Annotated in this window: 38 protein-coding genes and 7 pseudogenes; 26 read left to right on the top strand and 19 right to left on the bottom strand. The window is 69.3% G+C overall.

Annotation, left to right across the window (positions count from 1 at the left end):
- A partial coding sequence (locus KN815_RS09255) for a GH92 family glycosyl hydrolase (protein WP_216341269.1) occupies window positions 1–2,774 on the top strand: 2,774 nt, incomplete at its 5' end.
- Between the two features lie 608 nt (window positions 2,775–3,382).
- Here KN815_RS09255 and KN815_RS09250 read toward each other — a convergent pair.
- A complete protein-coding gene (locus tag KN815_RS09250) occupies window positions 3,383–3,688 on the bottom strand; it encodes a hypothetical protein (RefSeq protein ID WP_216341268.1) in 306 nt (101 codons plus the stop codon).
- A gap of 165 nt (window positions 3,689–3,853) precedes the next feature.
- Here KN815_RS09250 and KN815_RS09245 point away from each other — a divergent pair, with 165 nt between their 5' ends.
- On the top strand, window positions 3,854–4,708 hold the full coding sequence (locus KN815_RS09245) for a helix-turn-helix domain-containing protein (protein WP_201852818.1): 855 nt from the start codon (window positions 3,854–3,856) through the stop codon (window positions 4,706–4,708).
- A gap of 12 nt (window positions 4,709–4,720) precedes the next feature.
- On the top strand, window positions 4,721–4,924 hold the full coding sequence (locus KN815_RS09240) for a DUF397 domain-containing protein (RefSeq protein WP_201852817.1): 204 nt from the start codon (window positions 4,721–4,723) through the stop codon (window positions 4,922–4,924).
- On the opposite strand, the gene KN815_RS09235 is transcribed toward KN815_RS09240, so the two are convergent.
- Window positions 4,908–5,285, bottom strand: a complete 378-nt coding sequence (locus KN815_RS09235; RefSeq protein WP_216341267.1) for a winged helix-turn-helix transcriptional regulator — start codon at window positions 5,283–5,285, stop codon at window positions 4,908–4,910. The two genes, KN815_RS09240 and KN815_RS09235, sit on opposite strands and share 17 nt — an antisense overlap.
- 97 nt (window positions 5,286–5,382) lie before the next feature.
- Here KN815_RS09235 and KN815_RS09230 point away from each other — a divergent pair, with 97 nt between their 5' ends.
- Window positions 5,383–6,228, top strand: coding sequence for an NAD(P)H-binding protein (locus KN815_RS09230; RefSeq protein WP_216341266.1), 846 nt, complete (start codon window positions 5,383–5,385; stop codon window positions 6,226–6,228).
- Between the two features lie 24 nt (window positions 6,229–6,252).
- Window positions 6,253–7,032 carry a PIG-L deacetylase family protein gene (locus KN815_RS09225; protein ID WP_216341265.1) on the top strand — a complete coding sequence of 260 codons (780 nt, stop codon included), beginning with the start codon at window positions 6,253–6,255 and terminating at the stop codon, window positions 7,030–7,032.
- Here the strand turns inward: KN815_RS09225 and KN815_RS09220 are convergent.
- The 3 genes from KN815_RS09220 to KN815_RS09210 all read right to left on the bottom strand — a co-directional run bounded on the left by KN815_RS09220 (window position 7,019) and on the right by KN815_RS09210 (window position 11,723).
- Window positions 7,019–7,483, bottom strand: coding sequence for a hypothetical protein (locus KN815_RS09220; protein ID WP_216341264.1), 465 nt, complete (start codon window positions 7,481–7,483; stop codon window positions 7,019–7,021). The genes KN815_RS09225 and KN815_RS09220 overlap by 14 nt on opposite strands.
- Window positions 7,483–8,340: a hypothetical protein gene (locus KN815_RS09215; RefSeq protein ID WP_216341263.1), complete on the bottom strand. Its 858-nt coding sequence runs from the start codon at window positions 8,338–8,340 to the stop codon at window positions 7,483–7,485. Before KN815_RS09215 ends, KN815_RS09220 begins: the two co-directional genes overlap by 1 nt.
- A 101-nt stretch (window positions 8,341–8,441) precedes the next feature.
- Window positions 8,442–11,723, bottom strand: coding sequence for a GH92 family glycosyl hydrolase (locus KN815_RS09210; protein WP_216341262.1), 3,282 nt, complete (start codon window positions 11,721–11,723; stop codon window positions 8,442–8,444).
- A 230-nt stretch (window positions 11,724–11,953) separates the two neighbouring features.
- On the opposite strand from KN815_RS09210, the gene KN815_RS09205 reads away from it, so the two are divergent.
- Window positions 11,954–12,835 carry a GNAT family N-acetyltransferase gene (locus tag KN815_RS09205; protein ID WP_216341261.1) on the top strand — a complete coding sequence of 294 codons (882 nt, stop codon included), beginning with the start codon at window positions 11,954–11,956 and terminating at the stop codon, window positions 12,833–12,835.
- Window positions 12,836–13,227: 392 nt separating this feature from the next.
- On the opposite strand, the gene KN815_RS09200 is transcribed toward KN815_RS09205, so the two are convergent.
- A complete protein-coding gene (locus KN815_RS09200) occupies window positions 13,228–15,303 on the bottom strand; it encodes a glycoside hydrolase family 36 protein (protein ID WP_216341260.1) in 2,076 nt (691 codons plus the stop codon).
- 430 nt (window positions 15,304–15,733) lie between these two features.
- On the opposite strand from KN815_RS09200, the gene KN815_RS09195 reads away from it, so the two are divergent.
- The 9 genes and pseudogenes from KN815_RS09195 to KN815_RS09155 form a co-directional block, all read left to right on the top strand.
- A complete protein-coding gene (locus tag KN815_RS09195; protein WP_216341259.1) occupies window positions 15,734–16,522 on the top strand; it encodes a GntR family transcriptional regulator in 789 nt (262 codons plus the stop codon).
- Between the two features lie 177 nt (window positions 16,523–16,699).
- Complete coding sequence (locus KN815_RS09190; protein WP_216341258.1) at window positions 16,700–17,995, top strand: D-tagatose-bisphosphate aldolase, class II, non-catalytic subunit; 1,296 nt, start codon at window positions 16,700–16,702, stop codon at window positions 17,993–17,995.
- Window positions 17,992–19,149, top strand: a complete 1,158-nt coding sequence (locus tag KN815_RS09185) for an SIS domain-containing protein (protein WP_216341257.1) — start codon at window positions 17,992–17,994, stop codon at window positions 19,147–19,149. Before KN815_RS09190 ends, KN815_RS09185 begins: the two co-directional genes overlap by 4 nt.
- 49 nt (window positions 19,150–19,198) lie before the next feature.
- The gene (locus KN815_RS09180; RefSeq protein WP_216341256.1) at window positions 19,199–20,191 is read left to right on the top strand and encodes a BadF/BadG/BcrA/BcrD ATPase family protein; all 993 of its coding nucleotides are present in this window, start codon (window positions 19,199–19,201) and stop codon (window positions 20,189–20,191) included.
- A complete protein-coding gene (locus tag KN815_RS09175) occupies window positions 20,188–21,138 on the top strand; it encodes a DMT family transporter (protein ID WP_216341255.1) in 951 nt (316 codons plus the stop codon). Before KN815_RS09180 ends, KN815_RS09175 begins: the two co-directional genes overlap by 4 nt.
- Before the next feature lie 95 nt (window positions 21,139–21,233).
- Entirely contained in the window at window positions 21,234–22,085 is an 852-nt protein-coding gene (locus tag KN815_RS09170; protein ID WP_216341254.1) for a class II fructose-bisphosphate aldolase, read from the top strand.
- A 256-nt stretch (window positions 22,086–22,341) separates the two neighbouring features.
- A complete protein-coding gene (locus KN815_RS09165; RefSeq protein WP_253208851.1) occupies window positions 22,342–23,418 on the top strand; it encodes an integrase in 1,077 nt (358 codons plus the stop codon).
- Between the two features lie 192 nt (window positions 23,419–23,610).
- Window positions 23,611–23,994, top strand: coding sequence for a hypothetical protein (locus KN815_RS09160; RefSeq protein ID WP_216341253.1), 384 nt, complete (start codon window positions 23,611–23,613; stop codon window positions 23,992–23,994).
- Between the two features lie 192 nt (window positions 23,995–24,186).
- Window positions 24,187–24,363: pseudogene (locus KN815_RS09155) on the top strand (IS1380 family transposase); the annotation flags it as partial.
- A gap of 669 nt (window positions 24,364–25,032) precedes the next feature.
- On the opposite strand, the gene acnA reads toward KN815_RS09155, so the two are convergent.
- Window positions 25,033–27,744: an aconitate hydratase AcnA gene (acnA, locus tag KN815_RS09145; protein WP_301184560.1), complete on the bottom strand. Its 2,712-nt coding sequence runs from the start codon at window positions 27,742–27,744 to the stop codon at window positions 25,033–25,035.
- 288 nt (window positions 27,745–28,032) lie between these two features.
- Between acnA and KN815_RS09140 the strand changes: the two genes are divergently transcribed.
- The 4 genes and pseudogenes from KN815_RS09140 (at window position 28,033) to KN815_RS09125 (ending at window position 32,164) form a co-directional block, all read left to right on the top strand.
- Window positions 28,033–28,923 carry an aminoglycoside phosphotransferase family protein gene (locus KN815_RS09140; RefSeq protein WP_216341272.1) on the top strand — a complete coding sequence of 297 codons (891 nt, stop codon included), beginning with the start codon at window positions 28,033–28,035 and terminating at the stop codon, window positions 28,921–28,923.
- 217 nt (window positions 28,924–29,140) lie between these two features.
- Complete coding sequence (locus KN815_RS09135) at window positions 29,141–30,040, top strand: LysR family transcriptional regulator (protein ID WP_216341251.1); 900 nt, start codon at window positions 29,141–29,143, stop codon at window positions 30,038–30,040.
- Between the two features lie 115 nt (window positions 30,041–30,155).
- Window positions 30,156–30,497, top strand: a pseudogene (locus KN815_RS09130) (Uma2 family endonuclease); the annotation flags it as partial.
- Between the two features lie 137 nt (window positions 30,498–30,634).
- Window positions 30,635–32,164, top strand: coding sequence for a helix-turn-helix domain-containing protein (locus tag KN815_RS09125; protein WP_216341250.1), 1,530 nt, complete (start codon window positions 30,635–30,637; stop codon window positions 32,162–32,164).
- 131 nt (window positions 32,165–32,295) lie between these two features.
- Here the strand turns inward: KN815_RS09125 and KN815_RS09120 are convergent, their stop codons facing one another.
- The 9 genes from KN815_RS09120 to KN815_RS09080 form a co-directional block, all read right to left on the bottom strand.
- A complete protein-coding gene (locus KN815_RS09120) occupies window positions 32,296–32,682 on the bottom strand; it encodes a hypothetical protein (protein WP_216341249.1) in 387 nt (128 codons plus the stop codon).
- 368 nt (window positions 32,683–33,050) lie between these two features.
- Complete coding sequence (locus tag KN815_RS09115) at window positions 33,051–34,028, bottom strand: hypothetical protein (RefSeq protein WP_216341248.1); 978 nt, start codon at window positions 34,026–34,028, stop codon at window positions 33,051–33,053.
- Entirely contained in the window at window positions 34,006–35,118 is a 1,113-nt protein-coding gene (locus tag KN815_RS09110) for an AAA family ATPase (RefSeq protein WP_216341247.1), read from the bottom strand. The genes KN815_RS09115 and KN815_RS09110 overlap by 23 nt, the downstream gene beginning before the upstream one ends.
- The gene (locus KN815_RS09105; protein WP_216341246.1) at window positions 35,115–36,284 is read right to left on the bottom strand and encodes a DUF262 domain-containing protein; all 1,170 of its coding nucleotides are present in this window, start codon (window positions 36,282–36,284) and stop codon (window positions 35,115–35,117) included. The genes KN815_RS09110 and KN815_RS09105 overlap by 4 nt, the downstream gene beginning before the upstream one ends.
- A gap of 42 nt (window positions 36,285–36,326) precedes the next feature.
- Window positions 36,327–36,983 (bottom strand): hypothetical protein, encoded by a 657-nt coding sequence (locus KN815_RS09100; RefSeq protein ID WP_216341245.1) that lies wholly within the window; start codon window positions 36,981–36,983, stop codon window positions 36,327–36,329.
- 93 nt (window positions 36,984–37,076) lie between these two features.
- A complete protein-coding gene (locus KN815_RS09095; protein WP_216341244.1) occupies window positions 37,077–37,781 on the bottom strand; it encodes a hypothetical protein in 705 nt (234 codons plus the stop codon).
- Complete coding sequence (locus tag KN815_RS09090) at window positions 37,778–38,101, bottom strand: hypothetical protein (protein WP_216341243.1); 324 nt, start codon at window positions 38,099–38,101, stop codon at window positions 37,778–37,780. Before KN815_RS09090 ends, KN815_RS09095 begins: the two co-directional genes overlap by 4 nt.
- Window positions 38,102–38,798: 697 nt before the next feature.
- Window positions 38,799–39,245 carry a LysR family transcriptional regulator substrate-binding protein gene (locus KN815_RS09085; protein WP_253208850.1) on the bottom strand — a complete coding sequence of 149 codons (447 nt, stop codon included), beginning with the start codon at window positions 39,243–39,245 and terminating at the stop codon, window positions 38,799–38,801.
- A 161-nt stretch (window positions 39,246–39,406) separates the two neighbouring features.
- Window positions 39,407–39,985: a TetR/AcrR family transcriptional regulator gene (locus KN815_RS09080; RefSeq protein ID WP_216341242.1), complete on the bottom strand. Its 579-nt coding sequence runs from the start codon at window positions 39,983–39,985 to the stop codon at window positions 39,407–39,409.
- 53 nt (window positions 39,986–40,038) lie between these two features.
- Here KN815_RS09080 and KN815_RS09075 point away from each other — a divergent pair, with 53 nt between their 5' ends.
- Window positions 40,039–40,920, top strand: a complete 882-nt coding sequence (locus KN815_RS09075; RefSeq protein WP_216341241.1) for an SDR family oxidoreductase — start codon at window positions 40,039–40,041, stop codon at window positions 40,918–40,920.
- A 241-nt stretch (window positions 40,921–41,161) separates the two neighbouring features.
- Here the strand turns inward: KN815_RS09075 and KN815_RS09070 are convergent, their stop codons facing one another.
- Window positions 41,162–41,752, bottom strand: coding sequence for a TetR/AcrR family transcriptional regulator (locus KN815_RS09070; RefSeq protein ID WP_216341240.1), 591 nt, complete (start codon window positions 41,750–41,752; stop codon window positions 41,162–41,164).
- Window positions 41,753–42,113: 361 nt separating this feature from the next.
- Window positions 42,114–42,548 (bottom strand): Rrf2 family transcriptional regulator, encoded by a 435-nt coding sequence (locus KN815_RS09065; RefSeq protein WP_216341239.1) that lies wholly within the window; start codon window positions 42,546–42,548, stop codon window positions 42,114–42,116.
- 127 nt (window positions 42,549–42,675) lie between these two features.
- On the opposite strand from KN815_RS09065, the gene KN815_RS09060 reads away from it, so the two are divergent.
- The 3 genes and pseudogenes from KN815_RS09060 (at window position 42,676) to KN815_RS09050 (ending at window position 45,214) form a co-directional block, all read left to right on the top strand.
- Window positions 42,676–43,425, top strand: coding sequence for an SDR family NAD(P)-dependent oxidoreductase (locus KN815_RS09060; protein ID WP_216341238.1), 750 nt, complete (start codon window positions 42,676–42,678; stop codon window positions 43,423–43,425).
- A gap of 56 nt (window positions 43,426–43,481) precedes the next feature.
- Window positions 43,482–43,844, top strand: a pseudogene (locus KN815_RS09055) (IS701 family transposase); the annotation flags it as partial.
- A 230-nt stretch (window positions 43,845–44,074) separates the two neighbouring features.
- Complete coding sequence (locus KN815_RS09050; protein WP_216341270.1) at window positions 44,075–45,214, top strand: GDSL-type esterase/lipase family protein; 1,140 nt, start codon at window positions 44,075–44,077, stop codon at window positions 45,212–45,214.
- Window positions 45,215–45,377: 163 nt separating this feature from the next.
- Here KN815_RS09050 and KN815_RS52540 read toward each other — a convergent pair.
- Window positions 45,378–45,526, bottom strand: a pseudogene (locus KN815_RS52540) (IS701 family transposase); the annotation flags it as partial.
- A gap of 368 nt (window positions 45,527–45,894) precedes the next feature.
- On the opposite strand from KN815_RS52540, the pseudogene KN815_RS50160 reads away from it, so the two are divergent.
- The 3 pseudogenes from KN815_RS50160 to KN815_RS52700 form a co-directional block, all read left to right on the top strand.
- Window positions 45,895–45,993, top strand: a pseudogene (locus tag KN815_RS50160) (short-chain dehydrogenase/reductase); the annotation flags it as partial.
- A 280-nt stretch (window positions 45,994–46,273) separates the two neighbouring features.
- Window positions 46,274–47,200, top strand: a pseudogene (locus KN815_RS09045) (glycoside hydrolase family 27 protein); the annotation flags it as partial.
- 30 nt (window positions 47,201–47,230) lie between these two features.
- Window positions 47,231–47,641, top strand: a pseudogene (locus KN815_RS52700) (glycoside hydrolase family 27 protein); the annotation flags it as partial.

Genomic DNA, 47,641 nt, shown 5'->3' with positions numbered 1-47,641 from the left:
GGATCGGCGCGGTCGCCGCGGGCAAGACGGTCGACCGGATCCTCGTGGCCTACGACTCCCCCAAGGGCCCCGCGCAGTTCCGGGGCTGGGTGGACGACATCTCCATCGCCCCCAAGGCGCCCGAGAAGCCGCTGACGCACCTGTCGGACTATGCCCTGACCACCCGCGGCACCAACTCCAGCGGCAGCTTCTCGCGCGGCAACAACTTCCCGGCCACCGCCGTCCCCAATGGCTTCAACTTCTGGACGCCGGTGACCAACGCGGGCTCCACCGACTGGCTCTACCAGTACGCCCGCGCCAACAACGCCGACAACCTCCCCACCATCCAGGCGTTCAGCGCCAGCCATGAGCCCAGCCCCTGGATGGGCGACCGGCAGACCTTCCAGGTGATGCCGTCCACCGCGGCCGACGTACCCAACGCCTCCCGGACCGCCCGCGCGCTCCCCTTCCGCCATGAGAAGGAGACCGCCCGGCCCTACTCCTACGGAGTGACCTTCGAGAACGGCCTCAAGACCGAGATCGCGCCCACCGATCACGCCGCGGTCATGCGGTTCACCTATCCGGGCGAGAACGCGAGCGTCGTCTTCGACAACGTCAACAACAACGGCGGGCTGACCCTCGACGCCGGGAACGGGGTGGTCTCCGGCTACTCCGACGTCAAGAGCGGGGGATCCGCCGGCGCCACCCGGATGTTCGTCTACGGCGTCTTCGACACCCCGGTGAGCGCGAGCGGCAAGCTGGACGGAGGCGGCGGTAAGGACGTCACGGGCTACTTCCGCTTCAAGCCGGGGAAGGACCGGACGGTCACCCTCCGGCTCGCCACCTCGCTGATCGGCGTCGACCAGGCGAAGGCCAACCTCGACCGGGAGCTGCCCGCGTCGCGGTCGTTCGGGCAGATCGAGCGGGCCGCACAGGCGGAGTGGGACGACATCCTGGGCCGGATCGAGGTCGAGGGCGCGGACCGCGGCCAGCTCACCTCGCTCTACTCCAGCCTCTACCGGCTGTACCTCTATCCCAATTCCTCCTTCGAGAACACGGGCACGGCGGCCAAGCCCCGCTACCAGTACGCGAGCGCCTTCTCGCCGGCCACCGGGGAGAACACCCCGACCCACACCGGCGCGAAGATCGTCGACGGCAAGGTGTACGTCAACAACGGCTTCTGGGACACCTACCGCACCACCTGGCCCGCCTACTCCCTGCTCACCCCGAAGCGGGCGGGCACGATGGTCGACGGCTTCGTGCAGCAGTACAAGGACGGCGGCTGGATATCCCGCTGGTCCTCACCGGGCTACGCCGATCTGATGACCGGCACCAGCTCGGACGTGGCCTTCGCCGACGCGTATCTGAAGGGTGTGCGGTTCGACGCCGAGGCCGCGTACGAGGCCGCGCTGAAGAACGCCACCGCCGTGCCGCCCACGTCGGGCGTCGGCCGGAAGGGCATGTCCTCCTCGCCCTTCCTCGGCTACACCAGCACCGAGACCCATGAGGGCCTGTCCTGGGCGCTGGAGGGCTATCTCAACGACTACGGCCTCGCGAACATGGGCAAGGCGCTCTACGCGAAGACGAAGAAGGCCCGCTACAAGGACGAGTCCGAGTACTTCCTGCACCGTGCGCAGGGCTATGTCTCGCTCTTCGACGACAAGGCGGGCTTCTTCCAGGGCAAGGACGCCAATGGAAAGTGGCGCGTGCCCTCCGACAAGTACGACCCCCGGATCTGGGGCTACGACTACACCGAGACCAACGGCTGGGGCTACGCCTTCACCGCGCCCCAGGACAGCCGGGGCCTGGCCAACCTCTACGGCGGCCGCGCGGGCCTGGCGAAGAAGCTGGACACCTACTTCTCCACCCCGGAGACCGCCTCGCCGGAGTTCGCCGGTTCCTACGGCGGCGTCATCCACGAGATGACCGAGGCACGGGACGTCCGCATGGGCAATTACGGCCACAGCAACCAGGTCGCCCACCATGTGACGTACATGTACGACGCGGCGGGCCAGCCGTGGAAGACCCAGGAGAAGGTGCGCGAGGTGCTCTCCCGCCTCTACACCGGCAGCGAGATCGGCCAGGGCTACCACGGCGACGAGGACAACGGCGAGCAGTCCGCCTGGTACCTCTTCAGCTCGCTGGGCTTCTACCCGCTGGTGATGGGCGGCTCGGAGTACGCGGTCGGATCGCCGCAGTTCACCAAGGCCACGGTGCATCTGGAGAACGGCCGCGACCTGGTCGTCAAGGCCCCGCGCAACAGCGCGCGGAACGTGTACGTCCAGGGTCTGAAGGTCAACGGCAAGGCATGGAACTCCACCGCGCTGCCGCACTCGGTGCTCGCCAAGGGCGGCACGCTGGAGTTCGCGATGGGCGCCAAGCCGTCGGCCTGGGGCACGGGGAAGAACGCCGCGCCGTCCTCCATCACCAAGGACGACAAGGTGCCCACCCCGCGCCACGACCTGACGGTGCCGAGCGGCGGTACGGCCCTCCTGGACAACACCTCGACCACCGAGGCCACCTTCGAGTCGGTGGACCTGCCGGTCACGGAGCCGGGCCGCGCGGTGCAGTACACCCTGACGTCGTCGGACCGCGGCAAGGCCCCGACGGGATGGGTGCTCCAGGGCTCTCCGGACGGCGAGAGCTGGAAGGACCTGGACCGCAGGTCGGGCGAGTCCTTCAGCTGGGACAAGCAGACCCGCGTCTTCTCGGTACGCACGCCCGGTACATACGCGCACTACCGGCTGGTGCCGGATGCCAAGGCGACCCTGGCGGAGGTGGAACTGCTGAGCTGAAGTGAGCTGAGCTGCGCGATGCGATGAGACATGCGGGCCGTGGCCACGCCTTCGGGCGGCCACGGCCCGCGTGCGTGACACGGTGCGCATCGGCCCGGTGGCCCGCGCCGATGGGCGCGGCCGGTTGAAGTTGGGCGGCTCGGTTGAGTGCGGGTTTCGTCTCGCGCCTTCGGCGCATTTGAGCATGGGCGGCGGGGTGGGGGGCGCGGGCCTCGCCGCCGGGCGCCGGGCCGGTTGGGGTGGGCACCGGTGGCGGCAACGGTGCTCTGAGGCTAGGGCCGGTGCCGGAGTGGGGGCATGATCCCGTGCGGTGCGACGCCGGACCGTGGGTGGGGGCTGGGGCGGTCTGACGTCGCGCTCGGCCCCGCCCCTCCGGGTACCCCCTCCGAAAACACTTGATCTGGCGCAACTACTACATCAAGCATTTCCAGAAGGCATCCCCAACCCCCGCAGTCCGGCACCGGGCCCGGCCACCGCGCACAAATGCCGCCACGGCCCCCGCACCCCACCGGCCCCCCGGCCGGCGACGCGCCCTGGCCCGGCACCTCCGCTGCCCATGCTCAAATGCGCCGAAGGCGCGAGACGATACCCTCGCCCGACAACCGGTCTCAGGCCGCCTCGGCCCGCTCGAAGGCGGGCGCCGAGGACGCGGCGAACCACACGATCCGCGCGGTGATCCCCTTCTCCCGTCCGAACCACCACGTCGCCCGTTCGGGTGAAGTGAGGGTGAGCTGGTGCCGCCCGTTGGCGGTGACGACGTGCGCACTCCCGTCGTCGTACGCGAGGCCCCACGCGGCGATTTCGCCGTCCAGCGTGCCAGGTTCCACCTCGTACTGCACGGCGACGGCGAAGACGCGGGGCGCCTGGTCGAGTGCGAGATCGCGGAGTTCTTGGTCGAAGTCGAAGGCAGCCATGGAAGTCTCCCGTCAGGAGGGGGAATTGGGCCATGCACGTACGGTGACGCGATTCACACCGTAGCGTGAAACATGGGCTACATCCCAGGTTTTCAGCGCATGGAGCCCAATGCCGCCCGATAGGGTGACACCACCACGCCCAAACCTTGCAGGGAGAGATGGCTCATGGCCCCGACCAAGTACCCGCCGACCGTGCGACAGCGGCGCTTGGGCGCGGAGTTGCGACGGCTCCGCGAACGAACCGACCTCTCCGCTACCGACGCGGGTCGCCTCTTCGGGGCCAGCCAGTCACGCGTCAGCAGCATCGAGGCAGGGCGCTACGCGGTGAGTGCCGACCGGGTGCGCCACCTGGCGAGCCTCTACAACTGCGCGGATCAGGCGCTGATCGACGCCCTCGTGGAGATGACCGGGAGACAGACCCGGGGCTGGTGGGAGCAGCAGCGAGAGGTCCTGCCCGCCGGACTACTCGACCTGGCCGAGCTGGAGCACCACGCCACCCTCGTGCGCGTCGCCACGATGATCCACATGCCGGGCCTTCTGCAGACCAGGGACCACGCCCGAGCGCTCTTCGACTCGACGGTCCCACCTCTTCCACCGCACGCGGTGGAACATCGACTCTCGCACCGGATCAAGCGGCAGGGAATCCTGCACGAGGGCAAGCCAACCCCGCTGACCGCGATCATCCACGAAGCCGCCCTACGGATGGGCCTCGGCGGCCCGGCCGTGGCCCGCGCCCAGCTTCAACACCTCATCGAGATGAGCGAACGCGAGAATGTCACGATCGTGGTGGTCCCGTTCGGCGCGGGGCCGCTCCATGGCTCCGGTCACCCCATCGACTACTTCGGCGGCTCAGTTCCCCAACTCGACACCGTGGAGCTCGACACGGATCACGCCACGGTGCTGCTCGACTCGGAAGCCCATCTCATGAAATATCGGAGCGTGCTGGATCGTCTTGAGAGCTACGCGCTCAAGCCAGCAGCGTCCCGGGAACTCATCTACCGCATCGAGCAGCACACCTGAGGAGAAAACAACGTGGCCACCCACGACTGGCAAAAGTCCTCATACAGCCAGGAGGGATCAGCCTGCCTCTACATCGCCGCCCCGGCAGCCCACACCATCGCGCTCCGGGAGAGCGACGAACCGGATGTCATCCTCACCACCACGCCCGCCACGCTCGGCACCTTCATACGCGCGGCGAAGGGGGGCGCGTTCGACGGCCTTATTGGGGACCGGTAGGGGCGGTCTCCGCGCCGTCGTAGTGCAGGCGGGCCCGCTCGACCTTGGGCAGGTTCTCGGCCGACCACGTCGCGAGCGTGGCGAAGAGCGGGCCCAGGCTGCGGCCGAGGTCGCTGATCTCGTACTCCACCCGGGGCGGGACCTCCGGGTGGTAGGTGCGCCGCACCAGCCCGTCGCGCTCCAGTTGGCGCAACCGCTGGGTCAGCACCTTCGGCGTGATCGTGCCGATCCGGCGTTGCAGCTCCACGAACCGCTGACGGCCGTATTCATGGAGCGTCCAGAGGATGGGCGTGGTCCAGCGGCTGAAGACGATATCCACCACAGGGGCGATCGGACACGCCTGTTCCGGTTCCTCGGACATAGTCACTTTCCTCTAGGTACCTACTATCCCCACGATGCTAGCTTCACCGTGCCTCGGCGAGAACAACGTCTGACACTGTGAGAACGGGGAGCTGCACATGATCGTGGTAACCGGAGCGACTGGGAATGTGGGTCGGCCGCTGGTGGAGGCGCTTGCCGCAGTCGGCGAGCAGGTGACGGCCGTGTCGCGACGGCCCGGCGGCGCGGAGTTGCCCGAGGGGGTACGTCATCATCGGGCCGATCTGGCCGACCCAGGGAGTCTGCGGCCCGCGTTGGAGGGCGCCGACGCGCTGTTCCTGCTCTTCGCGGGCGAGTTGCTGGCCGGAACCGCACGGACCGGCGAACTTCTGGACGTCGCGCGGTCGGCCGGCGTACGGCGCGTGGTCCTGCTCTCCTCCCAGGCCGCCGGGACACGTCCGGACGCGGTGTCCCACGCCCCCATGCGGGCGTTCGAGGAGGCCGTGCGCCGGTCGGGTCTTGACTGGGCGATCCTGCGGCCCGGGGGCTTCGCCTCGAACGCCTTCGCCTGGGCCGAATCCGTCCGTAAGGAGCGCGTGATCGCGGCGCCCTTCGCCGACGTCGGACTGCCGGTCGTGGACCCTGCGGACATCGCGGAGGTCGCGGCCGCCGCGCTGCGGGAGCCGGGCCACGCGGGGCGTACGTACGAGCTCACCGGCCCCGCCCCGGTCACTCCGCGCGGACAGGCACACGCCATCGCCGACGCGCTGGGTGAGCCGGTGCGGTTCACCGAGCTGAGCCGGGAGCAGGCGCGGGCGGAGATGCTGCGGTTCATGCCGGAGCCCGTCGCGGACGGCACGCTCGACATCCTCGGTGAGCCGACGGCCGACGAACAGCGGGGGAGCCCCGATGTCGAGCGGGTCCTTGGCCGTCCGCCGCGCGCCTTCACCGATTGGGCAATGCGCAACATCGCGGCCTTCCGCTGATCCCGGAGTGCCAGGATGGCCCGCATGGCTACCGTCCTGGCATTCCACGCCCACCCCGACGACGAGGCGCTGCTGACCGGGGGCACGCTCGCCCGACTCGCCGACGAGGGCCACCGGGTGGTGCTCGTGGTCGCCACGGACGGCCACATGGACGCCGCCCCGCCGGGCCGCGAGCCGCCTCGTATGCACGAACTGCGGAAGAGCGCGTACGTGCTCGGCGTCGACCGCGTCGTCCACCTCGGCTACGCGGACAGCGGTCACGGCCCGCTCTTCTACGCCGACCCGCCGGACCGTACGCGCTTCGCCCGGGCCGACACGGAGAAGGCGGCGGAACAACTGGCCGCGATCCTGCGCGACGAGAACGCGGCGATGCTGCTCACCTACGACCCCAACGGCGGCTACGGCCACCGCGACCACATCAAGGTCCACGAGGTCGGCCGCCGCGCCGCCGAACTGGCCAAGACGCCAAGGGTGTTGGAGGCGACGATCCCCCGCGACACCGTCGAACGCCTGCTACGCCTCGTACGGCTCCTGCGCATTCCCCTGCGCCACGACCCCGCCGAGCTGAGCACCCGCTTCAGCCCCCGCTCGGCCATCACCCACCGCTACGACGTCCGCCGCTACGCCCGCCAGAAGCAGGCGGCCCTGGCGGCCCACCGCTCCCAGATGAACGGCACGGGCCGCATGAGCGCCGTCATGCGGGCGATGCTCCGGCTGCCCGCCCCGCTCTTCGGCCTGCTGCTGGGCCGGGAGTGGTTCATCGACGCCTCCCCTCCCGGCCCCCGCCGCGTTAACCGTCGGTGAACAGCTCCTCCGCCCGGGAAGCGGTCACGGCTCGGTCCAGCCAGGTGCGGAGAAGGTCCACATCCCGGCACGCCCGCACCCGCTCACGGGTCTCGGCAGTGACCTCAAGCCCCCGGGCCTTGAGGATCCGCAGGATGTCGTCAGCACGACTCTCAAGCCGAACGTCTGTGAAGGCCCGCTGTCCGACCTCCGAGCAGTAGAAGAAGTTGGGCTTCTCGGATACCAGATGAAACAGATCCACAGCGGAAGGCACCGTCAGGGCTCCATCCAGCCAGTCCCCGAGGATCTCCAAGTCGGTACACGACTGGATAGCCTCACGACCCGCGCCAGCGATATCAAAACCCCGGACGGTGAGAACCCGCAGAATATCGTCGGCACGGGTCTCGGCCCGCACCCCGGCGAAGGCTCGCTGAGAGTGAGCGGAGCGGAAGAAGTTCAGTAACGCGGACATCAGTCGAACAAATCCTCCGCACGAGAGACGGTCGCGGCCCGGTCCAGCCACGTACCGAGGACATCCATGTCCTTGCACGACTCGATGCGCTCACGTGTCTCGTCAGCGACCTCAAGCCCCCGGGACTTGAGGACTCGCAGCAGATCGCCGGCGCGCACCTCCGCGAAGGCGTGCTGGGCTTGCTGGGAACGGAAGTAGTTCATCAGCGCGGGCATCAGGTCTCTCCAGATCTCTCGTGCCGGGGTGTTTCCGAGACCGGCTTCAACGAGTTCGGCGTAGATGATCCCCTGAACGGGGTCGAGGCTGCTGAGCGTGGTCGCGAGCACCTTCAGTATCGCATCGATGCTTTCGCTTCTACTGTGCGTAATCGCAGAGAAGGCAGCGATCGGGATATCACGGGTCACCTCTTTCGCATCCGTGACAACGGGGACGTTGCCGGGACCCAGAACAAGTGGGCGTACCGTCATGGACGGGTGGTCGGGGATGCCGAGTGTGATCGGGCGGGTGGCCCAACGGGCGGTGGCCTCGTCCGGGCAGAGTACGATCAGCACTGGCTGGTGACCGAACTTCGCATGCATGTACGAGAGGTAGTAGGCCCAGGCCGCAGGCTTCTTCGGATCTCTCCGGCTCTGCGACTCGATGGCGAATAAGTACGTGCCCTCGCCCTTGGTCTCGACCTGGAGCAGTGTGTCCACGCGTCTTTCGATCGGCGCGATCTCGGTGAGGTCCGGGCTGACGACAAACGCCCTGTCCGGCTCGGGGAAGGGGACGCCGAGGAGTTGTCTGAGCGCTCGGACAATGGCCCCGGTGTCCTCCTGGAAAATCCGATGGAGGGCTTCGTGTGAGGAACTGACCATGCGAAGGACATTAAGGAAGCTGGGGCAAATGCCTTAGGCACTTGCCCCAGCTTCACTCGATCGCATGGCGCGACCCTTGATGTTGACGGCAGAAATTCCGCTCAGCCGCGCGCCACCGCGAAGATGTGCAGGTCCGCGTTGTCGGGCAGGGTGACGCTCTTGACCGTCTTGCCCTCCGGCGCGTGGAACGCCTTCGTGGCGAAGATGTACGCGTCCACCACATCCTTGTCACCGCCGCTGATGTTGCGGTAGCCGGTCTTGGCGAGGGTCACGTTGCCGTACTGGATCGTTCCGCCGCCGCCTCCCACCGTCCAGTCGGTGAAGGACAGGTCTGCCTCGCCCGAAGTGCCGTCGGTGTAGGTGACCTTGGCGGTGGCCTTCTGGTTGCCGTTGACGGCGCTGCCGATGAAGGAGAGGCCGGTGGACGGGGGCAGGGTGATGGTCTGGCCGGTGGTGGAGGCGTTGTCGGGGCGGCCGGGCGGGGAGGCGGGCCAGGTGTAGTCCAGGCCCTGGGTGGTGCCCTTGGCGCCCGGCGCGAGGCCGGCTGCGGCGAGGGCCTGGCGGGAGTAGCTCCAGCCGCCGCCGTCGTAGTCGCCCTCGTCGTGCTCGCCGTCGTCGTCGGTCGCGCCGGTGTTGTTGTACGCGGCGAGCAGGGTGCCGGGCGCGGCGACGGTCAGTGTGACCGGCTGGACGACCTTGGTGTCCTCGCTGGTCACCGTCACCTTCGCGGCGTAGAAGCCCTCGGCCGTGTCCTTCCCCGCGCGCAGGGAGATCTCCGCCGTGCCGTCCGGGCCCACCGTCCCGGAGGCGGGTGAGGCGGTGAACCCGTCGGGGGCGTCGGTGGTGAAGCGCACCTCGGGGCGGTCGCCCTCGCCGACCGGGACGGCGGCCACCTTCACGGTCAGGCTCTCGCCCGGGGCGAGCGTGCCCGTGGTCGGTCCGACCCCGATCTGGTACGGCTGCTCGCCCTCGCGGAAGGAGGGCGGGGCGTCGGACGGGGACGCGCCCCAGGCGCGGTCGGGGGTGTCGGACAGGGTGTAGTCCAGCGTGCCGCCGTGCCGTACGAAGGACTCCGGCAGCCAGGGGCGGTCGCTCGCCCGCCCGTTCACCTTCAGCGACTGGATGTACGGCGCGTCGGGCGCGGCCTGCGGGGCGCGGATGGAGATGTCCCGGGCGCCGCGGTCGATCTCGATCCGCGGGAAGAGGGGCGAGGCCAGGACGAGTTCGGCGCGGGAGGGCACCTGCGGGTACATGCCGAGGGCGGAGAAGACGTACCACGAGGACATCTCGCCGAGGTCGTCGTTGCCGGGGATGCCGTCCGGCGCGGTGGTCCAGAGCCGGCGCATCGCGGCGCGCACGGTCTCCTGGGTCTTGTACGGCTGCCCGGCGTACGCGTAGAGGTAGGGGACGTTGATCGACGGCTCGTTGTCCAGCTCGGACTTCTCGCCGCCCGCCCCCGTGAGCGCCCAGCCCCCGTCGGCGTCGTGGAAGAAGGCGTCCAGGCGCTTGATCGCGGCGTCCTTACCGCCCATCGCGGCGAAGAGACCGGCGGGGTTGTGCGGGACCATCCAGGTGTACTGGGCGCTGGTGCCCTCGACGAAGCCGTTGCCGGTGGCCGGGGTGAAGCCGGTGACCCAACTGCCGTCGGCCTTACGGTTGGCGATATAGCCGCCGCTCTCCGGGTCGGCGGCGGCGTTGAAGTTGTTCTGCCACCACTGGGCGCGGTGCGCGAAGGTGTCCGCGGTCTCCTTACGGCCCGCGGCCCGCGCCAACTGCGAGAGGGCGAAGTCCGCGCCGGACATCTCCAGGGTCTCGGCCGCGCCGCCCCAGGCGTTGGAGACGGACGGCATGTAGTGCAGCTTGAGGTACTTGTCGAGGGAGGGCCGCTGGCCGGCCGACATGATGGGCTTGCCCGCCGGGCTGAGGTCCTTCTCGGTCGGCACGGTGGCCGCCTTGAGGAGCGAGTCGAGGGCGGCGTCGAGGTCGAAGTCGCCGCCGCCGAAGGCCCGGATCCCGGCGAGCGCGGCGGCCGACGGATCGCCGTTCATCACATGCGTTCCCGAGGCGCCCTGGAGCCAGCGGTCCCAGACGCCGCCGTTCTGCCGGGCGAGGTTCAGCAGGGACTGGGCGATGTCGGAGCCCGCCTCCGGCTCCAGCAGGGTCAGCAGTTGGAGCTGGGAGCGGTAGATGTCCCAGCCGGAGAAGGTGCCGTACTGGGCCCGGTGGCCCCGGCTCACCCGGTGCACCTCACCGTCGCTGCCCCGGTAGCGGCCGTCGGTGTCGCTGATGACATTGGGGTGCAGCAGCGAGTGGTAGAGGGCGGTGTAGAAGGCGGTGCGGTCCGCGTCCGCGCCGCCGCCGACCCGGATCGCGGACAGTTGCCGCCGCCAGGCGTCGTACGCCGCGGTGCGCACCTGGTCGAAGCCGCGCCGCGGCGGGTTCTCGGCCGCGAGGTTGGCCCGGGCGCCCTTGTCGCCGACGTAGCTGATGCCGACCTTGACGCCCACCCGGCGGGTGCCCGGGGCGAATTGGAGATAGCCGCCGGAGCCCTTCCCGGCCACCGGACGGCCGTCGGTGCCAAAGCCGCCGGAGCCGCCCTTCGCACTGGTGGTGCCGGGCCGCAGGGTGCCGTCCTGCCAGGTGCCCTGGGCGGTGAACGCGGTGTCGAAGACCGCGGTGAAGTGCAGGGTGTAGTAGCCGCGGCGCCCCTCGGGGTCGAGATAGCCGCAGAAGTTGCCGCCGGTGACCGAGCCGGAGACGGTGCGGTGCGCCGGGTCGATGGTGAGATCGGCGTCGCTGCTGCCGACCTCGGAGGAGGAGGTGCGGATCAGCAGGGAGGCGGTCTTGTCCGCGGGGTAGCTGAAGCGGGCCGAGCCGGTACGGGCGGTGGCGGTCAGCTCCGCCCCGGCGCCGGAGGCGAGGGAGACCTTGTAGCGGCCGGGCTCGGCGGTCTCGTCGCGGTGACTGAAGTCGGAGGCGTAGACCCGGTCCTTGGTGTCGGCGGCGGGTGAGGAGGTGACCTCGCCCACATGGGGGAAGAAGGGGATGTCCCCCGCGCCGCCCGCACAGCCGGTGCCGGACATATGGGTGAGGCTGAAGCCGCGGACGCGGGTGGCGTCGTAGTGGTAGCCGCCGGGCGCGGCGGTGCGGGTGGCGTCGCCGCGGGTGTTCTCCGGGCTCCACGACAGCATGCCGAAGGGGGCGACGGCGCCGGGGAAGGTGTTGCCGCCGGCCGAGCTGCCGATCAGCGGATCGACATACGCCGCCGGATCCTTGACCAGCGTCGGCGGCGGAGCGGCCGACGCGGGCGCGGTGGCCGCGGTGGCGAGGAGCCCCGCGGTCAGGGCCGCGGCCGCCAGGGCGGCCAGGGGTCTTGAGGGCATTGCGGTCCCACCTTGTCGGAAGGGCCGCGATCACCGGGTCGAACAAGCCGTGGGGACCGTACCGCACGGGGGCCGTCGGCCGTAAGAGTGCGCGAACGGTCTTGACAGGGACACCCGGTTGGCGGCGTACTGATCGTTAAAGTCATGCTGACAACGTTGTCGCGTTCGCCGGTCGAGCAAGCCGCTTCCGCGTACCGACAAACCCTCACCGGACGCGCCATCATGGGCTCATGATCCTCCGCCAGTTGCGCGACACCGACGAGGACGCCGAGGCCGCCTGGGAGGTGGTGGCCGCCGCCTTCGGGGACGTCGCCGCCCTCGCGGCCAAGGACGGATTGCCGCCGGGGTACGTCGCCGAGATCCACGACCGGCACCGGCATCTCGCCCGCACCGACCCGGGCGGCTGCTGGATCGCCCTGGACGGCGCCGGGATGCCGCTCGGCGTGGCGCTGTCCGCGCGGCGCGAGGGCACCTGGGGGCTCGCGCTGCTCGCGGTGCTGCCCCGGGCCCAACGGCAGGGCGTGGGGCGTGAGTTGCTGGCCGCCGCGCTGCTGTACGGACGGGGCTGCCTGCGCGGCATCATCTGCGGCTCCGAGGATCCGCGCGCGGCGAGCACCTACCGGCGTGCGGGATTCGCGCTGCATCCGGCGATGCGGCTGCGCGGCACCGTCGGACCGGAGACCAAGGAGCGGCTGTCCCCGCCCGACGGCGCCGTCCACGAGGGCGTGGCCCGGCACCGGGATCTGCTGGACTCGGTGGACCGCCGCACCCGGGGCGGCGCGCACGGCGCCGACCACGAACTGCTCCTGCGCCAGAGGCGGCTGCTGGTCGTGGACGACCTGGCGGGCAGCGGCTACTGCTACGTCGCCGAGGACGGCAAGGTCGAGCTGCTGGCCGCGACCTCGCGACGGCTGGCGAAGCGGCTGCTGACGGCGGCCCTGCTGTGCCTTCCGGAGGGCACCGACGCCCGGGTCCCGGGGCTGACGGCCGAGCAGCAGTGGGCGGTGGACGTGGGGCTCGAGGCCGGGCTCGAGCTGTCCACCGGCGGCTATGTGTGTCTGCGGGGGATGCCGCCGCCGACGCCGTACATCCCCTCCGGGACGTTTCTCTGATCGCAGGGCATCTGGTACGCGGACGGGCCGCGCCCCCGCCGGGGGCGCGGCCCGTCGCCGCTGCCGTAAGGCGCTGTCGTACATAGAGCGCCGTAAGCCGTGCTTACTTGCCGGTCCCCGGTTGAGGGGGGCGGGGACCGGCGTGACCGGCGGCAGATGGAACAGGATCGCCGCGGCGACGAGGAAGGCGATCGCGTTGCCGGCGACCATCAGTTGATCGGCGGTGAGCCTGCTGAGCTGCACCAACCAGCCCGCCAGCACGGCACCGAAAGAGATGCCGAGGTTGGTCACCGCACGCAGATAGGCCCGGAACGCCTGCGGCCGGTCCCCTCCGTAGTGCCGGATGAGCGGGGAACGGGCGGCTGTCCCGGCCGCCCGGCCGCCCCGGCTGATCAGCCGATGGGCTCGGCCACGATGAGCTGGAACCGCTCGAAGGACAGCTTCACGGTGTTGTGCTGAGCAGTGGCAGTTCCGAGTGACTTGCCGGTGAACGGGTCGGTCAGGCGGTACCGCGTGCGGCCCAGACCGCGCAGCTCGACCGTCCCGTCCCACTGGTCGGCGTAGAAGGCGTAGTGGAGGGTCCGCTTCTTGGCCACGACATGCGCCTCGGGCTTGTCGAAGCCGATGTCGTACAGCTCACCGCGGTACTCGCCGGTGGACAGCATGTTCTTCTCGTACAGGGACACCCACTTGCGCCAGAGGACCGCCTTCTCCGGGGTGAGGTCGGTCGCCTTGTCCGGGGCTCCGGTTCCGGGGAGGGTGAACTTGGTCGACAGGACGGCTCCGACCCCGTAAGAGGACGCGAAGTCGTTCCCGCCGTCGCTCAGTTCGACGTGGTCGCCGGCGTAGCTGCTGCCCGCGCCCATCAGCGCCTTCATCGACTTGCCCTTGCTCCGGACCTGGTAGGAGGACTCCGGGTCCGAGCTGGGGTACTGGTCGACGTAGGGCAGGTTGTGGAAGGCGAAGGCGGTGCCGCAGGGGCAGAGCTCGACGAGGGCGTCGGGGTTCGCCTCGTGCGCGGCTTCGTGGATCGCCTTCCAGAACAGGGCCACGCCCTCGGTGGATTCCTCGGGGCGGGCGTGCCGGTGCTTCGGGTTGTAGCAGGGCGCGACGCTGTTGAGGTGCTGGCCGTCGATCTTGAGCCCCTCGTAACCCCAGTCGCCGATGAACCTCTTCGCCTGCTCGACGAAGTAGTCCACCGTCGGCTGGTAGGCCGGACAGAGGGTGTAGGCGTCCCACCAGGTGACGTCCTGCTTGTTGCCGTCGCGGTCCAGCAGCAGCATGTCGGGCCGGTCCCGGAACAGATTGCTGTCGGGGTCCGCCGCCAGCGGGGCCCACCACAGGCGCGGCCGCAGACCGGCGTCCCGTATCTCCTTGGTGAAGGCCCGCATGTCCGCTTCGCCGCGCGGGAACTTCGCCGTGTTGATGTCCCAGTCGCCCTCGTTGGTCTGCCAGCCGTCGTCGAGCGCGGCCCAGCGCAGACCGATCTCGTGCGCCTTCGGCAGCGCCCCGGTGACCTGCTCGGTGGCGAAGTCGCGCTCGTAGCCCCAGGCACACCAGATGGGCTCGAAGGCCGAGGCGGGGACCTTGGGGGCGCGCTGGCCGATGTCGCTCATGTAGTCGCGGTACCGCTGGAGCGGCACGAAGTGGTCGCCCGGGAGGGCGGTCAGGAACGTGGTGTCGGTGCTGAGCCGACGGCCCGGCTTCAGGGTGCGGGCGGTGTCGTCCTGGATGGCGATGCTCGCTCCGGCGTCCGTCTTGCGGACCGGCATGCGCAGGACCGTCGCCACGGGCTCGACATGTCCGACGGAGAGGCCCGCGCCCCGGCGCCAGACGGTCGCCAGCGGGGTGCCGCCGCCGTAGTCGGAGGAGTCCATCCCCAACGAGTTCTCCTGGACATAGCCGTCCTTCACCGGCATCACCCAGTCGCGGCGGTCCGTGTACGTGGTACCGGAGAAGGTGTAGAAGCCGCCGGGAGTCTCCAGGAGTTCGTGGGCTCCGTTGCGCCACCCGGTCACCTTCAGCGCGGTGGAGGACCTGTTGGTGTAGGTCACCTTCATCACGATCATGCCGGTAAGACGCTCGAAGGAGGTCAGCACGACCGTCTTCTGTACGCCTTCCTTGGACGTGCCCTCAATCGTCACCCGGACGCCCGCGCCGTGGCGGGGGTGCCGGGTATCGCGGGTCCGGTGCCCGCGGTAGGCGAACGCCTCGATGGCCTTACCGCCCACCAGCAGGGCTTCGCCGGCGTCGAAGCGGGTGAGGTCGACACCCTTGAGCGCCACCCGGCTTCGCAGTTGGTCGTCGAACTCCAGGGTGATGGAGGTGTCGCCGACTCCGACGAGGTCAGGATCCGAGTTCGGTGCGGCGGCCGCGGGTGAGGCGCCCATGGCCACGGTGGGGAAGGCGGCCAGGCCGGCACCCCCCAGCGCCACCTTCAGTACGCTTCGCCGGTTCATGTCCGTCATGTCGAACTCTCTTTCGGTCGTGCGTGCCCGACTGGGGCAGCCGCCTTTTGTCCGTCGTTGTGGATCGTCAAAGTCGAGCCGGCACGCTCGCGACGAAGCGACCGTCCGTAAGGCTGGTCGATGCCTGGTCTACTACCGGTTTTCGCTGTGGGTGGGCTGGGGTCGGGGGATGGCGTATCGTCCGAACGGGTACCCCAGTGCGCGGTCGCCTCCGGCGGTAGCGGGCGGGCATCCTCGGTGAGCTGCGACAACGCTGCCTCGATCACCGGCGGGTGCCCGGGGCACGGCGAAACGGAAGGTCGCTCACGGGCGACTTCTTCATCATCGGGTGGCCTGCTTCGAGAACGTAAGCGGTATTCGACTGGCATGTCAACGGATGGACCTCCTGGACGAGGGTTCGCGCCGTCGATCGGATTGGTATGCTTCTGGTATGACAGATGCGAGAACGTCGATGCCCAGAGGCCTGTTCGGTGACGACGTCCTCCCGTTGTACGAGCGCACAGCCACGCAGTTGCTCGACGACCTGCGCGCCGCTGCCGCCCGCCCCGGTGACCGGCTGCCCTCCGAGCGGGCTCTGGTCGACCGGTACGCCGTGTCGCGCGTGACGCTGCGAGCGGCCCTCGCGCAATTGGAGTCGCGGGGCATCGTGCGGCCGTCGTCGTCGCGCGGGTGGTTCGTCGCCGAGCTCGGTCTGCTCCCCGAGGCGACGATGACGTCCGCCTCGGCGGCCCCACAGGTCCAGGGGTTCGCCGACTATGCGCAGGCCAACGGCTTGACGGCGGCCGGCAAGGTGCTCTCCGCCACCGTTCGCCCGGCCACGGTGTCCGAGGCCGAGCAGCTCCGGATCGCTCCGGGCGCCGACCTCTTCGACCTCCACCGACTGCGCTTCCTCGACGGTCTGCTCGTCGTGCTCGAGCACAACCGGCTTCCGTTGGCGGCCTGCCCTGCCCTGGCCGAGACCGACTTCAATACGGCCTCGCTCTACGCCACCCTGCGCGCCGCCGACCCGCCGCAACTGCCCCGCATCGCCGACTATTCGGTCGAGGCCCGCCACCCGACGCCACGGGAGATCGAGCTGTTCGAGATCGGGGAGACCATGCCGATGCTCGTCGCGACCCAGCTGACGTCGAACCAGGAATCACGCCCGATCGAACTGACCGTCCAGGTCTACCGGGGGGACCGCTATCGGTTCCGGGCCTCCATCACCAACCAGACTTAAACGATCACCAGCCGGACTTGGACGATCGCCGCGGATCTGCCGGTTCGGCTGTGCAATACCAGATGCATACCAGAATAAGACTATTGACCACCCCAAATAAGACCAGTACTGTCCGAAATGAGCCGCAGGCCATGACGGCACATCGGCTTGAGATACACGTTGAGTGAGGGGTTGGCAATGCAGAGCCCATTGAGCGAGGTGGTCCGGCGTCAGAAGGCCGGACAGCCGCAGGGCATCACCTCGGTGTGTTCGGCTCATCCGCTGGTCATCGAGGCAGCCGTGGTGCAAGCACGAGAGACCGGCGGTCATGTACTGGTGGAGGCGACCTCGAACCAGGTCGACCAGTACGGCGGTTACACGGGCATGCGGCCCGCGGACTTCCGCGACCTCGTGTACGGCATCGCCGCCGAAAGTGGTCTGCCACTGGACCGCCTGATTCTCGGCGGCGACCACCTCGGACCGAACCGGTGGCAGTCCCTGACGCCCGACGAGGCGATGGAGCGGGCCGACGCCCTGGTCGCCGCCTACGTGGCGGCGGACTTCACCAAGATCCACCTGGACTGCAGCTTCGCCTGCGCCGGTGACCCCGTACCGCTGACCGACGATGTGGTCGCCGAACGCGCCGCGCGGCTGATCCGGGTGGCCGAGGAGACGGCCGGCCCCGAGCGGGCCGAGCGGATCCGGTACGTGATCGGTACCGAGGTGCCCACACCCGGCGGCGCGCACGAGACGCTCGACGCGCTCGTCCCGACCACGCCCGAGGCGGCGCGCACCACTCTGGAGCAGCACCGCAAGGCGTTCGCCCAGCACGGCATCGACGAGGTCTGGCCGCGCGTCATGGCCCTCGTGGTCCAGCCGGCCGTCGAGTTCGACCATGTGCAGGTCGTCGACTACCGGCGCGAGCTGACCGAGGAGCTGCGCAAGGTCCTCGACGACGAGCCCACCATGCTCTACGAGGCCCACTCGACCGACTACCAGACCGCCGAGGCGCTCACCGCGCTGGTCGAGGACCACTGGGCGGTCCTCAAGGTGGGCCCCGGGCTGACCTTCGCCCTGCGCGAGGCGCTGTTCGCCCTCGCCGCGATCGAGGACGAGCTGGTCCCGGCCGCCGAGCGGTCACGCCTTCCCGAGGTCGTCGAGGAGCGGATGCTCGCCGAGCCCGCCAAGTGGGAGGGCTACTACCCGGGCAGCGCTGCCGAGCAGCGCCTCGCCCGCCGCTACAGCTACAGCGACCGGATGCGTTACTACTGGCCCGACCCTGAGATCGAAAAGGCCCAGGCCCGGCTGATGGACAACCTCTCGGCCGTGGACATCCCCCTGCCGCTGCTCAGCGCCCACCTCCCACTCCAGTACGCCCGCGTCCGCCACGGCGAGCTCGCCGCCCGGCCGCGCGACCTGGCCGTGGACCACGTCCGCGACGTTCTGCGCGACTACGACCGCGCCTCCCACCCCCACCTGATGGAGCACGTGTGACCACGCCCTCCGGCACCCTGTCCCTGGACGACGGCGCCGCCCACACCGCCCGCGAGATCGCCCAGCAGCCCGCCCTGTGGCGGGAGGTCGACCGGATCGTCGCGGCCTCCCGGGAGTCGCTTGACGCCTTCGTGCGTCCGCTCGTCGCCCGCGGTGACCTGCGCGTCGTACTCACCGGTGCCGGCACCTCCGCGTTCGCCGGCCAGGTGCTCCAGCCCGCCCTGGCCCGGCGCCTGGGACGCCGCGTCGACGCGGTCCCCACCACGGACCTCGTCGCCGACCCCCGCGGCTGTCTCGCCGAGGACGTTCCCACGCTGCTGGTCTCCTTCGCGCGCTCGGGTGACAGCCCGGAGTCCGTGGCCGCCACCGCCCTGGCCGACCAGGTCCTCTCCGAGGTGCACCACCTCGTGATCACCTGCAACGAGCAGGGCCGCCTGGCCCGCGAGCACGCGGAGCTGCCGAAGTCCCACGTGCTGCTGATGCCGGCCGCGTCCAACGACCGCGGTTTCGCCATGACGTCGAGCTTCACGTGCATGACGCTCGCGGCACTGCTCGCTCTCGGCGGCAGCGCCTACGACGGGGTCGCCGAACGCCTGGCCGAGGCGGTCGAGTCGATCTGCGAGAGCGACGCCGTGGACCGCACCGTCGGCGCCCTCGTGGCCCGCGCGCCCGAGCGCATCGTCTTCCTGGGCAGCGGCCCGCTGAAGGGCCTCGCCGAGGAGTCGGCGCTGAAGGTGCTCGAACTCACCGGTGGGAGGCTCATGGCCGTCTCGGAGACCTCGCTGGGATTCCGGCACGGCCCCAAGGCGGTGCTCAACGACCGTTCGGTCGCCGTGGTGTACATGTCGAACGACCCCTACACCCGCAAGTACGACCAGGACATCTCCGCGGAGCTGCGCGGAAATCTTCCCGCCGGCAGCGTCGTCACAGTCTCCGCGGGCCCCGACGCGGAAGCGGACGGCAACGACGCCTGGCCGCTGCCGGGCCTCGATGGCGTCGAGGACGTCGCCCTGGCGCTGTCCGCTGTGGTGTACGCCCAGCTCATCGCCCTGCGCGCCTCCCAGGCCCGGGGCCTGCGGGCCGACAACCCGTTCCCCTCGGGTGAGATCAACCGCGTCGTGCAGGGCGTGACCCTGCACTCCTTGCACAACTGATCAAAGGCATCAACGGCGCGGCTCCAGGGCGCCGGACGGAGGTACAACGATGTTCCTAGGTGTCGACGGTGGCGGTACGAAAACCGCATTCTGCCTGGTCGACCGGGGCGGACAAGTCGTGGCGCGAGCGCAGGCGGCAAGTTCGTACTACTTCTCCCACGGCATCGAGCTCGTCGAGCGTGTGCTGGGGGAAGGCGTCGACGCTGTCTGTGCGGCGGCCGAGCTGACCCCCGCCGACATCGAGTACGCCTTTTTCGGCTTGCCCGGTTACGGGGAGGCGGCCCGCGATCTGCCCGTCCTGAACGCGACCCCGCGAGCCGTGCTCGGACACGACCGCTACGCCTGCGACAACGACATGATCTGCGGCTGGGCCGGTTCACTGGGCGCGGTCGACGGCATCAACGTCATCAGCGGCACCGGCTCCATGACCTACGGCGAGCGGCTGGGCCGGGGCGTGCGCGTCGGTGGCTGGAGCGAGATGTTCGGCGATGAGGGATCGGCGCACTGGATCGCGGTCCGCGGCCTCAACGCCTTCTCGCGGATGGGCGACGGACGGCTCCCCGAGGGCCCCCTGGCCGAGGTGTTCCGGCGCCGCCTGGATCTCGCGTCCGACCTCGACGTGATCGACGTCGTCCACAACCAGTGGCAGGGCGACCGCGGCCGGATCGCCGCGCTCAGCCGCTCGGTGGCCGAGGCGGCCGGTCTGGGCGACGAGGCCGCCTCGGCGATCCTCGCCGAGGCCGGCCGGGAACTCGCCCTGCTCGTCGAAGTCACCCGCGAGCGGCTGGAGTTCGGCCCGGACGAGACCGTACCGGTCTCCTGCTCGGGCGGCACCTTCGGCGCGGACGCGGTTCTGGAGGCGTTCGCCACCGGACTGAAGAGTCGTTTCACCCACTACGAACTGCGACCCCCTCTGTACGAGCCCGTCGTAGGTGCCGCCCTGTACGCGGCGAAAATCGCCGGAACCCCGCTCGACCAGCCCGCGCTCGACGCGCTGCGCATGGCCTCCGGGATCTCTGCCTCAGGAGGGGAAGACCGATGAACAGAGGCACGAAGAGCTGGATCCTGTACGCGTCGCTGCTGGTCCTGTTCTGGGGTGTGTGGGGCGCCTTCTCCAGCGAGCCGAACAGCAGGTACGGCTACCCCAACGAGATGATCTACATCATCTGGGCCTTCACGATGCTCATACCCGCGTACTTCGCGATGCGCGGCAACACGTTCGACCGCCGGCCGATCGCCGCCGTGTACGGACTGATCGCGGGACTGACCGGCGCCGGCGGCCAACTCCTGCTGTTCCACGCGCTCGCCAACGGCCCGGCGTACCTGATCTTCCCCCTGGTGTCGCTCTCCCCGGTGGTCACCGTCCTCATGGCGATGGCGCTGCTGCGGGAGCGGATCAACCGGCTCGCCCTAGTGGGTGTCGTCGCGGCGCTGGCGGCGATCGTGCTGCTCAGCATTCCCAGCGGCAAGGACGACTCGAACTCGCACGGCCCGTGGCTGCTGATGGCCATCCTGATCTGTGTTGCCTGGGGCGTGCAGGCGTTCTGCATGCGCAAGGCCGCGGTGGTCGGGGTCAACGACGCGACGACCTTCGGCTGGATGACCATCAGCGGACTGCTGCTGGTTCCGGTGGCGTTCGTGATGATGGGCGAATTCCCGTCCGACGCTCCGTGGCAGGCGCCGGCACTCACCGCGGTGACGCAGGTCCTCAACGCGGTCGGCGCGTTGTTCCTGGTCATGGCGTTCAGCCGGGGCAAGGCCACGGTCGTCGCCCCCATCACCAACGCGCTGGCCCCGGTGCTGACCATCGTGCTGTCCCTGGCGGTCTTCCGGACGCTCCCGAACGTGTGGGGCGCCCTCGGTATCGTGCTGGCCCTCGCGGGCTCGACCCTGATGGTCTACAGCGACGAGAAGAGCGGCGAGAACTCCGTGGCCCCGGGCGCGGCGGACGACGGCGCGGACGTGCGTCCGGTCCCGCAGAAGTCCTGATCGCCCACATATCCGTACCGGCCGAACCACGTAGCGGTACGGGCCGACACCGGCCCGTACTCACCGAACCGACATGAAAGCGAGGGGACACCTTTATGCCCCTGGTTCCCACGCGCGACCTCGTCTCGAAGGCCGCCGCCGCAGGCCGGGCCGTCGCGGCGTTCAACGTGATCACGCTGGAGCACGCCGAGGCGATCACCGCCGGCGCGGCCGCCGCGGGCGCCCCGGGGGTGATCCTTCAGATCAGCGAGAACGCCGTACGGTTCCACGGCGGCCGGGTCGAGCCGATCGCGCGGGCCGCGGCCGAGGTCGGCAAGGCCTGTGACGTCGACGTCGCACTGCACATGGACCACGTGACGGACATGCGGCTGCTGCGCACGGCGGCCGACGCGGGGTTCTCCTCCGCGATGTTCGACGCCGGGGCGCAGCCGTACGCCGAGAACCTCGCCGCCACCCGCGCCGCGACCCAGTGGGCCCACGGCGCGGGCCTGTGGCTGGAGGCCGAACTCGGCTATGTGGGCGGCAAGCCCGACGCTCCCGCGAGCGCCCACGCGGCCGGGGTGCGCACCGACCCGCAGGAGGCGGCGCGCTATGTCGCGGACACCGGCGTGGACGCCCTGGCCGTCGCCGTCGGCAGCAGCCACGCGATGACCGAACGCTCCGCGACCCTGGACCACGCGCTCATCGAACGCCTGCGGGAGGCCGTGCCCGTACCTCTGGTGCTGCACGGTTCGTCGGGCGTCGGCGACGACGATCTGCGACAAGCCGTTCAGGCGGGCATCGTGAAGATCAACATCGGTACCGCTCTCAACGTCGCGTTCACCGGCGCGGTCCGCGAGACGCTGGCGGAGCGCCCCGACCTGACCGACCCCCGCCCCTACATCGCCCAGGGCCGGGAGACGATGGCGGAGACGGTCCGGGTCCTGCTCGGTGTGGTGAGTGGCTGAGCGGCTGAGCGGGGCCGAAGCTTTCCCCGCACCTGATGTCGCCTAGTGCCGTACTTCGCACATGGGGTTTAGGTATCCGGCCAGCGGGGGCGGGTTTCGTCGATGCCGAGGAGTTCGAGCAGGTGTGCTTGGAGTCTGCGGGTGCCGATAAATCATCCACGCAGGTCGGGAGCCTGATCACGGATCTTCGGTTCTCCTCGACGGTTCACCCCGGGGTCTTCACCAGCGCAGGGCCCCGGCGGCATCATGATCTGTCGTGCTGCTGCGTCTGGCCTACCTCGCCGCGACCAACGCCCTGGCGTTCCTACGCCTCCTGCCGATGAGCGACAGGGAAAAGGACGTCGGGATCCTCGTACTCCGGCACCAACTGCTGGTCCTGCAACGCCAGGTCGGCAAGCCGACCTTCACCGACACAGACCGCGCCATCCTCGCCGGCCTGCTCCACCACCTCCCCAAAGACAGACTGCGGCACCTTCTGCTCCTGGTCCGCCCCGACACGGTCCTGCGCTGGCATCGCAACCTGCTCAGGCAGCGCCATGCCGCAACCTGCGTGCCCAGACGACGCGGACGCCCACGCACGATCCCATCGATCCGCGCCCTGGTCCTGCGCCTGGCCAAGGAGAACGCCTCGTGGGGGTATCGCCGGATCCACGGCGAACTCGCAGCACTGGGTATCAAGATCGCCGCCTTCACCGTCTGGGAAATCCTCCGCCAACACGGCACCCCACCCGCACCCGAACGGCAGAGCACCACCTGGGCGGACTTCCTCCGCAGCCAGGCCGAAGCTCTACTCGCTTGCGATCTTTTTGAAGTGCACACTCTGACCGGAGCCCGCCTGTACGTCTTCGCCGTCATCGAGCACACAACCAGGCGCATCCGGATCCTCGGCGCCACCGCACACCCCACGGCGGAGTGGATCGTCCAGCTCGGACGCAACCTCCTCATGGACCTCGAGGACGCAGACAGCAAGGCGAAGTTCCTCATCCGCGACCGCGACCCGAAATTCACGGCCGCCTTCGACGCCCTGATGACCGATGCCGGCGTGAAGGTCGTCACCACCGGCATTCGAGTACCGCCGATGAACTCGCTCATGGAGCGCTGGATACAGACTTGCCGCAGGGAGCTGCCGGACCGGACCTTGATCTCGGTGACCTGGGTGCGCGGACGCGGAGATGCGCCATACCGTCCGCGTCCACACACCACCCCCGAAGGAATACATCGAAAGATGTACCCGGCCTTGTACCTGGGAATGAAATTTCCACTGCCGCGTCAAGGCCGTACCTCCCCCTGCCTTTCGCTTGTACAGTATTTCTGCAACTTCAGTGCAGTGTGAGCGCTTAGGTGACATGGGAGCAGGAATAGTCATGATTATCCTGGGTGTCGGATCCATTGTCACGAACGCCGAGGAGAAAGATTACGTCTTCCTCGAATGGGCTGCAAAGTGCCAGGCATTAGCGGGCTCCCTCCTTGCCGGTGCGGGTTGCGTCTTAACGGCGATTCACTGGTGCAGGGAGTTCAAGAGCAAATGACGAAAAAATTTGTCGCCTCTGGTGTCGCGATCATGGGAATGGCCATCATGACTGCCTGCGGCCCGACCGATGGCGAGTCCGGCTCATCGGACCAGGCAACTACCGGCACCTCCAGTGCCAGTGAACTGCGCGGAGCCAGGCAGAAAATCTTCCTTAACGTCCTTGAGAACACCAAGAACAAGCCCTCCGGGGTCAGCGACGAGGAACTCGTCAGGCAAGGCAACGCGATCTGCGCCGCCGACGGCAACGGCGGTGTGGGCGGCGCCATCGGCAGCGCCGTCAATGTCACCCGAGAGACCAAGAAGAAGCTCAACATCTCACTCAAGGATGCAGTCGCCGTGGTCGGCGCGGCTCGCGCGGCCTGCAAGGCACAACCCTGAACCCACCTCACTCTTCCACAAGGCGGGCTGCCCGACCGGTGACCGCGAACGCAGAAAGCGCCTCTGGCCAGCAAGAATGAGGATTACTGAGGTGTTTGTCCCCGTCGCCGCCCGAGGCACTTTCCAGGTGAAGAAGCGTAACGGGCCCTCCCTCTCCCCTCCCGTGTCCGCGTCGAGGGCGGTGGCCGAGGCGTGGTTTCGCAGGCCGGTCCGGCGCTGCTGAGGGAGACGGTCCGCAAGACCGGTCCGGACGCGGCGATACCGCCGGGCCGGGTGCCCTGGCGCACGGCCCGGGCGGTGCACGATCCGGGCAAGATCCTGCCGGATGCCGCGCTCGCGGCCGCCCCGGGCGGGGACGGCCTGGCCGATGGCAGCACGCCGCAGGAAAATCTTCCGCACCACGTCCGCGACCGCACCTTCCGCGAGGACGACTCCAAGATCCATGTCGGCCGCCTCCCACGCATCATGGCCGGCCTGCGCAACCTCGCCATCGGCGTCCACCGCCAGGACGGCCACACCAACATCGCGCCGCCCTACGCCACACCGCCCGCGACTGCCGCAGACCTCTGACGGCCCTCGGCCTCACAGATAAACCCGGGCAGAACGCGATCATGCAAGAGACCCTGGGGAGGCCACAGAGCCTCAGTCACCTTCTGTTGAGTGCTCCACTTGTGGAACGTCAGTCTCGTCGAATGTCATCGCCTCACTGACGAAGGTTGGCGAGAGGCTTGCTGATGATGCTCCTCCGCTGACTTCGGAGCAGGTCGATCGCATCGTCGCGATCCTCCGGCTGAGCGGCGACGACACGCAGATGCAGCACATCGCCTAGCGGCGCTCGTTCGCCACACGCTCGCAAGGGCAGAAGAGCCCCGCACCTGGTACCAGGTGCGGGGTTCTTCGTCGTCGTAGGATGCGCAGATCCGCTCCGGGAACAGATCGCGTGCGATCATGCTCGCAGGCGCGTCTCCCGCCCCGTCGCGCGCGAGCGCCCTGCCCCCGCGCGCGAGATGCAGGGGCAGGGCGCTCGTTCACATCAGCTCAAGAACCGACAAGTTGGCGCAGCACGTACTGCATGATGCCGCCGTTGCGGTAGTAGTCCGCCTCGCCGGGGGTGTCGATGCGCACCTTGGCGTCGAACTCCACCCCGCCGGCCTTGACCTTGACCGTCTCCGGGATGCCGCCCTCGTTGAGCGCGGTGACGCCGGTGATGTCGAAGGTCTCCTCGCCGGTCAGGCCCAGCGACTCGGCCGAGGCGCCCTCGGGGAACTGGAGCGGCAGGACGCCCATGCCGATGAGGTTCGAGCGGTGGATGCGCTCGTACGACTCGGCGATGACGGCCTTGACGCCGAGCAGCGCGGTGCCCTTCGCGGCCCAGTCGCGGGAGGAGCCGGAGCCGTACTCCTTGCCCGCCAGGATGACCAGCGGGGTCCCGGCGGCCTGGTAGTTCTGCGACGCGTCGTAGATGAACGACACCGGCGCGTCGGCCTGGGTGAAGTCGCGGGTGAAGCCGCCCTCGGTGCCCGGCGCGATCTGGTTGCGCAGCCGGATGTTGGCGAAGGTGCCGCGGATCATGACCTCGTGGTTGCCTCGGCGGGAGCCGTAGGAGTTGAAGTCACGACGCTCGACACCGTGCTCGGTGAGGTACTTTCCGGCCGGGGTGTCGGCCTTGATCGCACCGGCCGGGGAGATGTGGTCGGTGGTGACCGAGTCGCCCAGCTTGGCCAGCACCCGGGCGGCGGCGATGTCGGCGACCGGGGTCGTCTCCATCGTCATGCCCTCGAAGTACGGGGGCTTCCGTACATAGGTGGACTGCGGGTCCCACTCGAAGGTGTTGCCGGTCGGGATCGGCAGCGCCTGCCACTGGGCGTCGCCCGCGAAGACGTCCTGGTAGGACTTGTTGAACATGTCCTCGCCGATGGAGTTGGCGACGACGTCGTTGACCTCGGCCTCGGAGGGCCAGATGTCCGCGAGGTAGACCGGCTTGCCGTCCTGGTCGGTGCCCAGGGCGTCCTTGGTGATGTCGACCTTCATCGAACCGGCGATGGCGTACGCGACGACCAGCGGCGGGGACGCCAGGTAGTTCATCTTGACGTCGGGGTTGATCCGGCCCTCGAAGTTACGGTTGCCGGAGAGCACCGAGGTCACGGCCAGGTCGTGCTCGTTGACCGCCTTGGAGACCTCCTCCGGCAGCGGGCCGGAGTTGCCGATGCAGGTGGTGCAGCCGTAGCCGACGAGGTTGAAGCCGACCTTGTCGAGGTACGGGGTCAGGCCCGCCTTGTCGAAGTAGTCGGTGACGACCTTGGAGCCCGGGGCGAGGGTGGTCTTGACCCACGGCTTGCGGGCCAGGCCCTTCTCGACCGCCTTCTTGGCCACGAGCGCCGCGGCGACCATGACGTACGGGTTCGAGGTGTTGGTGCAGGAGGTGATCGCGGCGACGGTGACGGCGCCGTGGTCGATCTCGTACGTCGTCCCGTCGGGGGCCGTGACCGTGGTCAGACGCGACGGCACACCGTTGGCGGTGGCCGGGGCGTCGGAAGCCGGGAAGGACTCCTTGCCCGACTCCTCGTCCTCGGCGACGTAGTTGCGGACGTCCAGCGCGAACTGCTCCTTGGCGTCGGCCAGGACGATGCGGTCCTGCGGACGCTTCGGGCCGGCGATGGAGGGGACGACCGTGGCGAGGTCGAGCTCCAGCTTCTCGGAGAAGTCCGGCTCGGCGGCCGGGTCCAGCCAGAGGCCCTGCTGCTTGGCGTACGCCTCGACGAGCGCGACCTGCTGCTCGTCACGGCCGGTCAGACGAAGGTACTTCAGCGTCTCGTCGTCGATCGGGAAGATCGCGGCGGTGGAGCCGAACTCCGGCGACATGTTGCCGATGGTGGCGCGGTTCGCGAGGGAGGTGGCGGCGACGCCCTCACCGTAGAACTCGACGAACTTGCCCACGACGCCGTGCTTGCGGAGCATCTCCGTGATGGTCAGCACGAGGTCGGTGGCGGTGGTGCCGGGCTTCAGCTCGCCGGTCAGCTTGAACCCGACGACGCGCGGGATCAGCATGGAGACCGGCTGGCCCAGCATCGCGGCCTCGGCCTCGATGCCGCCGACGCCCCAGCCGAGCACACCGAGGCCGTTGACCATGGTGGTGTGCGAGTCGGTGCCGACCAGGGTGTCCGGGTATGCCTGGCCACCCCGGACCATGACGGTGCGGGCCAGGTGCTCGATGTTGACCTGGTGGACGATGCCGGTGCCCGGGGGGACGACCTTGAACTCGTCGAAGGCGGTCTGGCCCCAGCGCAGGAACTGGTAGCGCTCCTTGTTGCGGCCGTACTCCAGGTCGACGTTCTGCGCGAACGCGTCGTTGGTGCCGAACTTGTCCGCGATGACGGAGTGGTCGATGACCAGCTCGGCCGGGGCCAGCGGGTTGATCTTCGCCGGGTCGCCGCCGAGCTCCTTGACGGCCTCACGCATGGTGGCGAGGTCCACCACGCACGGCACGCCCGTGAAGTCCTGCATGATCACGCGGGCCGGCGTGAACTGGATCTCCTGGCTGGGCTGGGCCTGCGAGTCCCAGTTGCCCAGGGCGCGGATGTGGTCGGCGGTGATGTTCGCGCCGTCCTCGGTGCGGAGCAGGTTCTCCAGCAGCACCTTCAGGCTGTATGGAAGCCGGGCCGACCCCTCGACCTTGTCCAGCCTGAAGATCTCGTACGATTCGTCGCCCACCTGCAAGGTGCTGCGGGCGTCGAAGCTGTTCGCCGACACGACAGTCTCCTTCATGCATGATTTCGCGCGTACCACCGCAATGCTGCCGTCACATGCCCGCGCCGATCCGCTAAGGTATGGCTAAGTTAGGTAAGCCTTACCAATGCGGGGCGGCGATGCGTCTTCCAGCAGGTATCTCGATGTCGAGATAACTCTAGTACATCGCCCCCGCGCGGTCATGCCCCGCCCGGGTGCGAGCGCGCCCCCGGGGCATGGGTATGGCGATGCGCGCTCGGCGCGGCGGCCGGGAGCGGCAGACTGGCCCGGGTGAAACGACTATCGGTGGATGTGGACAGTGTCACTACGCGGCTGGTTCGTCGATTCGGTCCACAGGTCGCCGAATGGTGCGCCGATGCGCCGAACCTGATCGCACGGTCGACGTCCCACTGGGGCCTTTCCCTCGGCGAATCCCTCCCGGACGGTGCTTCGTCCATCACATTGCGGTGCCAATGGCCCGACGGCACGCCCGCGGTGCTGAAGCTCAGTCCGGATCGGGCCCTTCTGGTCGAGCAGGCCGCAATGCTGGGGTGGTTCGCCGCCTCGGGCCGGGTGCCCGCCGTGCTGGCCGTCGACGAGGACGCGGGCGCGATGGTGCTGGAAGAGATCGTGCCCGGAACGATGGCGGAGGACATGCCCGCCGCCTCGCTTCCCGGGCAGTGGTCGGAGTTGCTCGCCGCGTTGCACGGGGTCGCTCCGCATCCGCGGCCGCCGCGGATGCTGCGCGGCCGGTGCGAGGAGGCGTTCGCCCGTGTCGGCAGGCGGCTGTCCGAGCCCGCGATCGGTGCACGTCTCGATGCCACCGCGTGGGACCGGGCCATCCGGCGGTGCGAGCGGCTGCTGGACACGCAAGCGACCACCGTGTTGCTCCACGGTGACCTGCACCTGGGCAATGTGCTCGACGGTGGTGCGGAGCGCGGTCTGATGGCCATCGATCCGAAGGCATGTGTGGGTGATCCATGCTTCGACGCCGTGGACTACGTCGTGGCCGGCGCCGGGCTGGAGGGCGTCGAGACCCGCTGCGCGCGCGTGGCGGCGACGTGCGGGCTCGATGGCGACCGGCTCCACGCCTGGAGCCAGGTGATCGCCCCGTTCGCGGCCATCGCCCACCTCGGTAACGCCCACCTCGGTAACGGTGGTGCGGAGCCGGTGATCGATGAACTGCTCGCGTGGACCCGGTGAGAGCACCTGCTCACCAGCACTCCCCGGCGTTCACCGGTAAGGGTGACCGCTTGCCGTAAGGGCCCCGGAGGGCGGCGTTCCGCGTTAGACCTGAGGCCATGAGCATGTGCGCGGACGCGACCGACGGCCCCGGAACGGACGACGGCCGGGCCCGAACCTGCCCCGGTCACCTCCGAGTTCGGAACTGAGCCACCCCGGCCCCCGCGATACTGCTGCCATGGACCCGCACCTGCTCCGCACGTTCGTCTCCGTGGCCCGCTGCGGATCCTTCTCCGACGCCGCCCATGAGCTGGGCTTCACCCCGGCGGCGGTCTCCGAGCACATCGCGTCCCTCGAAGCGGATCTGCGCACGTCACTGCTGACCCGGCGGCCGATCATGCTCACCAGCGCGGGCGCACGGCTGCTGGAACACGCCGGTCCGCTGCTGCTGCGGCTGGACGCGGCGCGGGCCGACGTCGAGCGGCTGTCGGCGTCCGGCGCCGCCCGGCTGGTGGTGGGGGCCTCGCCGCTGGCGATGACCCCGAGGATCGCCGCGGCCCTGGACCGGGTACGCCAGGCGCATCCGGCCATCCGGGCCTCGCTGCGGATCCTCGGCCGCCGGGAGATCCCGGCGGCGGTGGCGTCCGGGGCACTGGACCTGGGCCTGGTCGACGGCCCGGCCACCCCCGCCGACGCCCTGCCGCTGCCCGAGGTGGGTCCGCTCACCTCGGTCACGGTCGCGGAGGCCCCCCTGGTGGTGGCCCTGCCCACCGGCCACCCGCTGGCCCGCCGGCTCGGCCTGCGGCTGGCCGACCTCGCCGACGCCCAGTGGCTGGACGCCCCGGACGCCGCCATGCCGCTGGCGCAACTGCGCGCGATGAGCCGGAGCGGCGGTTTCCGCGCCTCGCTGACGTACGAGGGCACCGATGTACGCGGCCTGGTCACCCTCACCGCCGCGGGCCACGGCCTGGCCCTCCTCCCCCACCCGGCCACCAAGGGCGCCCCCGGCATCGTCACGGCCCCCCTGATCGCCCCCCGCCTGGTCCACCGCACCGAACTCCTCCACGGCCCCGCGGTCGACGGCCCGGCCCGGACACTGGCGGCGGTGGTGACGGGGGACCGTCACCGGTATGGGTGATCCGCGACCCGGATCCCCACCACGTCGGATATCGGCTGCGATCCTCGCGTTCCGATACCCGACGGAGGGCCGATGAGCGCACAATCACCCGCATACCCGACCGACGCACCGTCGTCTGGACCTTCCCGGCACCACCAACTGGTTTGTGCCAGATCTCGCCGTCGTCCCCCAGGACCTGGCCAAGGGGGCCGGAGCCCTGCTCCCCGACCAGACCCTCCTGGCCGTCGAGGTGACCTCCGACTCGAACGGGGACACCGACCGGATCGTCAAGCGGCGCCGCTACGCGGAGTACGGAGCCCCGCTGTATCTCCTGGTCGACCGACAGCAGCGCGCCTGCACGCTCTATTCGGTCCCCGGCAGCCTCGGCTACACCAAGGTGGACGGCCCCCATCCCTTCGGCACTCCCCTCGCACTCCCGGAGCCGTTCGGCCTGGAGCTGGACACCTCCACATTTTGATGGGCCGCTGCCGCCCGCGAGGCGGGCGGCTGACCGGAATGGCACTCGCCACCGAGCGGAATCACACCCGGACGGCCGTCACTCCTTCGCCCCCTCCGGTCGCATGCGCATCTCATATGTGAGATAGCCTCTTCTGCATGACTGACGACTACCTCTCACGTATCGGCAAGCTCATCCGTGACGCCCGTCAACACCGAGGCTGGACCCAGTCCCAGCTCGCGGAGGCGCTCGGGACAAGCCAGAGTGCGGTCAACCGCATTGAGCGCGGAAACCAGAACATCAGCCTTGAGATGATCGCCAGGATCGGCGAGGCCCTGGACAGTGAGATCGTCTCCCTCGGCTACGCGGGCCCGATGCACCTTCGGGTGGTCGGCGGCCGCCGTCTGTCCGGTGCCATCGACGTCAAGACGAGCAAGAACGCGTGTGTGGCGCTGCTGTGCGCCACACTGCTCAACGCGGGCCGTACGACACTGCGGAGAGTCGCCAGGATCGAGGAGGTCTACCGGATCCTCGAGGTCCTGGGCAGCATCGGCGTACGCACCCGCTGGATCAACGACGGCGCCGACCTGGAGATCGTGCCGCCCGCCGAGTTGGACCTCGAGGCCATGGACACCGAGGCCGCCCGCCGGACGCGCAGCGTCATCATGTTCCTCGGCCCGCTGCTGCACCGGATGAACCACTTCCGGATTCCCTACGCGGGCGGTTGCGATCTCGGCACCCGTACCGTTCAGCCGCATATGACCGCCTTGCGCCACTTCGGCCTCGAAGTGACCGCCACCGACGGGATGTACCACTCCGCGGTCGACCGCTCGGTCGCCCCCACCCGCGCCATCGTGCTGACCGAACGAGGCGACACCGTCACCGAGAACGCGCTGCTGGCGGCCGCCCGGCACGACGGCATCACGGTGATCCGCAACGCCTCGTCCAACTACATGGTCCAGGATCTCTGCTTCTTCCTGGAGGAGTTGGGCGTCAAGGTCGAGGGCGTGGGCACCACGACGCTGACCGTCCACGGCGTCGCCCACATCGACCGCGACGTGGACTACTCGCCCTCCGAGGACCCGGTCGAGGCGATGAGCCTGCTGGCCGCCGCCGTCATCACCGAGTCGGAGCTGACGATCCGCCGGGTGCCGGTGGAGTTCCTGGAGATCGAACTGGCCGTTCTGGAGGAGATGGGTCTTGACCACGAGCGCGGCCGGGAGTACGCGGCGGACAACGGCCGTACCCGGCTGGTCGATCTGACCGTGCGGCCGTCCAAGCTTCAGGCCCCCATCGACAAGATCCACCCGATGCCGTTCCCCGGCGTCAACATCGACAACGTGCCCTTCTTCGCGGCGATCACGGCCGTCGCCCAGGGCTCGACGCTGATCCACGACTGGGTCTACGACAACCGCGCGATCTACCTCACCGAGCTCAACCGGCTCGGCGCCCACGTCAAACTGCTCGACCCGCACCGCGTCCTGGTCGAGGGCCCGACCCGCTGGCGCTCCGCCGAGATGATGTGCCCGCCCGCCCTGCGCCCCGCCGTGGTCGTCCTGCTGGCGATGATGGCCGCGCCGGGCACCTCGGTCCTGCGCAATGTGTACGTCATCAACCGGGGTTACGAGGACCTGGCAGAGCGGCTGAACTCGATCGGCGCCCAGATCGAGACCTTCCGCGACATCTGAGGCCGCGTCCGCCGCCGCACCCCCTGACCGACCTGCGCGGGCATAGGCCGGGAGGGGGCGTGGCGGCGCCTCTGGGACTTTTCTGGGACTTTTGGCCGGAGTCGGGCTCACCTCGGTCGTCCGGTGCCCGATCATCGCGTCGACTGGCCCGGATGGCGGTCGAAGACACGTGCCTTGCAAGGATTCCGGCCGCTCCCTCCGTCAGGCCACCGCCCCTGCCAGGGCCCGTCGGGTGAGAGAAGTTCTGCCGCGTTGTTTGCCCTGCGAGTGGCGTCCTCGGGCAGGAAGCGGCTCGGGCGGCCGCTCCAAGTAACGACGAGTTCATCGCGGGTGTGAGTGGCCGCCACGAACACCCGTGCCTTGGTGCGCTGTTCCTCCTGACGATGCCGGTCGGGGCAGGTGAGCCGGTACCGCTCGAGGCGCTGGTGCGGGATTCGGCCGTCGCTCACACCAGTGAGGAGCACCCACTGGAACTCCAGGACTCGGCGTTCCTTGATCAGTGCGGCGACGGCCCGCATCCGGGACGTGGCCGTGCTGAACGGCGTTGGCGCACAGTTCGGCCACGACGAGAGTGAGCGTGTTATGCGCTTCGGAGTCGTACGGCACTCCCCAGGCGTCCAGCAGGTGCTCGGCCGTCCGCCGCGCGAGCCGGGCCCGCGGCGGGTTGAGCTGAAGCGCATGGTGAAGAGGGACGGATTGATCGGCGGGGCTGCGGACACGACCTGTCGGGTGCCTCGCGCAATGCTGCGGAGTTCATGTGTCACGCCCACCACGGTGGCGGGCGCGACACGTCACCGACCAGGCAGGACACGCTGACGAACCGGGCTGTACGAGGTACCGGGGGCGTGTACTCACAGTGCGGAGCCGCGCTTCCCCGCTCCCGCGCTCAGGTGTCCAGGTGGTCCACGAAGATGCCGATGAGTATGCGATCGCCGAGACAGGGCTGGGGCAAGCTGAAGTGGACGCGATTGCGGTGCCGTTCCTTCTTGCCATGCCACTCGCAGCGGTAGGTCTCGCCCTCGTGGTCGACGTCCCGCTGCTTCATGATCGAGGGTTTGGATCGGGTATTAGGACTCTCCGGGGACAGGTCCAGGCCGAAACGGCCCAGCTCCGCCTGCACCTGGTACGGCTGCCCCGAGTGCAGGGCCAAGGCGTCGGCGAAGTGGTCGTGCACCACGCTCAGGAGCCGTACGACCCAGTCACGCATCTCCGCGTAGGTGCCGTCGAACTTGCGGAAGGAGAGGGAGTCGGCAAAGACTAGCTGGGGGAAGCTCTGGCGGGCGCGGTCGAAGAAGTCCTGCTCCGTGACATTCTCCCGTTCGAAGAGGGAGCGCCAGAACTCGGACAGCGCGGGCGCCTCGACGAGGTGGAAGACCTCCTCAGTCGCCGCCTCACCCGTCGCCCCGTCGATCGCGGAGACCGGGAGCCAGCCGCGGCGGTCTCCGGCCGGGAAGACCAGGCATGCGACGTGGTGCCGCTGCCGCGTCCGCCACCAGGCGTAGCAGAGGGACCAAGCGAGGTCCCGGCCGTCGCCCGCCACTTCGACGTGGTCGGGCAGGCCGGGCACGTCCGTGTCCCAGGTGGGGCAGCGGTCCATGAGACGGATCATTCTCAGCCGCGCGTCCCGTCCGGCGCGCGGCGTCTCCCCCTCGTACAGGACGTCGTAGAGCTCACGGTCGTCCGCGCAGTCCACCTCCATCCACAACGGCGAGACGGCGACCGCCTGCTGTTCGGATAACTCCTCCAGCGTGTCGCTGAAGTCGTCCAGCAGGTCCGTCAACCGCTCCTCCGCCAGCCCCCGGAAGTCGAAGGACGACTCGTCCACGACGATCCGGTACGGCTCACCGCCCCCTGCGCCTGGCACGTGCCAGCCTCCCCAGGTCTTGTTCGATCTGGTCGAAGAAGCCCCGCGGCCACTCGGTCAGTTCGCCCTTCGTGGTGAACTCGATAGGTGCGGACCCGGCTTCTTCCTCGCCGAAGTAGTGCACGACCGCGTCCTCGGGCCGCAGGCTCCGCTCCTCCGCCACCGCCAGCCGAGCTCCGTTGAGCACGTGGTCGCTGTGCGTCTCCACGATCACCTGGGCTCCGGCTCCGGCGACCCGGGCCAGGAAGCGGCCCAGCTTGGACTGACCACCGGGATGGAGGTGCGCCTCCGGGTTCTCGACGATCAGCAGGTCTCCGGGACCGGTGAGGAGACCTGCGACGATCACCGGCAAGGCGTAGGAGAATCCGAAGCCCATGTTGGCCGGGCGGATCGGCTCGCTCAGCAGTCCCGGTTCCTGGAAACGGATGGTGCTCGCCGTGATGCCTGGCGGCCACTGCGCAGTGATCTTGATGGGACGGACGATGTCGGAAGCCCAGGTCTCCACCTGTGTACGCAAGGTCGTGACGTTATGGGTGTCCCAGGTCATCGGGTGGAGCAGCGGCTCACGCACCGCTCGGGTCTCGTGCAGGGCGAGTAACTGCGCGGTGTACTGCCCCTGCACACCGACTCCGATGAGATCGGGATGCTCGGCGGAGACGCCGAGTTGGTCGCGGGGACCGAGGCGCTCGGCGCACAGATAGGTGAACGCGGATCCTTGGCCACGCAGTTCCGCCGGTGGTGGCCCGCTGTCATCGGCCACCCGCAGGTAGAGCGCCTGCTCGTCGGGGACCGTGAAGCGGTGCACACTCGGCACCTGAGTGCCGTCGCCGCCGATCTGGATCTCGATGGTGGAGTCGGGGGCGTCGGGGTGCAGCACCTCGTGTGCCTCGCCCAGGGCGAGCCCGTAGGGTCCGTTGAGCTGTACCACGCGGCCGGCCGACGCGTCAGCGAGCTGGCGGGTCAGCAGCAGGCTCTGGATGGTGGTGCTCTTCCCCGTGCCGTTGAGTCCGGTGAGGACGGTGAGAGGGCGCAAGGCAAAGGACGCGTCTGCGAAGCGTTTGAAATGCCGGACGCGCAGGGAGGTGATCACTTACCGGCCTCCGCAGCCTGGGCAGTGACGTCGAACCGGAGCATTACCCGGCGGACGTCACCCGTGGAGGAGGTGATGGCTTCCAGGTACTGGTAGTCGTTCTTCATCAGGAAACGCGCGGCATCCACGATCGCCTCGCGGCGCCGTTCGAGGTCTTCGGTCTCGTACTTGGCGAGGGTGATCGACCAGGCCTCGAAGAGTGCCCGGTTGATCGGATTCCGGCCGGACGAGTCCAGCGGCCATTTACGGAACGCCTGCTCGTCGAAGACCAGATGGGCGTTCACCATGGCCTTGCGGAACGCCTCATGGAGGTCTCCCACCCTGGCGTCGTTCACGTCCTTCACGTTGTCCAACATGATGGTGGTGCGCTGGAGGAAGGGGTCCATGGCGGCGTACTTCGCGTAGCCGTCCGTACCCATCAGCCAGAATGCGGCGAAACGCAGGGCCATCTCCCGGTCGTTCATCCGGATGTGACCGCCCATGTTGTTGGTCGCCGCATTGAACTCCACGGTGGAGGTCATCACCCGCAGGATGGCCCGACTGCGCTCCTTGCTCATGCAGTGTCGGATCTCCTGCGCGTTCAGCGGCGTACCGCCCGTGTTGATGCGCTTGAAGATGTCGTACATGACATCCGACGGCGTCGTCGGGTCGATGACGTTCGTGACGATCTGGGTGTTGTAGATGCGCCGCTTCCACGGGGCGGGAAGGTCCTCGAAACGCTTGCCCTCCACCGCGCTCTGGAGGTACTCCAGGCCCTTCAGCTCGAATCCGCGCTCGTCTCCTCCGCGGACGAAGTCGCGGATGGTCGACAGACGCTGGAGGCCGTCGACCACGCGCATGAGCCCGTCGGTGTCCTCGGCGAAGTAGAAGGCAGGAAGCGGGATCTGTAGGAGCACCGACTCGATGAGCCGGGACTTCTGCACCGGTTTCCATACGATGCCGCGCTGGAAGTCGGGGGCCAGTTCCAGGGACCCGTCCTCGATCATGTCCAGGGCGTTACGCAGCGAGAACTGCTTGGTGTTGACCCGGATCTGTTCCGGATTCCACGGCCGGGCGATCTCCGGTGGCGCGTCCTCCACCTCGGTCTCCGCCTCGACTCCGGTACCCGTGTCGAGGAAGTGCTCCTCCGTGATCTTCGGCGGCTCTGGGATGTCCGAGGTCGTCATGGGGCGATCGTAGCCGGGCGACTCCCTCATACGCGTGGGGAATCAGGCACGGCCCCAGCCCATGTCCAACCCCGTGGAATCCTTGAGGACCTTGTTCAGCGCATCGACCTCCCCGCGGTCCTCAAAAAGGGCACGGGGAAGGTGATCGGAGGCAAGAGGGCCGGTGCCGTGCAGGACGTCGTCGTACGCCGATGCCACGGCGGCGCCCAGCAGAAGGTCCGTGGCCTCGTCGAGGTTCACGTGCTCCGCCGGCCACCGGTACTCACCCCGGCTCACCTGGAAGACGGGGAACAGCCACCACATGTCCCGGTCGGGGTCGACGAACCTGACCGCCCGGTCGCCCAGGAAGTTGACGCCGTAGTGGGAAAGTGAGCAGACGTCCTCCTCGCGGAGGTCAAGCAGGTGTGAGGCGCACATGAGGGAGACGGCAGGGGTTCGCTCGGCCAGGTGCATGGGTTTCGTGGCGGCTTCCCGCAGCGTGGAGAGGCCGGACTGGCGGGACACCACACGTCCCATCCGCAGCCCGCTGCGCTCGGCCAGCGTGTGCTGAAAGTGAGCCGTCAGCTCATGACTCGGATACTGGAACTCCAGGTCGCTTTCCCAGTTCGCCATCGCCTTCGCCGCCGCCGCGAAGCGGTAGGGAGGGTACAGCTCCCTCCAGTCGACGGACGGGGCGTCGGAGGTCAGGCCCGGCACCACCGGGTTCAGCGCGAAGTCGATGAGGGCCAGGACGACACTCCCGCCGAGGTCTCGTCCCGCCAGAGCACTCGCCAGACGCCACGGAAGCCCGTACTACTCGCCGCTCATCTCCTCGTGCAGGAACTCACGCAGCGTCGGGTCGGTCATGCGCATGAAAACGCCCTCGAACTGAACGAGCTCGTCGATCACCGCCGCGCACTCGAACAGGATTCGGGTGGTGAGCGGCCCCTCGGAGGTGTGTACGAGCTTCAGGGGCCCCGTAACGCTGACAGGCGTGTCCTCGGGACGCTCGGCCATCTCCACGCCCGCGCTCTGGCGCCAGGTGTCCTGCAACGAGTTCTCGAACGCAGCCCGTGTGTCCCAGGTCGTGAAATCGAACTCTGTCAGGCCCTCAGGATCCAGCAGAAGGTAGTAGGAGTAGTAGAGATTGAGCCAGTCCAGCTCGTTATATCTCAGCTCTCCGCCGGTGTGTCTGGGGTAGCGCCCGAAGGAGAGGAAGGGTCGTCCGCTGGTCCGGCTCTCGTAAAGGTCCCCCGATTGCTGCCGGCTCAAGCGAGAGATCGTGTGCGCGGCCAGCCCGTCCCTCGATCGCCGCAGCAGGCTCAGCAGGATGCCGACGGTGGATCCGTGGTACCGCGCCCAGTGGCTGCTCTCGTGGACGTAAGTCTTGTGCCAGGAGCCGACCGCCGTGACGAGGTCTTGGGTACGGGTGCGGGTCGGGTCTTGGAAGAGGATCTGGCTGCGCAGGTTCAGCTCTGCGCCGCTGCTGTTCCGCAGGCGCGGCGAGTGGACAGTCACCGCTCCGCCGCTCCTTCGGTGCCGTCCGTCTCCTCGCCGCTTCCGCCCTCCGGACGCGTGGTCACCTCGTCCACGGGGCCACGGTCACGTGCCCGCTCGACCAAGACCTTCAGGGCGTCGTACACCGCGTTCGTGGCCAGTCCAGAGGCGACCGAGACGGAGATCTCCGCCCAGTTCGCGTGACGTAAAGAGTCGCGCCTGTCCTGGCGCAGCGGCGTGAGAGTGAGGGAGCACGTTCCGGCGAGGTGTGGATCCGCCCCGATCTCCCGTGCCAGCACCTTCAAGTTCGCGCTCTCGCCCCGGTATTCAAAGATCGGCATGGCGCGAGCCTACCGTCGAGTTCGGTTGCCGTTCCGGGCTCCCGGAATCGTACTCGTCCCTGGGCATGGTGACGGAGTCGGGGAACCGGCTGGAGAGTACACAGCGGTGGCGTAGCGTGACGACCTCATGACTCCTTGGCGTGAAGTGGTTCTGTACGCACGGGAAGGAGGTCGATACGAGATGCGCGGCGTGACGACTGCCGGTCCGGGGCGTTGGGTCGCACGGTCGGCGGGAGAGGCGAGGGCTATGACGGTGGACGCGGCGGACGACAGGGGCGACGGCCTCGATAGCGACGCGGGGAGCGTGGCACCGTCTGCCGGCCTGCGGAAATCGCACTCACTCGACGCTCGACAGGACAGCCGCCCGAGCCGCTGACGCACGCGGAACCAGCCCACACCGCACCCGCATGAGTCGGACAGAGCCGAAAGGCCGGCTTCAGAAGTAGGAGTCACCTGGGACATTTCTGGGACTCCCGGCCGCATCAATGAGCACGATCGTGCAACAGTCGAAAGACCATTCGCCCAGTTCAGCGACCCGCAACTGCCCATCGACGCAGGGCACGGTGCTGGCTGGCCCCTTCCGCGACATCTGAGGCCGCGTCCGCCGCCGCACCCCGTCCGACCTGCGAGGCAGCACGTCAGGAGGAGGAGGTGCGGCGGCCGCCGTGGGACTGCCGCGTTGGTCGTGCGGCGAGGGTCAGGAGGACGGCCCCGGCGCCCCGGTCGGCGCACCACCCGCCGCGAGCTGAGTCCGCACACCGCGCGGCACCCGCACGCCGTGGCTGCGCAGGTTGCCGATGAATCGTGCGACGAGCGGATCCGGTTCCCCGGCCGTCACCGCCACCAACTGCCTGATCCACCGCGGCGAGAACGGCCGCACGGCGCCCGGAAAGCCGTCGCCGACCGCGCTCACGGGGCATACGGCGATTCCCGGACCGGCGGCCGCGAGCTGTGGTGCGGCGGTGGTCACCGAAGTCCTCATCACCGTCTCCAGGCGGACTCCGGCGCGGGCGAAGGACTGGTCGAGCCAGGCGCCGAGGCCGTTGTCCGGTGCGAGGTGAACGAGCGGCGCGCCTTCAAGGTCCTCAAGGCGTACGGCCGGTCGCCGGGCCGGCGGGTGGCCGCTGGGCGCCGCCCGCCGCACGTGCCGACCGCACCGCGGAGGCGGCTGCCTCGATCGCCCGTCTGCGCCCGGGCCCGCCGCTGCCGTACATCCGGCGCGTGACGCCGGCCCGGCGCCCGCCGGGCCGGCGTCCACCAGGCCGGGATGGCGGGCAGGACAAGACCGTGAGGCTGTCGGTCCGGTCAGCCCAGCGACGCGCTCGCCGCACGCAGTTCGTCCAGGGCCGCCAGGGCGTACCCGGCGAGCTCGTCCTTGCCGTCGCGGTCGCCCTCGGACCATTCGGCGTACCCCCGCTTGAAGGCGAGAAGGCCCAGTTCGCCCGCGAGAGCCGCGGTCGGATCGGGTACGCCCCGGGCGACCAGAGCGGTCGTCATCGCGGCCGCCAGGCTGACGCTTTTGAGGGCGTCACGCTCTTGAAGCTCGGCGCTGGAGGCGATGGCCGCCTTCAGACGAGGGGCGAAGTCCCGGTTGACGGGGCCCATCGCGGTCGAGGCGCGCTCGAGACCGGAAGCGACCGCCTCGAGCGGGCTGGCGCCGTCGGGCGCCTCGGCGATCCCCTCGGCCAGCAGCCGGCTCAGCGTCTCCTGTCCGGCCACCAGCAGCTCGCGCTTATCGGGGAAGTGCCGGAAGAACGTGCTTTTGGTGACCCCGGCGCGCTCGGCGATCTGCGCGACCGTCGTGGCGTCGTACCCCTGCTCGGTGAACAGGTCGACCGCGGCCACGACGAGGCGTTCGCGCGCCCCTGGTTCCCACCTGCCCATGGCCCCATCATAGGTGATGGGACTCTTGTCCCATCACTCGCGGGAGAATTTCCATGCGCGTCTTTGTCACCGGTGGCACCGGCTTGATCGGATCCGCCGTCGTCGCCGAGCTGCTCGGCAGCGGCCATACCGTCCTCGCACTCGCCCGCTCCGACGCGTCCGCACTGGCCGCCGAGGCGGCCGGCGCCGAGCCGCTCCGGGGAGCCCTCGCCGACCTGGACGTCCTTCGCGCCGGCGCAGCGCAGGCCGACGGGGTGATCCACCTCGCGTTCGCCAACGACTTCAGCAGCCCCGAGGCCCTCGCGAAGGCGGTCGCCGAGGAGAGTGCCGCCATCGCGGCCCTCGGCGAGGAGCTCGTCGGCAGCGACCGCCCCTTCGTCACCGCCTCGGGTACGCCCCATGTGCCGGGCCGCGCCTCCACCGAGGCCGACCCGCTCATGACCGAGGGGCCGGTCGGTGGTCGCGGTCGCGCGGTCACGGCGGCCCTGGGCCTGGCCTCGCGCGGGGTCCGGAGCGCGGCCGTACGCCTGCCGCGCACGGTTCACAACGAGGGCGCGGGCGGGTTCGCCGGTCTGCTGACCAACATCGCACGCAGCACCGGCATCTCCGGCTACGCGGGAGACGGCACACAGCGCTGGCCCGCCGTGCACGCGCTCGACACGGCGGCCCTCTTCCGGCTCGCCCTGGAGCGGGCGCCGGCCGGTAGCGCCTGGCACGCCGTGGCCGACGAGGGAGACAGGGTCCGGGATATCGCCGCGGTCATCGGCCGGCGGCTGGACCTGCCGGTCGAGTCGGTGTCATCGGAGACGTACGGCCCGCTCGGCCCGATCTTCGCGACCGACCAGCCCTCGTCCAGCACTCACACCCGACAGGAGCTCGGCTGGGAGCCGAAGCACCCGTCCCTTCTGGAGGACCTGGAGAACATCCAGCCCTGACCGGCGGCCGGGAAGACCGGCCGGGCCCGCTGCCGGCGCTCGCACCGGGAGCGGGAGGCCCTCGCCGCCGGACCCCGGCGACCCGGCCGCTCGGCAGGCCGGAGGAAGTCCGCTACGGTTCGGGCGGCGCCCCGAAGGGGCGCGGGGCTGTGCCGCTGTGCGGCTCCGCCACGTGGGCACGACCAGCCACGACGGCACCGCAGCCGGCCGACGACGCATCGCGACACTTCCAGCGGAGCACCTAGCTCCGGCATCCGTCGAGCAGCAGCCGAATGGTGAGGCGCGCGTCGTACTCCGGATCGACCCTCTCGCCGCCCGCACAGATATCGCCGATCGCGCGGATCAACTGGTAGGGGGTGATATCGGCCGTGACCTCGCCCGTCTCCCGGGCGGCGCCGAGGATATCGGCGAGAGCCGGCACGAGGCGCTCGATGAACAGCGCGTGCAGGGCGCTGAAGCCGTCGGGGTCGTTGCGCATGGCGGCGGCGAGCCCGTGCTTGGTCGCCAGGAAGTCCACGAAGAGATCCACCCATTGACGCAGCGCGGCGAACGGCGACGCCGCCGTCGCCAGCAGGGTGGGCCCGGCTTCGGCGCAGGTGTCGACCTGGTGCCGATACACGGCCACGACGAGGTCCGCGCGCGTGGGGAAGTGCCGGTAGATCGTGCCCATGCCGACACCCGCCGCGGCGGCGATCCGGCGCACCGGCGCGTCCACTCCGTCCGTGACGAACACCGACGCCGCGGCATCGAGCAGAGCCCGCTCGTTCCGCCGGGCATCGGCGCGCTTGGCCGAGCTCGGCGTGGTCGACAACGGCTTGTCGCCTTCACTCACGGGGCACTCCTGTCCTACGACCGCACTTGCCAAGCGGAACGGCGCTCCATATATTCGGAACGTCGCTCCGCATAACCGCGTATCCGGTGGCTCATGTCGTCGGACCTGCGCCGGCGACGCATGTATTCCCCCATGGACACGGCGCTCATCGCAACCGAAAGGCAGCTCCGCACACCCGCACCCGACACGGCCGCTTGCGGGAAATGACCGACAGGATCCGCCGCTTGCGCAGTTCCCTCCGGTTGGGGTTGGAGCCGTAGCCCTTGCCGCCGAAGAGTGAGCCGGGGTGGCGGCGCGGGCGGCCGGGCCACCCGGCCACGGGCGGGATGCCACCGCTCCAGGCGCCGCCAGGACGGGGAGGCTAACGAGGTGCCGCGAGTACGTCCCGCAGTACGTTCGCGAGCGTGACGCGGGCCAGCTCGTGCCTCAGGGTCTCCTCGATGTCCTCGTAGATGCCCTGCATCGCCGGCTGGATGCCGTAACCCACCACGCACTCCTGGTCCGGGGTGGTGCGGTGCATCGCGAACAGCGGGCCGGGTTCCACCGCCTCGTACACGTCGAGCAGGGTCATCGACCCCAGCTCGCGCGCCAGCGACCAGCCCGCGCCCACGCCCCGCCGGGACTCCACGAGCCCCGCCCTGCGCAGCTCGCCGAGCAGCCGCCTGATCACCACGGGGTTGGTGTTCGCGCTGGTCGCAATCTGCTCGGAGGTGGCGACCTCATGGCCCTGGCGCTGGTAGAGACCGATCCAGGCCAGCGCGTGGGCGGCGATGGTCAACCTGCTGTTGGCACTCATGAACCCCTCCTCTGGCCGCAACGCTTTATGTTACGACAACGCAGTCGTAACAGCGAAGGTTGCAACAAGCTGTCGTAACAATTAGCGTTGCGACTGTCGGGAAGGACCAATCAACGAGGTGAGAAGAATGAGCAAGCCACTCACGGGCAAGGTCGCCCTGGTCACCGGGGGGTCGCGCGGACTCGGAGCCGCGACCGTACGACTGCTGGCCGAGCAGGGCGCCGACGTCGCCTTCACCTTTGTCAGCTCCGAGAAGCAGGCGCAGGCTGTCGTCGACGAGGTGCGCGGCAAGGGAGCGAAGGCCGTCGCCTTCAAGTCCGACCAGGCGGACATGAGCCAGGCGCCGGCGCTGATCGATGACGTGGTGGCGCATTTCGGCGGCCTGGACATCCTCGTCAACAACGCGGCGATCTCCGTGGCCGGCACGGTGGACGACCCGGACGCCGACACCGCCGCACTGGACCGGATGCACGCCACCAACTACCTCGGCGTGATCGCCATCATCCGGGCCGCCTCCCGAGTGCTGCGCGCAAGCGGCCGCATCATCACGGTGAGTTCCGGACTGGGCTCCCGGGTCGGGGTCCGGGGAGTTGCCGACTACTCGGCGACCAAGTCAGGGATCGAGAGGTACACCATGGGGGCCGCACGGGACCTCGGGCCCCGGAACATCACGGCCAACGTCGTGGAGGCCGGACTGATGGAGGACGGCATGGAAACGCCGGACCCCGAGACCCTCGAGGCCCTGGTCAGCTCTCTGTCCCTGCAACGCGTTGGCCACTCCCGAGAAATCGCCGCAGCGATCGCCTTTCTGGCCAGCCCCGCCGCGTCGTACGTCACGGGCGCGGTGCTGGACGCCCACGGTGGCTACAACGCCTGAACCGGAACCCCTGCCGCGCGCCCCGAAGGACATCGCGCCCTCGGGGCGCGTCGTGGGAAACGATCGGTAACCCGGACGGTGTCCTGATCTGTGACGACACCGGTTTCCTGAAAAAGGGCGGCAGGTCGGCCGGCGTCCAGCGGCAGTACACCTGCACCGCTGGCCGCCGGGAGAACTGCCAGATCGGAACCTTCCTGGCCTACGCCTCGACCAGGGGGCGGGCATTGATCGACCGCGAGCTCTGTCTCCCGGTCTCCTGGACCGATGACCGGGACCGCTGCCGGGGTGCCGGTATCGACGACGAGATCGGCTTCGCGACCAAGAACGAGCACTTCAGGCTCATGCTGCAACGCGCCGTCGATGCCGGGGTGCCCTTCGCGTGGGTGACCGCGGACGAGGCATACGGGCAGGTCAAACACACGCTCTGAAAGACCTGGTCAAAGTCGCCGCCCGCAGACGCAGCCAGGCACGAGCCCGCCGTTCCCACTACAAACGCCGAGGCCACAACCTCCAGATGCGGTTGCAGCACTAGGCTGCGAAGGGGCGTTGGTCGTGGTTGTTCCCCCACTGGTTGGTGTGCCGGTGCCAGGCATGGCTATGCCGGACGATCTATCAGGTGACGTAAGGAGCAGCAGCGGTGACGGTGGGAATGACGGCGGTGCCGCTGGTCGGCGGACCAGTGGAGTTACGGGGTGCATTGGATCTGGAGACCACGGAGGCGGGGGTGATGCCGCGTCGGCTGCCGGCGTGGACCAAGGTGCAGTATCAGGATCCCTCGGTCTACGGGGTGACCCTGATGCCCTCGGGGGTGCGGCTGGTGTTCCGTACCGACGCGCGCGAGGTGGAGTTGGACGTACTCACCTCCACGGGGCAGCTCGACACCGAACCTCAACCCCGCCCGACCGGGATGATGGAACTCCTGGTGGACGGCGTGCCGTTCGGGCGGCAGCAGGCGCCGCTGGGCAACGTGCTGCGGATGGCGGGCCCCGGGGCCGAGCAGCGACTGATCCCGGGCAAACCGGGGACTGTCCGGTTCGGCGGGCTGCCGGCCGGCATGAAGCAGGTCGAGCTGTGGCTGCCGCAGCAGACCCCCACGGAACTGGTGGGCCTGCGAGCCGACGGCAAGGTGTTGGCGCCACTGCCGGACGGGCGACGCCGCTGGGTGCACTACGGCAGTTCCATCAGCCACTGCCTGGAGGCCGACGGCCCGACCGGCACCTGGCCGGTGGTGGCGGCAACGCTCGGGGGAGTGGAGGTGATCAATCTCGGCCAGGCGGGCAACGAGATGCTGGATCCCTATGTCGCCCGGACGATCCGCGATCTTCCGGCTGACCTGATCAGCCTCAAGGTGGGAATCAACATCGTGGGCCTGGCCGCCTTTCGGCAGCGGTCGTTCGGCCCGGCGGTGCACGGATTTCTCGACACGATCCGGGAGGGGCACCCGGAGACCCCGCTGCTGCTGATCTCCCCGGTGAGCTGTCCGACGTTCGAGGAGCGTCCGGGTCCGGTCGCGATGGGTGCGGACGGGAAGATCACGGCCCTGGGTGACCCGGCGGACGTGACCGGTGGGGCTTTGTCGCTGACTTTGGTGCGTGCCGAGCTGGCCCGGATCGTGGCGGCCCGGCGGGCGCACGATCCCCATCTGCACTATCTCGACGGACGCGAACTGCTCGGGCCCGACGAGGTGGCCGACCTGCCCGATGGCCTGCATCCCACCGCCGCCGCGTACCGCCGGATGGGCAAGCGGTTCGCCGCACACGCCTTTGCGGACGGCGGTCCGTTCGCCTGACCACCCTGGCTCCGGGCCCGCGCTGGGTGTGGGTCCGGAGCCCGGTAGACCGTGGCGTTGCAGTTCCGTGACGAGGCGCTGAGGGGCCGACGGGGCCGCGGTCATCGGCGGACGGTCACAGACGGACGACGACGAGGGCGACGTTGTCGCGGGCGCCGCCCGGTCTGGATCCTTCCTCGTCCCAGTCAGAGAGTTGAGCAGACGCTGGACACCATCGGGACGCATCTGCCCGACCTGCCCGGACAGGGTCCAGCCGTTCAGGTTCTCCAGCGGCGCGACCAGCCCATGGAGGTAGTCCAGCGCCCGCTCGCGCCCCGGCACCACACGATCACCAGGAATGGGTCGAACTCCTCGCCCGCGCCGCGGAGGCGGAAGCGGAAGCGGAGACGGAAGCGGCGGCCCCGTGAACCACTACGCCGGCGACATGGTGAGGCCGACGAAATCCGAAGCCTGAAAACATACACTTCCGAATAGCTCCCATAGGACTTCCGAATTACTTGGGCGAAGGTGGGAGTGGCGGAGCCACCCAGATGCTGAGTGCCCTGCCTAGCCTGGGGAGGGTCAGGGCATGACGGCGAGACCTCTTCGAAGGGGTTGAGGTGATGGCGGAGCGCGGGATCGCTCCCCGGAGGGCGCTCCGAGAGAGCCTCACCCGAGAATTCCACCTTTGGGGAGCATTCATGACTGTTTGGTTTATCACCGGTGCCTCGCGTGGCTTCGGCCGGGAGCTGACCGCCGCCGCACTTGCTCAAGGGGACCGGGTGGTCGCGGCCGGGCGCGGGGCGGCAGTCGGAAGGCGGGCGCCCGCCGGAGGGCTGTTTAAATAAATTAGGAATAATTCTTGACAGGGTTTCGGGTGCGGGCCACAGTCTTCGCCGTGACGCCGTCGACGCCCGTCCGAGGGCGGCCGCGTCATGTCTCCTCCTGCTTCCCAACCCTTCGGAGAGGCGCGTGTCTTCACATCCACCCGCGCACAGACCCCGCCACCGAACGCTCATCCGCGGCGCCGTCGCGACCGCGATCGCCCTGGTCCTGGCCACGACCGCGACCCCGGTGGCCATGGCCGCCCCCGCCGTGGACCAAGGGGCGCCCGACTACTACGACAGCGGGCTCGCCCCGACGCCCTATATGGGGTGGAACACCTACTACGGGCTGGGGGCGCCCACCGAGAAGGAGGTGCGCGCGGTCGCCGACCGGCTGGTCGGCAGCGGGCTGCGCGACAGTGGATACGACATCGTGTGGCTGGACGGCGGCTGGCAGGCCGGTGACCCCCGGGACGCCCAGGGGCGGTTGGCGGCGCATCCGGAGCGGTTCCCGTCCGGTATTCCGGCCCTCGTCTCCTACCTGCATCAACGCGGTCTGCGGGCCGGGATCTACACCGACGCGGGCACCTACGACGGCGGCTAGAACTGTGGCCTCGGCAGCCGTGGCCACTACACCGAGGACGCACGGCAGTTCGCCGACTGGAAGATCGACGCGATCAAGGTCGACTTCCTGTGCGGCATCGGCGAGATGCTCGACCCGGGGCCGGTGTTCAAGGAGTTCGGCGACGCGGTGGCGAAGTCCGGACGCCGGATGCTGCTGAATCTGTGCAACCCGCTCACCGACGACTGGGGCCTGCCGCACACCCCCGAGCAGGACGCGCACAACGCCTACGCCTACGGCCCGACGGCCGCCGACTCCTGGCGCACCGGCACCGATATCGCCTGGGGCACGCCGAGCCCCGGCCAGTGGCCCAATGTGCTGCGCAATATGGACGCCAACGCCTGGCACCCCGAGGCCCAGGGGCCCGGCCACTACAACGACCCGGACTATCTGATCCCGATGCGCCGCATGACCGACGGGTCGTACGAGCTGACGGAGGAGGAGTCCACCACGCAGTTCGTGATGTGGGCGGAGATGGGTTCGCCGCTCGTGCTGGGCTCCGACCCGCGAACGCTGTCCGACTCGATGCTCCGGACGCTGCGCAACCCGGAGATCATCGCGGTCGACCAGGACCCGCTGGCCGTCCAGGGCGTGCGGGTGGCCACCGACTCCGTCGGCGATGTCTACAGCAAGGTGCTCTCGGGGCACGGCCGGCGCGCGGTCGTCCTGCTCAACCGCTCGGACCGGACCGTCGAGCGCACCGTGAACTTCTCCGATGTGGCACTGGGCGGCGCGGTCGCGGTCCGTGATCTGCGGGCGCGGGCCGACCGTGGGACGCACACCGGGTCGTACACCGTCGAGGTACCGGCGCATGGCACCGCGTTCCTCAGGCTCACCGGTGCGGACGCCCTCCCCGGTGCCGGCCTGGGCGCGAAGGCCACGGCGAGCCCGGCCGTCGTACGCGATGGCGAGGCGCTCAGCACGTTCTTCCGGGGGCCGGGCGGCTCGCTCGTCCAGCGGGCGGACGGCAGGACGCGGGACCTCGGCGGCCCGGCGCGGCTC

The sequence above is a fragment of the Streptomyces niphimycinicus genome (genome assembly GCF_018883605.1).
GTDB lineage: Bacteria > Actinomycetota > Actinomycetes > Streptomycetales > Streptomycetaceae > Streptomyces > Streptomyces niphimycinicus.
This window is presented reverse-complemented; position numbering and strand designations above follow the sequence as displayed.

Coding starts and splice junctions, on each gene's coding strand:
- KN815_RS09250 (WP_216341268.1), bottom strand. CDS start 3,688: ATGGCTGCCTTCGACTTCGACCAAGAACTCCGCGATCTCGCACTCGAC.
- KN815_RS09245 (WP_201852818.1), top strand. CDS start 3,854: ATGGCCCCGACCAAGTACCCGCCGACCGTGCGACAGCGGCGCTTGGGC.
- KN815_RS09235 (WP_216341267.1), bottom strand. CDS start 5,285: ATGTCCGAGGAACCGGAACAGGCGTGTCCGATCGCCCCTGTGGTGGAT.
- KN815_RS09230 (WP_216341266.1), top strand. CDS start 5,383: ATGATCGTGGTAACCGGAGCGACTGGGAATGTGGGTCGGCCGCTGGTG.
- KN815_RS09225 (WP_216341265.1), top strand. CDS start 6,253: ATGGCTACCGTCCTGGCATTCCACGCCCACCCCGACGACGAGGCGCTG.
- KN815_RS09220 (WP_216341264.1), bottom strand. CDS start 7,483: ATGTCCGCGTTACTGAACTTCTTCCGCTCCGCTCACTCTCAGCGAGCC.
- KN815_RS09215 (WP_216341263.1), bottom strand. CDS start 8,340: ATGGTCAGTTCCTCACACGAAGCCCTCCATCGGATTTTCCAGGAGGAC.
- KN815_RS09210 (WP_216341262.1), bottom strand. CDS start 11,723: ATGCCCTCAAGACCCCTGGCCGCCCTGGCGGCCGCGGCCCTGACCGCG.
- KN815_RS09205 (WP_216341261.1), top strand. CDS start 11,954: ATGATCCTCCGCCAGTTGCGCGACACCGACGAGGACGCCGAGGCCGCC.
- KN815_RS09200 (WP_216341260.1), bottom strand. CDS start 15,303: ATGACGGACATGAACCGGCGAAGCGTACTGAAGGTGGCGCTGGGGGGT.
- KN815_RS09195 (WP_216341259.1), top strand. CDS start 15,734: ATGACAGATGCGAGAACGTCGATGCCCAGAGGCCTGTTCGGTGACGAC.
- KN815_RS09190 (WP_216341258.1), top strand. CDS start 16,700: ATGCAGAGCCCATTGAGCGAGGTGGTCCGGCGTCAGAAGGCCGGACAG.
- KN815_RS09180 (WP_216341256.1), top strand. CDS start 19,199: ATGTTCCTAGGTGTCGACGGTGGCGGTACGAAAACCGCATTCTGCCTG.
- KN815_RS09175 (WP_216341255.1), top strand. CDS start 20,188: ATGAACAGAGGCACGAAGAGCTGGATCCTGTACGCGTCGCTGCTGGTC.
- KN815_RS09170 (WP_216341254.1), top strand. CDS start 21,234: ATGCCCCTGGTTCCCACGCGCGACCTCGTCTCGAAGGCCGCCGCCGCA.
- KN815_RS09160 (WP_216341253.1), top strand. CDS start 23,611: ATGACGAAAAAATTTGTCGCCTCTGGTGTCGCGATCATGGGAATGGCC.
- KN815_RS09135 (WP_216341251.1), top strand. CDS start 29,141: ATGGACCCGCACCTGCTCCGCACGTTCGTCTCCGTGGCCCGCTGCGGA.
- KN815_RS09125 (WP_216341250.1), top strand. CDS start 30,635: ATGACTGACGACTACCTCTCACGTATCGGCAAGCTCATCCGTGACGCC.
- KN815_RS09120 (WP_216341249.1), bottom strand. CDS start 32,682: ATGCGGGCCGTCGCCGCACTGATCAAGGAACGCCGAGTCCTGGAGTTC.
- KN815_RS09105 (WP_216341246.1), bottom strand. CDS start 36,284: ATGACGACCTCGGACATCCCAGAGCCGCCGAAGATCACGGAGGAGCAC.
- KN815_RS09090 (WP_216341243.1), bottom strand. CDS start 38,101: ATGCCGATCTTTGAATACCGGGGCGAGAGCGCGAACTTGAAGGTGCTG.
- KN815_RS09080 (WP_216341242.1), bottom strand. CDS start 39,985: ATGGGCAGGTGGGAACCAGGGGCGCGCGAACGCCTCGTCGTGGCCGCG.
- KN815_RS09075 (WP_216341241.1), top strand. CDS start 40,039: ATGCGCGTCTTTGTCACCGGTGGCACCGGCTTGATCGGATCCGCCGTC.
- KN815_RS09065 (WP_216341239.1), bottom strand. CDS start 42,548: ATGAGTGCCAACAGCAGGTTGACCATCGCCGCCCACGCGCTGGCCTGG.
- KN815_RS09060 (WP_216341238.1), top strand. CDS start 42,676: ATGAGCAAGCCACTCACGGGCAAGGTCGCCCTGGTCACCGGGGGGTCG.
- KN815_RS09050 (WP_216341270.1), top strand. CDS start 44,075: ATGACGGCGGTGCCGCTGGTCGGCGGACCAGTGGAGTTACGGGGTGCA.